At 72.8% G+C, this 53,570-nt stretch carries 50 protein-coding genes and 8 tRNA genes; 40 read left to right on the forward strand and 18 right to left on the reverse strand.

Features of this window, described 5'->3' with window-relative positions:
• On the reverse strand, positions 1–1,196 hold a 1,196-nt coding region (locus ACFU9E_RS31315), incomplete at its 3' end, for a serine/threonine-protein kinase (protein ID WP_380715536.1).
• A gap of 433 nt (positions 1,197–1,629) precedes the next feature.
• On the opposite strand from ACFU9E_RS31315, the gene ACFU9E_RS31320 reads away from it, so the two are divergent.
• On the forward strand, positions 1,630–1,830 hold the full coding sequence (locus tag ACFU9E_RS31320; protein ID WP_380690098.1) for a hypothetical protein: 201 nt from the start codon (positions 1,630–1,632) through the stop codon (positions 1,828–1,830).
• 352 nt (positions 1,831–2,182) lie between these two features.
• Here ACFU9E_RS31320 and ACFU9E_RS31325 read toward each other — a convergent pair.
• The 6 genes from ACFU9E_RS31325 to ACFU9E_RS31350 form a co-directional block, all read right to left on the reverse strand.
• Positions 2,183–2,254, reverse strand: a tRNA-Val gene (locus ACFU9E_RS31325).
• A 41-nt stretch (positions 2,255–2,295) separates the two neighbouring features.
• Positions 2,296–2,367: transfer RNA gene (locus ACFU9E_RS31330), tRNA-Val, on the reverse strand.
• Positions 2,368–2,425: 58 nt separating this feature from the next.
• A tRNA-Val gene (locus tag ACFU9E_RS31335) sits at positions 2,426–2,497 on the reverse strand.
• 27 nt (positions 2,498–2,524) lie between these two features.
• Positions 2,525–2,599, reverse strand: a tRNA-Val gene (locus ACFU9E_RS31340).
• 34 nt (positions 2,600–2,633) lie between these two features.
• Positions 2,634–2,707, reverse strand: a tRNA-Cys gene (locus ACFU9E_RS31345).
• 40 nt (positions 2,708–2,747) lie between these two features.
• Positions 2,748–2,820, reverse strand: a tRNA-Gly gene (locus tag ACFU9E_RS31350).
• Between the two features lie 291 nt (positions 2,821–3,111).
• Between ACFU9E_RS31350 and ACFU9E_RS31355 the strand changes: the two genes are divergently transcribed.
• The 3 genes from ACFU9E_RS31355 (at position 3,112) to ACFU9E_RS31365 (ending at position 6,025) form a co-directional block, all read left to right on the forward strand.
• Positions 3,112–4,173 (forward strand): chorismate-binding protein, encoded by a 1,062-nt coding sequence (locus ACFU9E_RS31355; protein ID WP_380689771.1) that lies wholly within the window; start codon positions 3,112–3,114, stop codon positions 4,171–4,173.
• Between the two features lie 84 nt (positions 4,174–4,257).
• Positions 4,258–5,088 carry an aminotransferase class IV gene (locus ACFU9E_RS31360; protein ID WP_380689769.1) on the forward strand — a complete coding sequence of 277 codons (831 nt, stop codon included), beginning with the start codon at positions 4,258–4,260 and terminating at the stop codon, positions 5,086–5,088.
• Between the two features lie 94 nt (positions 5,089–5,182).
• Positions 5,183–6,025, forward strand: a complete 843-nt coding sequence (locus tag ACFU9E_RS31365; RefSeq protein WP_380685613.1) for a GNAT family N-acetyltransferase — start codon at positions 5,183–5,185, stop codon at positions 6,023–6,025.
• Between the two features lie 4 nt (positions 6,026–6,029).
• On the opposite strand, the gene ACFU9E_RS31370 is transcribed toward ACFU9E_RS31365, so the two are convergent.
• Positions 6,030–6,530 carry a DsbA family protein gene (locus ACFU9E_RS31370; RefSeq protein WP_355370771.1) on the reverse strand — a complete coding sequence of 167 codons (501 nt, stop codon included), beginning with the start codon at positions 6,528–6,530 and terminating at the stop codon, positions 6,030–6,032.
• 167 nt (positions 6,531–6,697) lie between these two features.
• Between ACFU9E_RS31370 and ACFU9E_RS31375 the strand changes: the two genes are divergently transcribed.
• Entirely contained in the window at positions 6,698–7,186 is a 489-nt protein-coding gene (locus ACFU9E_RS31375) for a hypothetical protein (protein ID WP_380685611.1), read from the forward strand.
• Positions 7,187–7,202: 16 nt separating this feature from the next.
• On the opposite strand, the gene ACFU9E_RS31380 is transcribed toward ACFU9E_RS31375, so the two are convergent.
• Positions 7,203–7,772, reverse strand: coding sequence for a CGNR zinc finger domain-containing protein (locus tag ACFU9E_RS31380; RefSeq protein WP_380685609.1), 570 nt, complete (start codon positions 7,770–7,772; stop codon positions 7,203–7,205).
• 378 nt (positions 7,773–8,150) lie between these two features.
• The gene (locus ACFU9E_RS31385) at positions 8,151–8,564 is read right to left on the reverse strand and encodes an SsgA family sporulation/cell division regulator (RefSeq protein ID WP_030056266.1); all 414 of its coding nucleotides are present in this window, start codon (positions 8,562–8,564) and stop codon (positions 8,151–8,153) included.
• Positions 8,565–8,758: 194 nt separating this feature from the next.
• On the opposite strand from ACFU9E_RS31385, the gene ACFU9E_RS31390 reads away from it, so the two are divergent.
• From ACFU9E_RS31390 to ACFU9E_RS31400, 3 genes are all read left to right on the forward strand, one after another.
• Entirely contained in the window at positions 8,759–9,259 is a 501-nt protein-coding gene (locus tag ACFU9E_RS31390) for a TIGR02611 family protein (RefSeq protein ID WP_380685607.1), read from the forward strand.
• Positions 9,260–9,360: 101 nt separating this feature from the next.
• Positions 9,361–9,432 (forward strand) — tRNA-Val (locus ACFU9E_RS31395).
• Between the two features lie 205 nt (positions 9,433–9,637).
• Positions 9,638–9,709: transfer RNA gene (locus tag ACFU9E_RS31400), tRNA-Val, on the forward strand.
• 65 nt (positions 9,710–9,774) lie between these two features.
• Here the strand turns inward: ACFU9E_RS31400 and ACFU9E_RS31405 are convergent.
• A complete protein-coding gene (locus tag ACFU9E_RS31405; protein WP_380685604.1) occupies positions 9,775–10,542 on the reverse strand; it encodes an exonuclease domain-containing protein in 768 nt (255 codons plus the stop codon).
• 154 nt (positions 10,543–10,696) lie between these two features.
• Here ACFU9E_RS31405 and ACFU9E_RS31410 point away from each other — a divergent pair, with 154 nt between their 5' ends.
• The 4 genes from ACFU9E_RS31410 to ACFU9E_RS31425 all read left to right on the forward strand — a co-directional run bounded on the left by ACFU9E_RS31410 (position 10,697) and on the right by ACFU9E_RS31425 (position 15,200).
• Positions 10,697–11,251, forward strand: coding sequence for a DUF4365 domain-containing protein (locus tag ACFU9E_RS31410; protein WP_380685602.1), 555 nt, complete (start codon positions 10,697–10,699; stop codon positions 11,249–11,251).
• A gap of 31 nt (positions 11,252–11,282) precedes the next feature.
• Positions 11,283–12,479 (forward strand): hypothetical protein, encoded by a 1,197-nt coding sequence (locus ACFU9E_RS31415; protein WP_380685600.1) that lies wholly within the window; start codon positions 11,283–11,285, stop codon positions 12,477–12,479.
• A 99-nt stretch (positions 12,480–12,578) separates the two neighbouring features.
• Positions 12,579–14,558, forward strand: a complete 1,980-nt coding sequence (gene thrS / locus ACFU9E_RS31420) for a threonine--tRNA ligase (protein WP_380685598.1) — start codon at positions 12,579–12,581, stop codon at positions 14,556–14,558.
• 81 nt (positions 14,559–14,639) lie between these two features.
• Entirely contained in the window at positions 14,640–15,200 is a 561-nt protein-coding gene (locus tag ACFU9E_RS31425) for an HIT family protein (RefSeq protein WP_380685596.1), read from the forward strand.
• 75 nt (positions 15,201–15,275) lie between these two features.
• On the opposite strand, the gene ACFU9E_RS31430 is transcribed toward ACFU9E_RS31425, so the two are convergent.
• Positions 15,276–16,922, reverse strand: a complete 1,647-nt coding sequence (locus ACFU9E_RS31430; protein ID WP_380685646.1) for a hypothetical protein — start codon at positions 16,920–16,922, stop codon at positions 15,276–15,278.
• A 195-nt stretch (positions 16,923–17,117) separates the two neighbouring features.
• Between ACFU9E_RS31430 and ACFU9E_RS31435 the strand changes: the two genes are divergently transcribed.
• Entirely contained in the window at positions 17,118–17,543 is a 426-nt protein-coding gene (locus ACFU9E_RS31435; protein WP_380685648.1) for a thiol-disulfide oxidoreductase DCC family protein, read from the forward strand.
• Positions 17,544–17,561: 18 nt separating this feature from the next.
• On the opposite strand, the gene ACFU9E_RS31440 is transcribed toward ACFU9E_RS31435, so the two are convergent.
• A complete protein-coding gene (locus ACFU9E_RS31440) occupies positions 17,562–19,619 on the reverse strand; it encodes an elongation factor G-like protein EF-G2 (protein ID WP_380685650.1) in 2,058 nt (685 codons plus the stop codon).
• 213 nt (positions 19,620–19,832) lie between these two features.
• Between ACFU9E_RS31440 and pgsA the strand changes: the two genes are divergently transcribed.
• The 16 genes from pgsA (at position 19,833) to ACFU9E_RS31520 (ending at position 35,911) form a co-directional block, all read left to right on the forward strand.
• On the forward strand, positions 19,833–20,480 hold the full coding sequence (pgsA, locus tag ACFU9E_RS31445; protein WP_380685652.1) for a phosphatidylinositol phosphate synthase: 648 nt from the start codon (positions 19,833–19,835) through the stop codon (positions 20,478–20,480).
• A gap of 31 nt (positions 20,481–20,511) precedes the next feature.
• Entirely contained in the window at positions 20,512–21,534 is a 1,023-nt protein-coding gene (locus ACFU9E_RS31450) for a phosphatidylinositol mannoside acyltransferase (protein WP_380685654.1), read from the forward strand.
• A gap of 67 nt (positions 21,535–21,601) precedes the next feature.
• Positions 21,602–22,783, forward strand: coding sequence for a glycosyltransferase family 4 protein (locus ACFU9E_RS31455; RefSeq protein ID WP_380685656.1), 1,182 nt, complete (start codon positions 21,602–21,604; stop codon positions 22,781–22,783).
• 69 nt (positions 22,784–22,852) lie between these two features.
• A complete protein-coding gene (locus tag ACFU9E_RS31460; RefSeq protein WP_380685658.1) occupies positions 22,853–23,221 on the forward strand; it encodes a 5-carboxymethyl-2-hydroxymuconate Delta-isomerase in 369 nt (122 codons plus the stop codon).
• 29 nt (positions 23,222–23,250) lie between these two features.
• Positions 23,251–23,796 carry a hypothetical protein gene (locus ACFU9E_RS31465; protein ID WP_380685660.1) on the forward strand — a complete coding sequence of 182 codons (546 nt, stop codon included), beginning with the start codon at positions 23,251–23,253 and terminating at the stop codon, positions 23,794–23,796.
• 178 nt (positions 23,797–23,974) lie between these two features.
• Positions 23,975–24,886: a pyridoxal 5'-phosphate synthase lyase subunit PdxS gene (gene pdxS, locus ACFU9E_RS31470; protein ID WP_350545123.1), complete on the forward strand. Its 912-nt coding sequence runs from the start codon at positions 23,975–23,977 to the stop codon at positions 24,884–24,886.
• Positions 24,887–24,975: 89 nt separating this feature from the next.
• Positions 24,976–25,593 carry a pyridoxal 5'-phosphate synthase glutaminase subunit PdxT gene (pdxT, locus tag ACFU9E_RS31475; protein WP_380690270.1) on the forward strand — a complete coding sequence of 206 codons (618 nt, stop codon included), beginning with the start codon at positions 24,976–24,978 and terminating at the stop codon, positions 25,591–25,593.
• 92 nt (positions 25,594–25,685) lie between these two features.
• On the forward strand, positions 25,686–26,444 hold the full coding sequence (locus ACFU9E_RS31480; RefSeq protein WP_355374443.1) for a YebC/PmpR family DNA-binding transcriptional regulator: 759 nt from the start codon (positions 25,686–25,688) through the stop codon (positions 26,442–26,444).
• Between the two features lie 118 nt (positions 26,445–26,562).
• A complete protein-coding gene (gene ruvC / locus ACFU9E_RS31485) occupies positions 26,563–27,114 on the forward strand; it encodes a crossover junction endodeoxyribonuclease RuvC (RefSeq protein ID WP_380687487.1) in 552 nt (183 codons plus the stop codon).
• Complete coding sequence (gene ruvA, locus ACFU9E_RS31490; protein ID WP_355374438.1) at positions 27,111–27,722, forward strand: Holliday junction branch migration protein RuvA; 612 nt, start codon at positions 27,111–27,113, stop codon at positions 27,720–27,722. The genes ruvC and ruvA overlap by 4 nt, the downstream gene beginning before the upstream one ends.
• Positions 27,723–27,810: 88 nt before the next feature.
• Complete coding sequence (ruvB, locus tag ACFU9E_RS31495) at positions 27,811–28,905, forward strand: Holliday junction branch migration DNA helicase RuvB (RefSeq protein ID WP_380687485.1); 1,095 nt, start codon at positions 27,811–27,813, stop codon at positions 28,903–28,905.
• A gap of 273 nt (positions 28,906–29,178) precedes the next feature.
• Positions 29,179–29,604: a preprotein translocase subunit YajC gene (gene yajC, locus ACFU9E_RS31500; protein WP_380687483.1), complete on the forward strand. Its 426-nt coding sequence runs from the start codon at positions 29,179–29,181 to the stop codon at positions 29,602–29,604.
• Between the two features lie 145 nt (positions 29,605–29,749).
• Positions 29,750–31,564, forward strand: coding sequence for a protein translocase subunit SecD (gene secD / locus ACFU9E_RS31505; protein WP_380687481.1), 1,815 nt, complete (start codon positions 29,750–29,752; stop codon positions 31,562–31,564).
• A gap of 4 nt (positions 31,565–31,568) precedes the next feature.
• Positions 31,569–32,678, forward strand: coding sequence for a protein translocase subunit SecF (gene secF, locus ACFU9E_RS31510; RefSeq protein WP_380687479.1), 1,110 nt, complete (start codon positions 31,569–31,571; stop codon positions 32,676–32,678).
• Between the two features lie 25 nt (positions 32,679–32,703).
• Complete coding sequence (locus ACFU9E_RS31515) at positions 32,704–33,255, forward strand: adenine phosphoribosyltransferase (protein WP_380687477.1); 552 nt, start codon at positions 32,704–32,706, stop codon at positions 33,253–33,255.
• Positions 33,256–33,493: 238 nt separating this feature from the next.
• Positions 33,494–35,911, forward strand: coding sequence for a RelA/SpoT family protein (locus ACFU9E_RS31520; protein WP_380689936.1), 2,418 nt, complete (start codon positions 33,494–33,496; stop codon positions 35,909–35,911).
• A gap of 100 nt (positions 35,912–36,011) precedes the next feature.
• Here the strand turns inward: ACFU9E_RS31520 and ACFU9E_RS31525 are convergent, their stop codons facing one another.
• Positions 36,012–37,241, reverse strand: coding sequence for a DUF349 domain-containing protein (locus ACFU9E_RS31525; RefSeq protein WP_380683394.1), 1,230 nt, complete (start codon positions 37,239–37,241; stop codon positions 36,012–36,014).
• Between the two features lie 265 nt (positions 37,242–37,506).
• Positions 37,507–38,340: a peptidylprolyl isomerase gene (locus tag ACFU9E_RS31530; protein ID WP_380683393.1), complete on the reverse strand. Its 834-nt coding sequence runs from the start codon at positions 38,338–38,340 to the stop codon at positions 37,507–37,509.
• A 281-nt stretch (positions 38,341–38,621) separates the two neighbouring features.
• Here ACFU9E_RS31530 and ACFU9E_RS31535 point away from each other — a divergent pair, with 281 nt between their 5' ends.
• The 4 genes from ACFU9E_RS31535 to ACFU9E_RS31550 all read left to right on the forward strand — a co-directional run bounded on the left by ACFU9E_RS31535 (position 38,622) and on the right by ACFU9E_RS31550 (position 42,998).
• Entirely contained in the window at positions 38,622–39,329 is a 708-nt protein-coding gene (locus ACFU9E_RS31535) for an MBL fold metallo-hydrolase (protein ID WP_380683392.1), read from the forward strand.
• Positions 39,330–39,340: 11 nt separating this feature from the next.
• Entirely contained in the window at positions 39,341–40,603 is a 1,263-nt protein-coding gene (hisS, locus tag ACFU9E_RS31540; RefSeq protein ID WP_380683391.1) for a histidine--tRNA ligase, read from the forward strand.
• The gene (gene aspS, locus ACFU9E_RS31545) at positions 40,600–42,390 is read left to right on the forward strand and encodes an aspartate--tRNA ligase (RefSeq protein WP_380683390.1); all 1,791 of its coding nucleotides are present in this window, start codon (positions 40,600–40,602) and stop codon (positions 42,388–42,390) included. Before hisS ends, aspS begins: the two co-directional genes overlap by 4 nt.
• Positions 42,391–42,551: 161 nt before the next feature.
• On the forward strand, positions 42,552–42,998 hold the full coding sequence (locus tag ACFU9E_RS31550; RefSeq protein WP_380683389.1) for a GNAT family N-acetyltransferase: 447 nt from the start codon (positions 42,552–42,554) through the stop codon (positions 42,996–42,998).
• Here ACFU9E_RS31550 and ACFU9E_RS31555 read toward each other — a convergent pair.
• Complete coding sequence (locus ACFU9E_RS31555) at positions 42,995–43,966, reverse strand: LysR family transcriptional regulator (RefSeq protein ID WP_380683388.1); 972 nt, start codon at positions 43,964–43,966, stop codon at positions 42,995–42,997. The genes ACFU9E_RS31550 and ACFU9E_RS31555 overlap by 4 nt on opposite strands.
• A gap of 271 nt (positions 43,967–44,237) precedes the next feature.
• On the opposite strand from ACFU9E_RS31555, the gene ppk2 reads away from it, so the two are divergent.
• The 3 genes from ppk2 (at position 44,238) to rpsD (ending at position 47,476) form a co-directional block, all read left to right on the forward strand.
• Entirely contained in the window at positions 44,238–45,023 is a 786-nt protein-coding gene (ppk2, locus tag ACFU9E_RS31560) for a polyphosphate kinase 2 (RefSeq protein ID WP_380683397.1), read from the forward strand.
• Between the two features lie 65 nt (positions 45,024–45,088).
• On the forward strand, positions 45,089–46,546 hold the full coding sequence (locus tag ACFU9E_RS31565; protein WP_380683386.1) for a replication-associated recombination protein A: 1,458 nt from the start codon (positions 45,089–45,091) through the stop codon (positions 46,544–46,546).
• Positions 46,547–46,861: 315 nt separating this feature from the next.
• Positions 46,862–47,476, forward strand: a complete 615-nt coding sequence (rpsD, locus tag ACFU9E_RS31570) for a 30S ribosomal protein S4 (RefSeq protein WP_350570297.1) — start codon at positions 46,862–46,864, stop codon at positions 47,474–47,476.
• 127 nt (positions 47,477–47,603) lie between these two features.
• Here the strand turns inward: rpsD and ACFU9E_RS31575 are convergent, their stop codons facing one another.
• On the reverse strand, positions 47,604–47,897 hold the full coding sequence (locus tag ACFU9E_RS31575; protein WP_380683396.1) for a tetratricopeptide repeat protein: 294 nt from the start codon (positions 47,895–47,897) through the stop codon (positions 47,604–47,606).
• 78 nt (positions 47,898–47,975) lie between these two features.
• Positions 47,976–49,037, reverse strand: a complete 1,062-nt coding sequence (locus ACFU9E_RS31580) for a hypothetical protein (RefSeq protein WP_380683385.1) — start codon at positions 49,035–49,037, stop codon at positions 47,976–47,978.
• A gap of 301 nt (positions 49,038–49,338) precedes the next feature.
• Here ACFU9E_RS31580 and ACFU9E_RS31585 point away from each other — a divergent pair, with 301 nt between their 5' ends.
• The 4 genes from ACFU9E_RS31585 to ruvX are packed head-to-tail and all read left to right on the forward strand — an operon-like array spanning position 49,339 to position 53,428.
• The gene (locus ACFU9E_RS31585; RefSeq protein ID WP_355374397.1) at positions 49,339–49,815 is read left to right on the forward strand and encodes a DUF948 domain-containing protein; all 477 of its coding nucleotides are present in this window, start codon (positions 49,339–49,341) and stop codon (positions 49,813–49,815) included.
• Between the two features lie 4 nt (positions 49,816–49,819).
• On the forward strand, positions 49,820–50,263 hold the full coding sequence (locus ACFU9E_RS31590; RefSeq protein ID WP_380683384.1) for a DUF6167 family protein: 444 nt from the start codon (positions 49,820–49,822) through the stop codon (positions 50,261–50,263).
• Positions 50,263–52,932, forward strand: coding sequence for an alanine--tRNA ligase (gene alaS / locus ACFU9E_RS31595; protein ID WP_380683383.1), 2,670 nt, complete (start codon positions 50,263–50,265; stop codon positions 52,930–52,932). Before ACFU9E_RS31590 ends, alaS begins: the two co-directional genes overlap by 1 nt.
• A gap of 16 nt (positions 52,933–52,948) precedes the next feature.
• Positions 52,949–53,428: a Holliday junction resolvase RuvX gene (gene ruvX / locus ACFU9E_RS31600; RefSeq protein WP_344325577.1), complete on the forward strand. Its 480-nt coding sequence runs from the start codon at positions 52,949–52,951 to the stop codon at positions 53,426–53,428.
• Positions 53,429–53,570: the final 142 nt, after the last annotated feature.

The following is a 53,570-nucleotide window of genomic DNA, read 5'->3' on the forward strand; positions in this document are numbered from 1 at the left end:
CCCGCCGCCCGTGCCCGGGCCGCGGCGGCGGCCTGCTCGGGCGCCCGCCCGGGCGCCGGGACTCCGCGCGGTGCGGCGGCGGCCGGTGCGGCCGGCACCGGCCCGGCCGGACGCACGGGGTGCCCCGGGTGCGCCGGACGTCCCGGGTGTCCCGGTGCCCCGACTCGCTCCGCCCCTGGCCCGGCACCCCGGACGGCGCCCGCCCGGCCCACGCCCGGCACGCCACCGGCCGGGCCGACCCCACCGACCCCACTGGCCCCGACCCCGCCGTTCCCGGCGGCGGCCTGGCCGCGCCCGGCCCCGCGGCCCCGGCCGAAGGGCCCGCCGGAGCCGTGGCCGGCCGCGCCGCCCGGCATCGCGCCCGGGCCGGTCGTGGCACCGCGCGCCGCCAGTTCGCTCAGCCGCTCGTGCAGCGCCGCCGCGCCGGGCCGTTCGGCGGGCTCCTTGGCCAGGCAGGCCCGGATCAGCGGCGCGAGCTGCGCCGGCACCGCCGACAGGTCGGGCTCCTCGTGGACGACGCGGTAGAGCATGACCTCCGAGGAGGCCCCGGAGCCGAACGGGCTGTCCCCGGTGAGCGCGTACGCGAGGGTGGCGCCGAAGGCGAAGACGTCGGTCGCGGGTGTGACGGCGGCCCCCCGCACCTGCTCGGGGGCAAGGAAGCCGGGCGAGCCGACGGCGGTGCCGACGTGGGTGAGCGTGCTGGCCCCGCGCGACCAGGCGATGCCGAAGTCGATGATGCGCGGCCCGCGCGGCGACAGCAGGATGTTGGACGGCTTGAGGTCGCGGTGGACGACGCCGGCCTCGTGCACCTTGACCAGCCCGTCGGCGAGCGAGGCCCCGATCCGGGCGACCTCGGACCAGCCCAGCGGCCCCTCGTCCCCGACCCGCTTGTACAGCGACGGCCCGGGGACGTACGCGGTGGCCAGCCAGGGCCGGTCGGCCTCGATGTCGGAGCCCATGACGCGGGCGGTGCAGCCGCCGCGGATCCGGGAGGCGGCGGCGATCTCGCGGGCGAAGCGGGTGCGGAACTCGACGTCCTCGGCCAGCTCGGCGCGAATCAGCTTGAGCGCGACGCGCTGCCCCCTGCGGTCCGATCCGAGGTAGACCACGCCCATGCCACCGGCTCCCAGCCGCCGGTGCAGGCGGTACGGCCCGACGATGCGGGGGTCCTCACGCCTCAGCCGCATCATCGCCATTCTCGTTTCCCCGTCAGACTGTGGGTGAGGCCCCGTCGGATGGGGCGTCGTCAGTTCCTGTCTGGCACAGCTTACGGACTGCCCGCTGCGGTGTGCTGATACGCAACACCTGAAGCCACCGTCCGATTGTCGGATCTTGCACTGACATCCGGTCGGTGTGCCGGCGAATCGTTTCTCGGGGTCGCCTCTCAGGGTTCCCCCTGGGACCGGGTCTCGGACGTCTCCCCCTGCGGTAGTACTACCCAGGTCTGATCGTCATCCTCCGGGAGGCCCGGAGAACAGTACGACGGCATGACGCCCGCCAACCCCCTCCCGCCATACCGTTGTTCTCAGCGGTGGACGGGGAGCTCGTCCCCCGAGGTAAGCCGTCCACCGCGTCCACGTGCACCACCGTCCATCCACCGGCCGAGCTCACGAAAGAGGAGTCAGGGGCATGGCACCGCAGCCCACGGGATCCACCTCCCGCCGACGTCGGCCGGCCTTCACCCAGCCCGGCGCCGCGGAGCGGACCCGGCACCCGGCGGTGGCGGTGGCGATGGCACTGCCCTGCGCGGTGCTGTTGGCCGTCCTGTTCGGCGGCTGGGAGCAGATGGCGAACCAGGCCCAGGCGGTGGCCGAACTGATCGGCCGCTGACCGGGCCGGGCACCTCGGGTGCCCACCGAAACGGGCACCTCGGGTGCCCACCGAAACGGGCACTGATCCCCTGGGGACGGGGAGCCAGTGCCGCCGGGGAGGCCGCGCCCGCGATGACACGCGGACGGGCGAGGAGCGGCGCGCAGAGCGCCCCGGCAGGCGGAGAGGCCGCGTACGGACGTCGGTGAGGGCGACCGTACGCGGCTCTTCTGCGTCTTCCGTTCCTTCCGGGCAGCGCTCCCGGGCGACGCCCTCGGGCAAGGCTTCCGGGAACACCCCGTGAGAACGGCTCCGGGAACGCCGAAACGGCCGGGGCCGCGACCCGTACGAGTCGCGGCCCCGGCCGTCACTGTGCGCGATACTGGGATTGAACCAGTGACCCCTACCGTGTCAAGGTAGTGCTCTCCCGCTGAGCTAATCGCGCCTGGTAAGGCGGTCCTGCAGCAGGTCCCGGAGGACCCGACGTGCGCGATACTGGGATTGAACCAGTGACCCCTACCGTGTCAAGGTAGTGCTCTCCCGCTGAGCTAATCGCGCTGGTGCGGTGGTGTTCCGCGGCGAACCCCGGGATCCGAAGATCCTGGAAGATCCGACGTGCGCGATACTGGGATTGAACCAGTGACCCCCACCGTGTCAAGGTGGTGCTCTCCCGCTGAGCTAATCGCGCGGGGCAGGTGTCCGGCAGGGCCGGGCATGGTGCGCGATACTGGGATTGAACCAGTGACCCCTACCGTGTCAAGGTAGTGCTCTCCCGCTGAGCTAATCGCGCGGGGAGGCCACCCGGCGGAGCCGGGCGATCCTCTTGGAGGTGGAGACGGGATTTGAACCCGTGTAGACGGCTTTGCAGGCCGTTGCCTCGCCTCTCGGCCACTCCACCAGGCAACACTCGAAGGACGATCTTACACTGTCCTTCGTCGAGCGGACGACGAGATTCGAACTCGCGACCCTCACCTTGGCAAGGTGATGCTCTACCAACTGAGCCACGTCCGCCTGTCTGCCGGGATCTTCACCGGTTTTCCCGGCTGCGCTCCGTGGCGACGTGTTGAACTCTAGCGGATTCCCGGGCCAGCTAAAAATCCGTTCCCGCAGCATGTCCGGCGGGCGGCCGTCGGACGCCCCGGCGCGGACCGGCCCGGACGGGCGCGGCGGCGGTGGAACGACACCCTGAGTGACACCCGCAGGTCACCCCGCGTACGCCCGCGCGACGGCCGGTTCTGCTCGCGCCCCCCGACCTACACTTCAGGCACCGCAACCCCAAGCAAAGCCCCGCGCAGGAGAACCGTGTCCGGCCACCTCGACCCCCAGCACCCCCTCGCCCGCTTCGGCGGCCGCCTCGCGACCGGGCTGCGCGACGTCACCTCCGACCCGGCCGCCCTGGACTCCGCCGGCTGGTGGGCCGTCGCCCACGACTTCGAGGGCCGCCTCACCTGCGCCCGCTTCGACGACGTCCGCCCGGCCCCCGCCCCGCCCTCCGGCGCCGGCTGGCACGGCCCGGCCGCCGGCTCCTGGCACAGCTCGCTCGACCGCGCCGCCTACACCGCGGGCGTGCGCCGCATCCGCGAGCACATCGCGGCCGGCGAGGTCTACCAGGCCAACCTCTGCCGGGTGCTCTCCGCGCCGCTGCCCGACCCCGCCCGCTCGGACGTCGACGCCCTCACCGGCCTGCTCGCCCACGGGAACCCGGCCCCGTACGCCGGAACGATCCGGCTGCCCGGGCACGGCGTGGAGATCGCCACGGCCTCGCCCGAGCTCTACCTGCGCCGCACCGGCCGCACCGTCTCCTCGGGCCCGATCAAGGGCACCGGCCGCACCGAGCACGACCTGCTCGACAAGGACCACGCCGAGAACGTGATGATCGTCGACCTGGTCCGCAACGACCTCGGCCGGGTCTGCGCCACCGGCACCGTCACCGTGCCCGACCTGTGCGCGGTCGAGAAGCACCCCGGCCTGGTCCACCTCGTCTCCACCGTCGAGGGCACCCTGCGCCCGGACGCCGGCTGGCCCGAGCTGTTCGCCGCCACCTTCCCGCCCGGCTCCGTCACCGGCGCCCCCAAGTCCAGCGCCCTGCGGATCATCGAGGCCCTGGAGACCGCCCCGCGCGGCCCCTACTGCGGCGCCGTCGGCTGGGTCGACGCCGACCGCGGCGAGGGCGAACTCGCCGTCGGCATCCGCACCTTCTGGATCGACCGGACCGACCCGGCGGCGCCCGAGCTGCGCTTCGGCACCGGCGCCGGCATCACCTGGGGCTCCGACCCCGAACGCGAGTGGGCGGAAACCGAGCTGAAGGCCGCCCGGTTGGTCGCGATAGCGTCGGGCACCGAGCCCCGTCCCGACACCGACTGAACCCGCCCCGGACCCGACCCGCCCCGGACCGCGCCCGCCACCGCCGCCGGCCGGCCCGCACCCTCCCGCGAGGAGCACCCCGCGATGCAGCACCCGACCACCAGCTGGGTCAACGGCACCCTCGTCGACTCCGCCGACCCGGCCCTGTCCGTCCTCGACCACGGACTCACCACCGGCGACGGCGTCTTCGAGACCATGAAGGCCGTCGACGGCAAGGCCTTCGCCGTCACCCGCCACCTGGAGCGGCTCACCCGCTCCGCCCGCGGCCTCGGCCTGCCCGACCCCGACCACGACCGGGTCCGCGAGGCCTGCGCGGCCGTCCTCGCCGCCAACCCGATGCCGCTCGGCCGCCTGCGCATCACCTACACCGGCGGCACCGCGCCGCTCGGCTCCGAGCGCGGCGACACCGGACCCACCCTGGTCGCCTCCCTCGGCACCGCCACCCGCCGCCCCGACACCACCGCCGTCACCGTCGTCCCCTGGCGCCGCAACGAGCACAGCGCCGTCGCCGGCCTCAAGACCACCTCCTACGCCGAGAACGTCGTCGCCCTCGCCGCCGCCCACCGCGCGGGCGCCTCCGAGGCGCTGCTCGCCAACACCGCCGGCCGGCTCTGCGAGGGCACCGGCTCCAACGTCTTCGTCGTCCTCGACGGCCGCCTGCTCACCCCGCCGCTCTCCTCCGGCTGCCTGGCCGGCATCACCCGCCGGCTCGTCGTCGACTGGTGCGGCGCCGAGGAGGCCGACCTCCCGCTCGACGCGCTCCGGGAGGCCGAGGAGATCTTCCTGACCTCCTCGCTGCGCGACGTCCAGGCCGTCACCCGTGTCGACGACCGCGAACTGCCCGGCCCCGGCCCGGTCACCGCGAAGGCCATGGCCACCTTCGCCGAGCGCAGCGGCGACGACCTCGACCCCTGAGCACCGCCCCGCGTCGTCCCCGCCGGGAACCCCGCGGCGGGGACGACGCGTCCCGGCCGGTAGAAGAGCCGGACGGCGGGGAAGGGACCCCGACATGACCACCACGCTGCGCCCCGAGAGCCCGGAGACCCCCACCCCCACCGGCGGCCGCACCCGGCGCTGGCAGATCTGCGTCAACGGCCGCCCGGTCGGCGGCCTGCGCACCACCGCCGTCCCGCGTGGCAGTCAGACGTGGGGCGAGATAGCCGAGTTGGAGGTCCACAGCGGACGCGGCCGGGGGCGCGGAACGATCGGCGCGCTGGCCGCCGAGGAGGTGCTGCGCGGCTGGGGCTGCACCCGGGTGGACGCCGACATCCCCGAGTCCGCGCAGGTCGCCCGCTCGCTCGCGGTCACCCTCGGTTACACCGAGCGGATGCGGAACATGGTCAAGCGGCTGGACGAGCCGCCGGCCATGCCGTCCGGCGTCACCGCGCGCCCGATCGGGGCCGAGGAGTTCCCGGCCTGGCTGGCCGACTCCAAGGCCGGCTACTTGGAGGACCTGCGCGCCTCCGGCCTCGGCGCGGAGGAGGCCCGCGCCAAGTCCGACGCCGACCACGTGAGACTGCTGCCGCAGGGCGCGGACACCCCGGGAGTCGCGCTGCGCCGGCTGTACGCGGCGGGCGAGGAGCCGCTGGGCTCGCTCTGGCTGGCGCTGCGGCTGCGCGACCTGCCCGACGGTGCCCCGCTGGCCTGGGTCATGGTGGTCGAGGTGGCCGACGCCCACCGGGGCCGCGGTCACGGCCGGACGCTGATGCGCCTCGCCGAGCGCGAGTGCCTGGCGGCGGGCGTCCGCGACCTCGGGCTGAACGTCTTCAGCGGCAACGAGGTCGCGATCCGCCTCTACGAGTCGCTCGGCTACCGGGTCACCAACCGGGTGTTCGGCAAGCCGCTGCTGTGACGGGTCAGGACGCCCGCGCGGCCTCGACGGCGGCGATGACGCGCTCCAGCAGGCCGTCCTGGCTCTGCCCGCCGTCGAAGCGCTGCCCGGCGACCACGTAGGTCGGCGTGCCGGTCACCCCGATCGCCCGGCCCTCGGCCTGGTCTGCGTCCACGGTCAGCATGTGCCGCCCGTCCACCAGCGCGGTGTCCACCTCCTCGGCGTCCACCCCCACCTGCCCGGCCACCTCCAGGAGCACCTGGGTGCCGCGCGCCTCCAGGTCCTCGACCCGCTCCAGCAGCGCCTCGACGAACGGCCAGCCGAGGCCCTGCGCGAAGGCCTCCTCGGCCGCCTCGGCGGCGGGGTAGGCGTGCTTGTGCTTCTCCAGCGGGAAGTGGCGCAGCTCGATCGGCAGCGCGTCGCCGTAGCGGGCACGCAGCGCGCGGACGTCGCCGAGGGCGGTGCGGCAGTCCGGGCACTGCAGTTCGCACCAGAACTCAAGACGGGGGAGGGAACCTTCGATCATGCCCCCAGTGTTCCATCAGTGGGGCCCGTGCCGTTCCGGCGGCCGGGTCCGGCCGGTTCGCCAGACCGAGGTAGTGGGAGGTCCGACGAGATGATCAGTCCGACTGGCAGTCCGACATCCGGAGCGACGCCCGGAGCGCCCGGGACGACGGCCGCGGGGAGGCGGCCGTGCTGACGGCGGCGGTCGCCTTCGCGCTCACCGCGGGCGGCGTGGCGGTGGCGGGCCTGCGCGCCTACCGCCGGCGCTTCCTCTCCGCGACCCGCTGGTTCGCCGTCGCGCTGCTGCCCGCCGGCCTCTATCTGACCGGCCTGTTCCCGGTGGCCCGGACGATCGGCGACGAGATCGCCGACTGGGCGGTCAAGCTGGTCTTCGACCCCCGGGTGTGGACCGGCATCGTGCTGCTGGCGGTCTCCGCGGGGCTGCTCGTCACCACCCGCTGGGTGGGCCGGCGCGGCGCCGTGACCGGGGGACGCGAGAGCGCCGCCCCCGCCGCCGGGCCCGCTCCGGCGCGCCCGGCCGTGGCTCCCGCCGGCCAGGGCGCCCAGACGGAGCCCAAGCGCGCCGAGAAGGCCCAGCGCGCCGAGAAGGGCAAGGGCGACGACGGGCTCGGCGACTTCGCGGACATCGAGGAGATCCTGCGCCGCCGCGGCATCTGAGCCCCGTGCGGAGCGCTCAGGCGGAGGGGACCGTCTCCGCCGAGCGCTGGCGGGCCCGGTAGGCGGCCACGTGCAGCCGGTTCCCGCAGGTCCGGCTGTCGCAGTAGCGGCGCGAGCGGTTGCGCGAGAGGTCCACGAAGACCCGCGCGCAGTCCGGCGCCTCGCAGCGGCGCAGCCGCTCGCGCTCGCCGGCGGTGAGGATGAACGCCAGTGCCATGCCGATCTCGGCGGCCAGGTGGTCGCCGATGGCGGCGTGCGGCGCGAAGTAGTGGATGTGCCACCCGTGGTGGTCGTGGTTGGTCAGCCGGGGCGTCGTGCCGGCCGCCGCGACCAGGGCGTTGACCAGTTCGGCGGCCTCCTCGGTGGACTCCGTGCCGAAGACCTCGCGCAGCCGGGAGCGCAGCCGGTGCACCTGGTGCAGGTCGCCGTCGGTCAGCGAGTCGACCTCGCTGATCTCCTGCCGGACCACGAAGGCGTCGAGCGCGGCCACGTCTGGCAGCAGCTCGGTGCCGCACACCTCGGGTGCGGTGTTGAGCAGCTCGACGAGGATGCTCAGTGCGCACTCGGTGTCATGGGTGATCAGCACGGGCGGCTCCTCGCGCGGAGGGGGCCGTGGGCACCCCGCGACTACGGGTCATTCCCAGACCTTACCGGGGTGGTGCGACGTGCGGCGGTGGCTTCCGTCGAAGATGCGTACGGATCCCGTCACTCTGTGCGGAGATTTCCGCGGAAAACGGCCGCGCCCGGCAGCGAGGCCGGCCATCCAAGAGATGGCCGGCTCCGGTGCCGGGCGCCTTCGGTGCTTCCGGCCCGCTCCGATTGGGAGAGAACCGTTTCGTCACCGGCCCCGAGACCGCGTCGTGCGCGGCTGAGTCTGCTGCCGTGCCCCCGAGTAGGACGGCTGCGGTTGACGGCAGGGGTTACGACCCCGCGTGCAGCGGGGTGCGACCGCCTCCGGTCGGGGTCAGCTTTCGGCGAGGATGTGGGACAGCTCCCGGTCGAGGTCGAAGTGACGGTGTTCGGTGCCGGGGGGAACGGCGGCGTCCGTCCGCTTGAGGAACGACTCAAGCGCCCGGGCCGGGGCCTCCAGCAGGGCTTCTCCTTCCGGAGAGCTCAGGGCGATGCAGACCACCCCTTGTCCGTGGCTGCGCGAGGGCCACACCCGGACGTCGCCCGTACCGGTGGGTCGGTGCAGCCCCTCCGCAAGGAGATCTCGGGCGAACACCCACTCCACGGTCTCGTCGGCGCCGGTGTGGAAGGTGGCGTGCACGGCATAGGGGTCGGCGGTGTCGTAGCGCAGGCCCGCGGGGACGGGCAGTGAGGACTCGCTGGACACGATGAGGCGCAGGTGCAGCTCGCAGCTGACCGTGGTGTTCATAAGCGCCATGGCCTTTCGCTCAGTGTGCGCTCGGGGAATCGCACGTCGGCGAACGGACCATCCCACCTCCACGACCGATGTAAACCCCTCTGTCCCGATTCGGGCGCGAGTCGTACCCCTTACGGCGCATTGCGGAATCGCCACAGAGTGCCCGCCGGACGATTACCGGTCCGCTTCTCGGTTAGTTTCGTGGCATGACTGTGCGAAGCGACGAGGCACGCGGGGACGCGGGCGGGAACACCGGAACGGGGGATGCGATCGTGCCGGACGACACGGGGGTGCCGACGGAGGCCGGCGACGGGGCCGGTACGGAGGGTGACAAGCCGCTGGGCTCGCGCGCCCCGGGGTTCATCCGCCGTTCCCGTCCGCTGCACCTGAGCTGGCAGGTGGCCGTCTTCCTGGTCGGTCTCGCCGTGGTGGTGCTCGGTGTGATCATGCTTCCGCTGCCCGGCCCCGGCTGGGTGGTCATCTTCCTCGGCATGGGCATCTGGGCGACCGAGTTCGTCTGGGCCCAGCTGGTGCTGCGCTGGACCCGCCGCAAGGTGGCCGAGGCCGCGCAGAAGGCCCTGGACCCGCGGGTGCGGCGCCGCAACCTGACGCTCACCGCGATCGGCCTGGCCGTGATCGCCGCGCTCTGCGGCTGGTACCTGTGGAAGTACGGGCTGGTCATGCCCTGGAAGATCCACGAGGACTGAGCCGCCCGGCCCCGTCCGCCGCCGCCTCCGGGCGGGGCCGTCCGGGGGCGGCGGAGCGTTCGGAGCACCCTCCGGGATGCGGTAATGTTTTCCCTGCACCCGGGCGATTAGCTCAGCGGGAGAGCACTTCGTTCACACCGAAGGGGTCACTGGTTCGATCCCAGTATCGCCCACCGGAATGCATTGTGATATGTGAGGCCCAGCCGATTTTCGGCTGGGCCTCACATGTATTTCCACAATCCGCCGAACGGTGCCGGGAATGTGCTGAGGGGCAGTCACCTTCCGCTTCGCGCGGGAGTTCTGCGGACGCGTCGGCGGCACTCCCCGAACGAGTTGTACGACACCGCCCGAATGGTGCTACAGTTCTTCTCGTTGCCCGGGCGATTAGCTCAGCGGGAGAGCACTTCGTTCACACCGAAGGGGTCACTGGTTCGATCCCAGTATCGCCCACCGGACAGCACGCAGGCCCTGATCGGGAGACCGGTCAGGGCCTGCGGCGTTCCCGGGCCCGGCGGCTACGCCGCCACCTCGCACGCGTGCTCCGGCGACAGCCGGCGGCCGCAACCGCACCGGGCCGGCCGCAGTGGCCACGACAGGTCCACCCGCTCGTCCGCCCCCGACCGGTCGAACCACGCCTGCAGCCCGCGCGCCTGCGCCGCGTGCCAGACCGTCTGCCGTTGGTGCAGCTCCGCCGCCGTCAGCCCGCCCAGCGCCCTCGGGAACCGGGTGCCGATGGCCCGCACCAGCTCCAGCGACGCCGTCGCGTCCGCCCCCGCGTCGTGCGCCCCGGCCAGCTCCACCCCGTAGTGCGCGCACAGGTCGGTCAGCGTCCGCCGGCCGCGGCGGTAGCGGTCCACGTACTTGTCCAGGACCCGCGGATCCAGCACCAGCAGCTCGACCGGGCCGATCGCCCCGGCCAGCGAGACCCCGCGGTGCCGACGCAACTCCCGGTCCAGCAGCGTCAGGTCGTACGGCGCGTTCATCACCACCACCGGCCGCCCGGCCCGGGCCTGCTCGGCGAGCGCGGCGGCCAGCTCCGCCACCACCACCGCCGCCGGCCGCCCGTGCGCCCGCACCCTCTCGTCGCTGATCCCGTGCACCGCCCGGGCGCCGTCGGGTATCGGCACGCCGGGATCGGCGAGCCAGTCGGTGGCCTCCGGGGCGGCGCCCGGGGCGGATTGGACGACCAGGGCGGCGGAGACGATGCGATCGGTCTCGACGTCCACGCCGGTGGTCTCGGTGTCGAAGGAGGCGAGCGGGCCGGTGAACCAGTGCTGCTGCATGACTGCCCCTCGAAAACTGCGCGGTCCCGCCCCGGTGATACCCGCCCCTGACGCCCCCTCAACCGTTTGGCGCCGCACCGGCCGGGCACCCTGCCCACGGGCGCCCTGTTCGAATCCGGACGGGCCCCTGAGGGACGGGGGAGGCCGGACGGTCATGGCGCTGACGCAGCCGCAGCCCGAGGAGGCGGCGGCCGTCCTGCGGGGCGACCTGGCGGTGACCGCCTGCATGGAGACCCTGCAGGTCGGCTACCTGCACGCGGTCGCCGCCGCGGCCGGCTGCTCGCTGTCCCAGCCGTTCCCCGACAACGGCATCGACTGGCAGGTCAGCCACGGCTCGCGCAGCCACGAGGTCGACGACGAGGTCACCGTCAAGATCCAGCTGAAGGCCACCCAGCAGATCGCCCCCGACCCGCGCGGTCCCTTCTTCTCCTTCACCCTGGACAACGACCACCTGCGCAAGCTCGCCCGCCCCCGGGTCGCCGTGCCCCGGATCCTCGTCGTCATGCTGCTGCCCCGCCGCGTCGACCGCTGGCTGGCCGCCCGCCCCGACGCCCTCGAACTGCGGCACTGCTGCTACTGGGTCAACCTGGCCGGCCACCCGATCACCGGGCAGCGCCGGACCAACGTCCGCGTCCCCACCGCGAAGGTCTTCGACGACCGCGCCCTGTGCGACATCATGGCCAGGGTCGGCGCGGGCGGCAGCCCGTGACGGCCCGGCCCCGGCCGGGAGGAGCCGCCCCATGACACTGCCCCACGGGCCGATGCGTCCCACGCTCGGCGAACCGCCGCAGACCGGGCCGCTGCCCGATCCGGGCGCCGTCGACCCCGCGGTGCTCGCCACCCTGCTCGCCCGGCACGGCTGGGTCCGGCGCGGCGGACCCTCCGCCCGCTACGGCCGCTGGACGCCCCCCGAGGGCACCGACCCCGGTGTCAGCCTGCTCGTCCCCGCCGGCGACGGCTTCGACGACGCGGTCGAACTGCTCACCGACGCCGTCACCGCCCTCGCCCGCTCCGCCAGCCCCTCCGCCCGCGCCATCCTGCTCGCGCTGGCCGTCCCCGGCGACGAACTCCAGTGGCACCGCGACCTCGCCGCACCCACCGGTGCGACCGCCCCCGGTGCCGCGCCCTGGGACGACACCGAACGGCTCCGGCACGCCGCCCGCGCCATGCTCGCCGCCGGCGCCAAGGCCGGTCGCACCCGCGCCGCCTACTTCGGCGCCCGCCTCGACGCCTGGGCCGGCGACTTCCTCGACCGGGTCCTGGTCGTCGCCGGCGGCCCCGGCCTGACCGCCTACACACCCGCCCCCGAGGGCCGGGCGGCGGTCACCACCCTGGTCCGCGCCCTGGAGGCGCTGCGCGACGCCGTCGACTACCGGCGGGTCAGCGGCGGCGGCGAGGCCTTCGAGAACGCCGTCCAGTCCGGCGTCAGCCGCGAACTGGTCGAATCCGTCCAGGACCTGGTGCGCGGCGCCACCGCCGGCCGGTTCACCGTCGCCTGGTCGGCCGCCGCCGGCACCCCGGGCGGCTTCGGCGACCGCCGGATCGCCGTCGAGTTCTCGCCCGGCGACCTGCCCGCCCTCGGGGAGGCCGCCGACCTGCTCGAACGCATCGAGCCCGCGGTCGCCGTCACCCTGGTCGGCCTCGTCGTCCGCCTCAAGCGCGCCGACCCCGCCGGGCCGGGCAGCGTGCGGCTGCGGGTGCTCGGCGGCGCCGAGGTCGACGAGGTCAAGGTCCGGCTGCCCGACCCGGCCTACCGGATCGCCGCCGAGGCCCACCTGGCCGGCACCCCCGTGCGGATCAGCGGCCGCCTGGAGCGGCGCGGCGGCTTCCGCCGGCTCGTCCGGCCCACCGGCCCGGAACCCTGCGGGCTGGAGGAGGCCGAGCGGGAGCGCCTGCTCAAGACCCTGGGGGAGGGGCGGAGCGGGAAGGACGCGTAGGAAGGGTACGGAGGTGACGGTGGGGCCACCGCTCTCGGTACCATCGTCAGGCGCAGCGCTGTGCTGCGTCCTCTGAATCCAGCACGTCAGGAGAGACCGGTGACGGACGTCCGGGTAATCATCAACCGCGAACCCGATCGGGAAGAGCGCGTGGTGACCACGGGCACTACGGCCGCCGAGCTCTTCGCCGACGACCGCTCGATCATCGCCGCCCGCGTCGGCGGCGGGCTCAAGGACCTCGCGTACGCCCTCCAGGACGGCGACGAGGTCGAGCCGGTCGTGATCAGCAGCCAGGACGGCCTCGACATCCTGCGCCACTCCACCGCGCACGTCATGGCCCAGGCCGTGCAGCAGCTCTTCCCGGAGGCCAAGCTCGGCATCGGCCCGCCGGTCAAGGACGGCTTCTACTACGACTTCGACGTCGCGACGCCGTTCCACCCCGATGACCTCAAGGCCATCGAGAAGAAGATGCAGGAGATCATCAAGCGCGGGCAGAAGTTCTCCCGCCGGGTGGTCACCGACGAGGCCGCCCGCGAGGAGCTCGCCCACGAGCCGTACAAGCTGGAGCTGATCGGCCTCAAGGGCTCCGCCGCCACCGCCGGCGAGGGCGCCGACGTCGAGGTCGGCGCCGGCGAGCTCACCATCTACGACAACCTGGACGCCAAGAGCGGCGAGCAGTGCTGGGGCGACCTCTGCCGCGGCCCGCACCTGCCCAGCACCCGGATGATCCCGGCGTTCAAGATCATGCGCTCCGCCGCCGCCTACTGGCGCGGCAGCGAGAAGAACCCCATGCTGCAGCGCCTCTACGGGACCGCCTGGCCGAGCAAGGACGAGCTCAAGGCGCACCTGGAGTTCCTGGAGGAGGCCGCCAAGCGCGACCACCGCAAGCTCGGCAACGAGCTCGACCTCTTCTCCATCCCCGAGGAGATCGGCTCCGGCCTCGCCGTCTTCCACCCCAAGGGCGGCATCATCCGCCGCGCCATGGAGGACTACTCGCGCCGCCGGCACGAGGAGGAGGGCTACGAGTTCGTCTACACCCCGCACGCCACCAAGGGGAAGCTCTTCGAGAAGAGCGGCCACCTGGACTGGTACGCGGACGGTATGTACCCGCCCATGCAGCTCGACGAGGGCGTGGACTACTACCTCAAGCCGATGAACTGCCCGATGCACAACCTGATCTTCGACGCGCGCGGCCGCTCGTACCGTGAACTGCCGCTGCGCCTGTTCGAGTTCGGCACGGTGTACCGGTACGAGAAGTCCGGCGTGGTGCACGGTCTGACCCGCGCCCGCGGCTTCACCCAGGACGACGCGCACATCTACTGCACCCGCGAGCAGATGGCGGACGAGCTCGACTCGACCCTCACCTTCGTGCTCAACCTGCTGCGCGACTACGGTCTGACCGACTTCTACCTGGAGCTGTCCACCAAGGACCCGGAGAAGTTCGTCGGCGACGACGCGACGTGGGAGGAGGCCACCGCCGTCCTCGCCGCGGTGGCCGAGAAGCAGGGCCTGCCGCTGGTCCCGGACCCGGGCGGCGCGGCCTTCTACGGCCCGAAGATCTCGGTGCAGGCGCGGGACGCCATCGGGCGCACCTGGCAGATGTCGACCATCCAGCTGGACTTCAACCTGCCCGAGCGTTTCGACCTGGAGTACACGGCGGCGGACGGCTCGCGCCAGCGGCCGGTCATGATCCACCGGGCGCTGTTCGGCTCGATCGAGCGCTTCTTCGCGGTGCTGCTGGAGCACTACGCCGGTGCCATGCCGCCGTGGCTGGCCCCGGTCACCGTGACCGGCATCCCGATCACCGACGAGCACGTGCCGTACCTGCTGGAGGTCGCGGCCGAGCTCAAGAAGCGCGGGATCCGGGTCGAGGTGGACACCTCGGACGACCGGATGCAGAAGAAGATCCGCAACGCCCAGCGCAGCAAGGTCCCGTTCATGCTGATCGCCGGCAACGACGACGTCGAGGCGGGCGCGGTCTCCTTCCGCTACCGCAACGGCGAGCAGAAGAACGGCGTGCCGCTGGCCGACGCGATCACCGAGATCGTGGACGCGGTCGAGCGCCGGATCCAGGTCTGACGCCGGGCGTCGGGCGTGAGCGCGGGGCGGGCTCCTTCGGGAGTCCGCCCCGCGCGGCTTCGCAACCACGGTTGGGCGAATATGCTGATCAGCATGACGACTGAGCCGGAACTGCAGCAGGGCGTCGGGGAGCCGGACGGCTTCCGCCGCCTGTGGACCCCCCATCGGATGGCCTACATCCAGGGCGAGAACAAGCCCACCGGCCCGGCTCCGGACGACGGCTGCCCGTTCTGCTCGATCCCGTCGCTGAGCGACGAGGACGGGCTGGTCGTCGCGCGCGGCAACTCCGTGTACGCGGTGCTCAACCTGTACCCGTACAACGGCGGGCACCTCATGGTGGTCCCGTTCCGGCACGCGGCGGACTACACCGAGCTGGACGAGGCGGAGACGGCCGAGCTGGCGGTCTTCACCAAGAAGGCGATGACGGCGCTGCGCGCGGCCTCGGGCGCGCACGGCTTCAACATCGGCATGAACCAGGGCGCGGCGGCCGGCGCCGGCATCGCGGCCCACCTGCACCAGCACGTGGTGCCGCGCTGGGGCGGGGACACCAACTTCATGCCGGTGGTCGGGCACACCAAGGTGCTGCCGCAGCTGCTGGCGGACACCCGGAAGATGCTGGCCGAGGCCTGGCCGCAGGGCTGAGACCCGCGACGCGCAGGGCCCCCGCCGACCGTCGAGTCGGCGGGGGCCCTGCGCGTCGGTGGGCAGGTGGTCGGCTCAGCCGGCGTCGTACTGGTCGACCCTGAACGGGCGGCTGCCCTGGGCCTCGGCCTTGAGTCCGGCCGCGCGGCCCTTGAAGGCGCGCTCGGTGTCGAGGTCGTGCTCGGCGAGGAACTCCAGGGTGGCGGTGTGGACCGCGGCGAGCACCGGGTGGGAGGCGTTGAGCGCGTTGTCGGCCATGGTGCGGGTGCCCCAGGGCTGGCCGGCCCAGGTGTGCCGCAGACCGAAGGGCTCGGGCAGGCCGAGGCCGCCGCCGAGCCAGGAGAGCAGGCTGGGCGTCCGGTAGAAGGGGGCGCGGACGGCCTGCCGGACGACCTCGTCGTTGTCGATCAGCGGGAGCTTGACCGTGCGGTCCTCCCAGAACCGGAAGGTCTTGGAGACCGACTTCTCCTTGTCCTTGGGCTTGTCGAAGAAGAAGCCGTTGATCGGGCCGAGGGCGTAGCCGGCGACGGTGATGTTGAGGGTGTTGGCGAGCAGGACGACGGTGACGGTGAAGGTCAGGACGAGCTTGCCGTCGTGGGTGATGAACTGGGTGGCGAGGTAGTGCCGGGGTCCGCCGCCGAAGGTCTGCTTGTCGGCGATGGCCTGGACAGCGAAGTCGCGCATGTGGTCGCCGTCCATGTCGGCGCTGCCGGGGCGGCTGATCTCGTCGGCGCTCTCGCCGACCTCGAAGACGACCCACTGCTTGACCTGGACGTTGGGCATGCCGCTGTTGGCGACCTCGCTGATGCCCAGGGCCTTGAGGTGGCCGGAGATCTTGCGGACGAGGTCCCAGGGGTGGAACTGGCGGAAGTCGATCTGCCCCTCGGCGGGACGCAGGGTGTCGATGAGCTTCCACTCGCCCCAGCGGCGGCCGGCGCCGAGGATGCCCTTGGGGCCGGCGTAGTGCTGGACGTTGGTCTCCTGCTCGGCCTCCAGGCGGCCGAGTTTGGCGCGCAGGTCGGCGGCCTTCTTGTCGAGGTCGTCGCGGGGGACGGCCATCGGGACGGTCGCGGCGACGGCGTTGCCGTCGGCCAGGGAGAGCCAGCGGGCGCGCAGGTCGACGGCGGTGCGTTCGACGATCCGCCGGGCGAGGTACCAGCCGATCACCGGGGCGAGCATGACGACGCGCAGGTAGAGGCCGAGGATGCCGCCGGCCGGTGGCTTGATCGCGAGCAGCACGGCGAGCGCGGCGGCCAGGAGCAGGACGGCGGCCCCGTAGGCGCCGGCGTTCTTGGGGTTGTCGCGCTTGAGCCAGGCGCGCAGCTGGAAGGCGCCGAGCCAGACCAGGGCGCCGGGCAGGCAGAGCAGGCCCGTGACGACGGAGACGGTGGACAGCTGCCGGTCGCGGTTGCGGCGGATCTCCTCGGCGGCGAGGGCGTGCTCGACGATCTGGCGGGTTTCCACCCCGAAGGAGGGCACCAGGGGCTTGCGGTCGCCGCCGAGCGCGCGCGAGATGAGCGCCTTGCTGAAGGCCTCGCCGAAGTTGGGCGCGAACAGGGCGAAGCGGCCCTTCTTCGCGCTGACGCCGTCGAGTTTGCCGGCGCCCTCCTCCAGGTTGGTGTCGCGGTAGGCGGCCGAGGAGAGCGCCTGGGTGCCGGCGGTCTGCGGTCCGGCGTCGGTCCGGGGTATCTGCGCACCCGGGGTCATGTCGAGTGTGGTCACGGTGGCGTCCCCTCCTCCCCTTTGTCCTGCGGCAGGTTACCGTGCCGGGGTGCCGGCGCGGGCATGATCGTCTGAAGTGCCGTCACGAACGGGCCACGATGGACCTGTGGGGCATGATGCCCACGTTTCGACCGTCCGACGCACCGTCCGGTGCCCGGTCGCGGGCGGTCGGACGGGATGGTGCACGATGACGGCATGGAGAGCGATGGACTGACGGATCCGGTGCTGGTGTTCGACGGGGACTGCGGGTTCTGCACGACGTGCGTGACCTGGGCGGAGCGCTATCCGCGGCAGACGCTGGCGTCGGGGGGCTGGGAGGCGGTGCCGTTCCAGTTCGCGGACCTGGCGGGGCTGGACGCGGTGGCCGGGGGGCGCGCGGAGGTGTCCTGGGAGCGCGCGGAGCGCGAGGTGCTCTGGGTGACGCCGGCGGGCCGGGTGTACGGCGGGGCGCAGGCGGTGGCGCGGCTGCTGATGCGTTCGGGCGGGGTGTGGGCGTACCTGGGCGGGGTGCTGGCGCTGGCGCCGGTGCGGCCGGTGGCGGCGCTGGTGTACCGCTGGGTGGCGAAGAACCGGCACCGGATGCCGGGCGGGACGCCGGCCTGCGCGCTGCCGCGGCGCTGAGCCGCGGCGATTCGGAGACTAGTCGTCCCGGCCGTCGAAGCGGGCGGCGAGGGCGGCCGGCATGGGCTCGTGGCGCAGGTGGGCGCGGGTGAACTCGGCGGTGCCGTGGGTCAGCGAGCGCAGGTCGACGGGGTAGCGGGCGAGTTCGAGTTCGGGGACCTCGGCGCGCAGCAGGGTGAGGCCGGGGCCGCCGGTCTCGGTGCCGAGGACGCGGCCGCGGCGGGCGGAGAGGTCGCCGAGGACGGCGCCGAGGTAGTCGTCGGGCAGCAGGACGCCGACGGCGGCGACGGGTTCGAGGAGCCGGATGACGGCGTGTTCGGCGGCGTCGCGCAGGGCGAGGGCGGCGGCGTTCTGGAAGGCGGCGTCGGAGGAGTCGACGGAGTGCGCCTTGCCGTCGGTGAGGGTGACCCGGATGTCGACGAGCGGGTGGCCGGTGGCGACGCCCTTGGCGAGCTGGGCGCGGACGCCCTTCTCGACGGAGGGGATGAAGTGCTTGGGGACGGAGCCGCCGACGACGTGCTCCTGGAACTCGAAGCCGGAGCCGGCGGGAAGGGGTTCGACCTCCAGGTCGCAGATGGCGTACTGGCCGTGGCCGCCGGACTGTTTGACGAGGCGCCCGTGGCCGGCGGCGGCGGTGCCGAAGGTCTCGCGCAGGGCGACCCTGTGCTCGACGGTGTCGACGTGGACGCCGTGGCGGTTGCGCAGCCGGTCGAGGACGGCGTCGGCGTGGGCCTCCCCGGTGCACCAGAGGACGAGCTGGTGGGTGTCGGGGTTCTGTTCGAGGCGTAGCGCGGGGTCCTCGGCGGCGAGCCGGGAGAGGGCCTGGGAGAGCTTGTCGTCGTCGGCCTTGCTGTGGGCCTCGACGGCGATGGGCAGCAGGGGCTCGGGCAGGGTCCAGGTGTCGAGTTCGAGCTGGCCGCCGGGTTCCTGGAGGGTGTCGCCGGCGCGGGCGGTGGTGAGTTTGGCGGCGCAGACGAGGTCGCCGGCGACGGCGTGCGGGACGGGTCGCTGGAGCTTGCCGAAGGGGCTGGTGAGGCCGGTGACGCGTTCCTCGCCGTCCTGCTCGGCGGGGTGGTCGGGGCCGGTGAGGCGGATGCGGGTGTCGGGGCGCAGGGTGCCGGCGTAGAGGCGCAGCAGGCTGATGCGGCCGACGTAGGCGTCGCCGGTGACGCGGACGACCTGGGCGGCGAGGGGTGCGTCGGGGTCGCAGTCGGGGGCGGGGCGGGTGCGTTCGGCGGGGGTGGGGAAGGTGGTGGTGATGAGGTCGAGGAGTTCGGTGGCGCCGAGGCCGTGTTCGCTGGTGGGGACGGCGGGGTGGAGGGTGCAGGCGAGGACCTCGCGGCGCATGCCGGCTTCGAGGGAGTCGGTGTCGGGGGTTTCGCCGGTGAGGTACTGCTCCATGAGGGCGTCGTCCTGGCCGGAGATGGCTTCGACGAGGCTCTCGCGGGCGGGGGCGCTGTCGGGCAGGGGGTCGGCCTGGCCGTAGGTGTGGCCGGTGAGGAGGTCGACGCTGCCGTCGGGCCGGCCGTCGTGGTGGACGGGCAGGAACAGCGGCCGGAGGGTGTCGGGGCCGAGGCCGAAGGCGTCGTGGCAGGCGGTGAGGATGTCGTCGAGGCTGCCGCGGGCGATGTCGAGTTTGGCGACGGCGATGGCGCGCGGGATGTTCTCGGCCGCGCACTCGCGCCACAGGGCGCGGGTGGGGGCGGTGACGGGGTCGGTGGCGGAGACGACGAAGACGGCGGCGTCGGCGGCGTGCAGGGCGGCGCGCAGGTCGGCGGCGAAGTCGGGGTGGCCGGGCGGGTCGATCAGGTTGATCTTGGTGCCGCGCCACTCCAGGGGGAGCACGGAGAGCTGTACGGAGCGCTGCTGCTGGTGCTCGATGGATTCGTGGTCGGAGACGGTGGTGCCGTCGGTCACCCGTCCGGGGCGGCCGATGGCGCCGGCGGCGTGGGCGAGGGATTCGGCGAGGGTGGTCTTGCCCACGCCGGCGCAGCCGATGAGGACGACGTTGCGCAGGTCGCCCGGGCCGGTGACGGCGGGGGCCTGGCCGGCTCTGGCGTTGCTGCGGTCGGGCATCGGGGTCTCCTCCCGTCGCGCCGAGGCTGTCGGTGAAAGTCTAGGGGCGGGGGCGGCGAGGGGCGCGCGAGCGGCATCCGGGGGCGGTGTGTGCCGGGGGAGGTCGGTGGGCGTGGCTACGATGGGTGCGCCGGATGGGCTGATCCATCGGGTCGTCTGCCGCGCATCTGGCCGCAGGCGGGTACCAGGGAGATCGGAGCGGTCGGGAAGGCCATGCTCAACAAATACGCGCGTGCCTTCTTCACACGTGTCCTGACCCCGTTCGCCGCGTTCCTCATCCGTTTGGGTGTGAGCCCGGACACCGTGACGCTGGTCGGCACGGCCGGTTCGGTGGCGGGCGCGCTGGTGTTCTTCCCGCGCGGGGAGTTCTTCTGGGGCACCATCACGATCACGCTGTTCATCTTCTCGGACCTGGTGGACGGGAACATGGCGCGGCAGCTGGGGCGGTCCACGAAGTGGGGGGCGTTCCTGGACTCGACGCTGGACCGGGTCGCCGACGCGGCGGTCTTCGGTGGTCTGGCGATGTGGTACGCGGGCAAGGGTGACAACAACCTGCTGTGCGCGGTCGCGGTGTTCTGCCTGGCGAGCGGGCTGGTGGTGTCGTACACCAAGGCGCGGGCGGAGAGCCAGGGGCTGCCGTGCGACGTGTCGGGGCTGGTGGAGCGGGCCGAGCGGCTGGTGATCAGTCTGGTGGCGGCCGGTGTGGCGGGTCTGCACACGTTCGGGGTGCCGTACGTGGAGTGGCTGCTGCCGGTGGCGCTGTGGCTGGTGGCGGTCGGCAGCCTGGTGACGGTGTTCCAGCGGATGCTGCAGGTGCGCCGTGAGGCGTTCGAGGCGGACCGCGTGGCGGCCGGAAGCTGAGAGGGGGCCCGCGGTGGAGGACCGAGTCGCGGTGAAGGACCGAGTGGTGGAGCGGCTGGTGTACACGGCGTACGCGGCGGGTTGGGGGGCGCTCAAGCACCTGCCCGAGCCGGTGGTGCGGGCGCTGTTCGACCGGCTGGCGGACTACGCGTGGCGACGGCGCGGCAAGCGGGTGCTGCAGCTGGAGGCGAATCTGCTGCGGGTGTGTCCGGAGGCGGACGAGGCCCGGCTGCGGGAGCTGTCGCGCGCCGGGATGCGCTCGTACATGCGGTACTGGCAGGAGTCGTTCCGGCTGCCGGTCTGGGGCCGCGGGCGGGTGCTGCGGGACGTGCGGGTGGACGGCTTCGAGCACGTGCAGCAGGCGCTGGACGCCGGGCGGGGCGTGGTGGCGGCGCTGCCGCACATGGGCAACTGGGACCTGGCGGGCGCCTGGGTGGCGAGCCGGGGGTACCCGTTCACGACGGTGGCGGAGCGGTTGAAGCCGGAGCGGCTGTTCGACCGGTTCGTGGCGTTCCGGGAGAGCCTGGGCATGGAGGTGCTGGCGCTGACCGGCGGCTCGGTGAGCGTGGTGGGCACGCTGGCGCGGCGGCTGCGGGCGGGGAAGCTGGTCTGCCTGGTGGGGGACCGGGACCTCTCGGAGGCGGGCATCGAGGTGTCGTTCTTCGGTGAGGCGACGCGGATGCCGGCCGGTCCGGCGGCGCTGTGCCAGCGGACCGGGGCGGCGCTGCTGCCGGTGTCGATCTGGTACGAGGGGCGGACCATGCGGGCGCAGGTGCACCCGGAGGTCGTGGTGCCGGCGCAGGGCGACCGGGCGGAGAAGACCCGGGTGATGACGCAGGCGATGGCCGGGGTGTGGGAGGCGGCGATCCGGGAGCACCCGGAGGACTGGCACATGCTGCAGCGCTTCTGGCTGGCCGACCTCCCGGTCCGTGAGACGGTGGAGGCGGGGGCGTCCCGGGCCGCGGGCGGCGCCCGTCCGGCCGTCCGGGAGCCCGCCGTCCGTCCGGCGGCGGAGGCGGCCGGGGAGCCGGCGGCCGAGGCGTCGGGGGCCTGAGCGCGCCCGTCCGCCCGACCGCAGTCCGTACCCGCACCCGCACCGCCCGCAGGATTCGAGGAGACCCGTGAAGATCGGCATCGTCTGCCCGTACGACTGGGACGTCCCCGGTGGTGTGCAGTTCCACATCCGGGACCTCGCCGAGCACCTGATCGGCCTGGGGCACGAGGTGTCGGTGCTGGCGCCGGCCGAGGACGACGAGGCGCTGCCGCCGTACGTGGTGTCGGCGGGGCGCGCGGTGGCGGTGCCGTACAACGGCTCGGTGGCGCGGCTGAGCTTCGGGATCCTGTCGGCGGCCCGGGTGCGGCGGTGGCTGCACGAGGGGCGGTTCGACATCCTGCACGTGCACGAGCCGGCCTCGCCGAGCCTGTCGATGCTGGCGGCGTGGTCGGCGTCGGGGCCGATGGTGGGCACCTTCCACACCTCGAACCCGCGCTCGCGGGCGATGATCGCGGCCTCGCCGATCCTGCAGCCGGGACTGGAGAAGATGCGGGCGCGGATCGCGGTGAGCGAGTACGCGCGGCGCACCCTGGTGGAGCACCTGGGCGGGGACGCGGTGGTGATCCCCAACGGCGTGGACGTGGGCTTCTTCGCCGGGGCGGAGCCGGACGAGCGGTGGAGCGGCGGTGCGGCCGAGGGGCGGCCGGGGACGATCGGCTTCATCGGCCGGATCAACGAGCCGCGCAAGGGGCTGCCGACGCTGCTGGCGGCGCTGCCGCGGATCCTCGCGGAGCGGCCGGGGGTGCGGCTGCTGGTGGCGGGAAAGGGCGATGAGGAGGAGGCGGTCGCCGGGCTGGCGCCGGAGGTCCGGGCGCAGGTGGAGTTCCTCGGCATGGTGAGCGACCGGGACAAGGCCCGGCTGCTGCGCAGCGTGGACCTGTACGTGGCGCCGAACACCGGTGGCGAGAGCTTCGGGATCATCCTGGTCGAGGCGATGTCGGCGGGGGCGCCGGTGCTGGCGAGCGACCTGGACGCGTTCAAGCAGGTGCTGGACGGCGGGGACGCGGGCGAGCTCTTCCCGGTCGAGGACGCGGACGCGCTGGCGCGCACCGCGCTGCGGCTGCTGGGGGATCCGGCCCGGCTGGAGGAGCTGCGCAAGGCGGCGTCGCGGCACGTGCGGCGGTTCGACTGGTCGACGGTGGGCGCGGACATCCTGGCCGTGTACGAGACGGTGACGGCGGGGGAGGCCGCGGTGGTGGAGGACGAGCGCAGCGGGCGGCGCGGCCGGTTCGGGCTGGCCCGGGACTGAACGGGCGGCGGGCGCGGTTAAGGTCGGACGGTTCCACCGTCCGCAGTCCCCGTGTCCCTGGAGGGCCCGATGCCGCAGATCTCCGTCGACTACTCCCCGAGCCTGGCCGGTTCCTTCGACCGCCGTGAGCTGGGCCTGGCGATCAACCGGCTGGCGGTGGAGACCATCGCCGCCCAGCCGGAGGGCTGCAAGACGATCTTCCGGCCGACCGACCCGGAGGTCGTGGTCGGCTGGAGCGAGCGTCCCGAGGCGCAGGTGTTCGTGCAGTTCCAGATCTTCCCGGGGCGCAGCCCGGAGGCGAAGTCGGCGCTCACCGAGGGGGTGCTGGCGCTGCTGGCGGAGCGGGTGAAGCCGGCGCCGGGGGAGCGGCTGCACCTGGCGGTGGACGTGCGTGACATCGACCGCGACGCGTACCGGAACACCGCGATCGAGGGGTGAACCGGGGGCACCCGGTAGCGTAGCGCCCCGTGACTACCTGGATCTGGGCCGGCGTGGCCGTGGTGCTGTTCGGCATGTACCTGAGTTGGACGGCCGGAAGGCTGGACCGGCTGCACGCCCGGATCGACGCCGCCCGTGCGGCGCTGGACGCGCAGCTGGTCCGCCGGGCGTCGGTGGCGATGGAGCTGGCGACGTCCTCGCTGCTGGATCCGGCGGCGTCGCTGCTGCTGCTGGACGCGGCGCACGCGGCCCGTCAGGCGGAGGACGAGCAGCGCGAGGTGGCGGAGAGCCAGCTGAGCCTGGCGCTGCGGGCGGTGTTCGCGGAGTCGGAGCAGGTGGCGGCGCTGGTGGCGGAGCCGGGCGGCGAGGACGCGGTGCGGGATCTGACGGCGGCGGTGCGGCGGGTGCCGATGGCGCGGCGGTTCCACAACGACGCGGTGCGGGCGGCGCGGGCGGTGCGTGAGCACCGGCTGGTGCGGTACTTCCGGCTGGCGGGCAAGGCGCCGTTCCCGATGGCCTTCGAGATGGACGACGCGCCGCCGGTGGCACTCACTCCTGAGGGTGCTCCCGCCTAGGACGTGTCGTGCGGGACCTGTCCGTGGCACCCGCTCCACCTGCGGTGACGGCTTGCCCCGGATACGGCCTCTTTGTCGTATCCCACCGGAGCGGCTGGACTTGGTGGCGCATGGAGGGCCGGTTTCTTCCGCCTACCATAGGGCGATAGCACTGGTTCATCTTCGAGTGAGGTCTCACGTGTCCACCACCCCCACCACCGCAGACCAGCCGCAGATCGGTACCGCCCGGGTCAAGCGCGGCATGGCCGAGCAGCTCAAGGGCGGTGTGATCATGGACGTGGTCAACGCCGAGCAGGCCAAGATCGCCGAGGACGCCGGCGCTGTGGCCGTCATGGCCCTGGAGCGGGTGCCGGCCGACATCCGCAAGGACGGCGGCGTGGCGCGCATGTCGGACCCGAACATGATCGAGGAGATCATCGGCGCGGTCTCGATCCCGGTCATGGCGAAGTCCCGGATCGGCCACTTCGTCGAGGCCCAGGTCCTGCAGTCGCTGGGTGTCGACTACATCGACGAGTCCGAGGTGCTGACCCCGGCCGACGAGGTCAACCACTCCGACAAGTGGGCCTTCACCACCCCCTTCGTCTGCGGTGCCACCAACCTGGGCGAGGCGCTGCGCCGCATCGCCGAGGGTGCGGCCATGATCCGCTCCAAGGGCGAGGCCGGTACCGGCAACGTCGTCGAGGCGGTCCGCCACCTGCGCCAGATCAAGAACGAGATCGGCCACCTGCGCGCCCTGGACCACAACGAGCTGTTCGCCGCCGCCAAGGAGCTGCGCGCCCCGTACGAGCTGGTCAAGGAGGTCGCCGAGCTCGGCAAGCTGCCGGTCGTCCTGTTCTCCGCCGGTGGCGTGGCCACCCCGGCCGACGCCGCGCTGATGCGCCAGCTGGGTGCCGAGGGCGTCTTCGTCGGCTCGGGCATCTTCAAGTCGGGCGACCCGGCCAAGCGCGCCGCCGCGATCGTCAAGGCCACCACCTTCTTCGACGACCCGAAGATCATCGCCGACGCCTCCCGCAACCTGGGCGAGGCCATGGTCGGCATCAACTGCGACACCCTGCCCGAGAGCGAGCGGTACGCCAACCGCGGCTGGTAATGCGCTGTGGACGGCCCGCCGCGCGGTGAGATCATCGGCGCGGCGGGCCGCCGTGCGTCGTCGAGTTCGAGAGTCAAGAGGTACGAGAAGTGTCCACTCCAGTCATCGGCGTCCTCGCCCTCCAGGGTGATGTCCGCGAGCACCTGATCGCCCTGGCCGAGGCCGACGCGCTGGCGCGTCCGGTCCGTCGCGCGGAGGAGCTGGCCGAGGTCGACGCGCTGGTGATCCCCGGCGGGGAGTCCACCACGATGTCCAAGCTGGCCCTGCTGTTCGGCGTGATGGACCCGCTGCGCGAGCGGGTCGCCGCCGGCATGCCGGTGTACGGGACCTGCGCCGGCATGATCATGCTGGCCGACAAGATCCTGGACGGGCGCGAGGACCAGGAGACGGTCGGCGGCATCGACATGACGGTGCGCCGCAACGCCTTCGGCCGCCAGAACGAGTCCTTCGAGTCCGGCATCGCCTTCCGCGGCCTGGACGACGCCCCGGTGCACGGCGTGTTCATCCGCGCCCCCTGGGTGGAGTCGGTCGGCGCGGCCGTCGAGGTGCTGGCCGAGCTGCCGGCCGCCGACGGCCCGGAGAGCCGGATCGTGGCCGTGCGCCAGGGCAACCTGCTGGCCACCTCGTTCCACCCGGAGCTCACCGGCGACCACCGGGTGCACGCCTACTTCGTGCGCATGGTCGAGGAGCACCTCGCCGCCGCGTGACCGCGCGTAGGTGACCGTGTGCGGTCGGGCGGCGGCCGCACCGGTAAGATCTCATCTGTTCATTTCCCTTTGGCGACGTAAAGGAGCTGGCGATGTCCGGCCACTCTAAGTGGGCTACCACCAAGCACAAGAAGGCCGTGATCGACGCCAAGCGCGGCAAGCTCTTCGCCAAGATGATCAAGAACATCGAGGTGGCGGCGCGCACCGGCGGCCCCGACCCGGCCGGCAACCCGACGCTCTACGACGCCATCCAGAAGGCGAAGAAGAGCTCGGTCCCGATCGACAACATCAACCGCGCCGTCAAGCGCGGTGGCGGTCTGGAGGCCGGCGGAGCCGACTACCAGACCATCATGTACGAGGGCTACGGCCCGAACGGCGTCGCGGTGCTCATCGAGTGCCTCACCGACAACCGCAACCGCGCCGCCTCCGACGTGCGCGTGGCGATGACCCGCAACGGCGGCTCGATGGCCGACCCGGGCTCGGTCTCCTACCTGTTCACCCGCAAGGGCGTCGTGATCGTCCCCAAGGCGGACGGCGTGGACGAGGACAAGCTCTTCGAGGTCGTCCTGGACCAGGAGCCCGAGGAGATCAACGACCTCGGCGACTCCTTCGAGATCGTCTCCGAGGCCTCCCGGATGGTCGCCGTCCGCACCGCCCTGGTGGACGCCGGCGTCGACTACGACTCGGCCGAGGCCAACTTCCTGCCGAGCATGCAGGTCGAGCTGGACGTCGACGGCGCCCGCAAGATCCTGAAGCTGATCGACGCCCTGGAGGACAGCGACGACGTGCAGAACGTCTTCGCCAACTTCGACATCAGCGACGAGGTCGGTGCGCAGCTCGACGCCGAGTGATCGTGCCCCCTTCCGGCCCGGCGGTCCCCAGGACCGCCGGGCCGGTGTCGTTCGGGGCGCTGTCGGTGGTGACGGGTAGCCTTCGCAGGTCGGAGGAGAGCATGAGGGAGGGGGAGCCTTGGTACGGGTGCTGGGTGTCGACCCTGGGCTGACCAGGTGCGGCGTCGGCGTGGTCGAGGGCGCGCCGGGCCGGCCGCTGCGGATGGCCGGCGTCGGTGTGGTGCGCACCCCCGCCGAGGCGGAGATCGGGCACCGGCTGCTGCTGGTGGAGCAGGGCATCGAGGCCTGGCTGGACGAGCACCGGCCCGACCTGGTGGCGGTCGAGCGGGTCTTCGCCCAGCACAACGTCCGCACCGTGATGGGCACGGCGCAGGCCAGCGCGGTGGCGATGCTCTGCGCGACCCGGCGCGGCATACCGGTCACCCTGCACACCCCCAGCGAGGTCAAGGCCGCCGTCACCGGCTCGGGCCGGGCCGACAAGGCGCAGGTCACGGCCATGGTGCAGCGGCTGCTGCGGCTGGACGCGCCCCCCAAACCGGCCGACGCCGCCGACGCGCTGGCGCTGGCCATCTGCCACATCTGGCGCGGCGGCGCCGCCAACCGCCTGGAGGCCGCGATCCTGGCGGCCCGTACCAGCTCCCCGCACGGCCCGAGAGGAACCACCCGATGATCGCCTTCGTGCAAGGACCCGTGGCGGCGCTGTCCGGCGGCGTCGCGGTGGTCGAGGTCGGCGGGGTCGGCATGGCCGTGCAGTGCACCCCGAACACCATGGCCGGTCTGCGGCTGGGGGAGCCGGCCCGGCTGGCGACCTCGCTGGTGGTCCGGGAGGACTCGCTGACCCTGTTCGGCTTCGCGGACGACGACGAGCGGGCGATCTTCGAGATCCTGCAGGCGGCGCCGGGCGTCGGCCCCAAGCTCGCCCAGGCGATCCTCGGAGTGCACAGCCCCGACGCGCTGCGCCTCGCGGTCGCGAACGGCGACGAGAAGGCACTGGTGGCGGTGCCCGGCATCGGCAAGGCCAAGGCCGCCAAGCTGCTGCTGGAGTACAAGGACAAGCTGGGCGCCCCGCACGGCGCGGTCCCCGCGCAGAAGCCGGTCGCCACCGGGCCGGCGCCGTGGAGCGAGCAGCTGCACTCCGCGCTGGTCGGCCTCGGCTACGCGCCGCGCGAGGCGGACGAGGCGGTCGCCGCCGTCACCCCGCAGGCCGAGGCGCAGCCGGTGCCGGACGTCGGCGCGCTGCTGCGGCTGGCGCTGCGCGGACTCAACCGTTCTCGCTGAAGCCATCTGACGACCTGTCCTTTTGTCGACACCGCCGACAGCGACGGCGCCGACAGTGCCGCCGACACCGATGTGGGAGCCACCTCCGATGAGCCCGTACGACTCCGAGCCCGCCGACCGGCTGGTGACCGCCGCCGCCGACGGTGAGGACCAGGCCGTCGAGGCGGCGCTGCGCCCCCGGCTGCTGGACGAGTTCATCGGCCAGGAGCGGGTGCGCGAGCAGCTGTCGCTGGTGCTCCAGGCGGCCCGCCAGCGCGGCGCGGCCCCCGACCACGTGCTGCTCAGCGGCCCGCCCGGGCTCGGCAAGACCACCCTGTCGATGATCATCGCGGCCGAGCTGGGTGCCCCGATCCGGATCACCTCGGGGCCGGCGATCCAGCACGCGGGCGACCTCGCGGCGATCCTCTCCTCGCTCGCCGAGGGGGAGGTGCTGTTCCTCGACGAGATCCACCGGATGTCCCGGCCGGCCGAGGAGATGCTCTACATGGCGATGGAGGACTTCCGGGTCGACGTGATCGTCGGCAAGGGGCCCGGCGCGACCGCCATTCCGCTGGAGCTGCCGCCGTTCACCCTGGTCGGCGCGACCACCCGGGCCGGTCTGCTGCCGCCGCCGCTGCGCGACCGCTTCGGCTTCACCGGGCACATGGAGTTCTACGCGCCCGCCGAGCTGCAGCGGGTGGTGCACCGCTCGGCCGCGCTGCTGGACGTGGAGATCGACCCGGCCGGCGCCGCCGAGATCGCCGGCCGCTCCCGGGGTACGCCGCGCATCGCCAACCGGCTGCTGCGTCGGGTGCGCGACTACGCGCAGGTGCGGCACGACGGCGTGATCACCCCCGCGATCGCGGGCCGGGCGCTGGACGTCTACGAGGTGGACGCCCGTGGTCTGGACCGGCTGGACCGGGCGGTGCTGGACGCGCTGCTGCGGCTGTTCGGCGGCGGCCCGGTCGGGCTGTCGACACTGGCGGTCGCGGTGGGGGAGGAGGCCGAGACGGTCGAGGAGGTCGCCGAGCCGTTCCTGGTCCGCGAGGGTCTGCTGGCCCGCACTCCGCGCGGGCGGATCGCCACCGCCGCGGCCTGGCGGCACCTGGGGCTCACCCCGCCGGCGCAGCCCGGACGCGCCGCGGCGGCCCCCCAGCCGGAGCTGTTCGCCCCGGACGGGGACGGCGGATCGGGCCAGGGCTGACGACGCGCCGCCCGGTCAGGGCCGAACGGGTGATGGCGGAGCGTGTGCGGACCATGTGCGCCCGCCGCCCGGGGCGCCTGCAGAAGCCGGGGGAGAAGTCCGGGGAAACTGTGCAGGCGGAGGGTCGCCACTTTCGGCGGCAGGATGCGATGCTTGGCGTTGTCCGATCAGTTCGGGGTCGCCTAGACTCCGCCGGACCGCCCCTCTCACCCGACGGGACGACCAATACCACACAGGCCGCCGGCCGGCGGCCCGTAAAGGACCCTGGCTGCAGTGAACCTCATCATCCTCCTCCTCCCGATCCTCGCCATCGTGCTCATGTTCCGGGCGCAGAAGAAGCGCCAGGCGCAGATGACCCAGATGCAGACGGCACTCGAGCCGGGGGCGGGCGTGCGGACCATCGGCGGCCTGTACGCGCAGGTGAAGGCGATCAACGAGGAGACCGTCGAGCTGGAGATCGCGCCGGGCGTGGTCACCCACTTCACCAAGAGCGCGATCGCGGCGGTCCTGGAGCCCGCCGAGTACGACGCGATCATCAACGGTCGCCCGGCCGAGGACGAGGGGGTCGACGCCTCGGACGAGGACGTCGAGGTCGAGGCCGGGTCGGCCGACGCGAAGCCGCTGTCGTTCAGCAAGGACGACGCCGACAGGGGCGACGCGAAGGCCGAGGCCGAGGGCGGGGCTCCCGCGAGCAAGTAGTACGGTCGGGCACCCGCCCGGCTGCGCGGCGTTGTGCCGCGAGCCCACAGGACTCAGGGCCGCAGTTCCGCCATTACCCCGCCCAGCCGCGTGCTGGGCGGGGGTCGGTGGGGGGAAGTGGCATGGACAGGGAGAAACGAGCAAGGTGGCAACACCCAAGTCGCGCCCGCGCGACGGTTACCCAGGGCGGGCGCTGGCCCTCATCCTGGTCGTCACCGTCGGACTGGTCGCCCTCATGTTCGGGACGGGCAACACCAAGCCCCGGCTCGGTATCGACCTCGCCGGCGGTACCAGCATCACGCTGAGCGCGAAGTCGACCGACCCCAAGGCGATCAACAAGTCCAACATGGACATCGCCACCGGGATCATCGAGCAGCGCGTCAACGGTATGGGCGTCTCCGAGGCGGAGGTCCAGACCCAGGGCGACCGCAACATCATCGTGAACATCCCCAAGGGCGGTGACAAGCAGAGCGCCGCCGACCAGGTCGGCACCACCGCGAAGCTCTACTTCCGCCCGGTCCTGGCCCTGGCCCCCAGCGGCATCCAGGCCCCGGCGCCGACCGCGACCCCGTCCGCGGGCGCGACCGGCACCCCGAGCGCCGCCGCCACCCCGAGCGGGACCGCGGCCGCCACCGGTGCCCCGAGCGCCGCCGCGACCGGTACGCCGAGCGCGAGCGCCACCAAGCAGGGCCGCCCGGCCGGTGAGGCCCTCGCGGCCGACAACCCGACCACCCCCGCGGCCACCACCGCCGGTACCCCCGCCGCCACCGGCGCCCCGAGCGCCGCCGCGACCGACCCGGCGGCCACGCAGGACCTCTCCGCGGCGATGACCTCGGGCACCGTCCCGCCGGAGCTGGCCGCCCAGTTCGGCTCGCTGGACTGCACCAAGCCCGAGCAGCGCAACAAGAACTACCAGAGCGCCGAGGGCGCGCCGACCGTCGCCTGCACGCAGAAGGACGAGAACGGCGCCTACTACAAGCTGGCGCTGGGCCCGGTCGCGGTCATGGGGGCGGACGTCTCCAAGGCGCAGGCCACCATCGACACCCAGCAGGGCGGCGGCTGGCAGGTCCAGCTGCAGTTCAACGGCAAGGGCACCGACGCGTTCACCGCCGTCACCGGCCAGCTCGCCACCCAGCCCGACCCGACCAACCAGTTCGCCATCGTGCTGGACGGCCAGGTCGTCTCCCACCCGTACGTGCGCAGCGCCATCCCCGGCGGCTCGGCCGTGATCTCCGGCAACTTCAGCCAGACCGAGGCGCAGAGCCTCGCCAACGTGCTGAGCTTCGGCGCCCTGCCGCTGGAGTTCACCACCAGCGACGTCACCACCGTCTCCCCGCAGCTCGGCGGGGACCAGCTGAAGGCCGGTCTGGTCGCCGGTCTGATCGGCATGATCCTGGTGGTCGCCTACTCGCTGCTCTACTACCGGGGCCTGGGCCTGATCTCGATCGCCGGTCTGCTCGTCTCGGCGGCGCTGACCTACTCGATCATGAGCCTGCTCGGTGCGGGGATCGGCTTCGCGCTGAACCTGCCGGCGGTCTGCGGCGCGATCGTCGCGATCGGTATCACCGCCGACTCCTTCATCGTGTACTTCGAGCGCATCCGCGACGAGGTCCGCGAGGGCGCCCCGCTGCGCCCGGCGGTCCAGCGGGCCTGGCCGCGCGCCCGGCGCACCATCCTGGTGTCGGACTTCGTCTCCTTCCTCTGTGCCGCCGTGCTCTACCTGGTCTCGGTCGGCAAGGTGCAGGGCTTCGCGTTCACGCTGGGCCTGACCACGGCGCTCGACGTCGTCGTCATCTTCCTGTTCACCAAGCCGCTGATCACGCTGCTGGCCCGCCGGAAGTTCTTCTACGAGGGTCACCCGTGGTCCGGCCTGGACCCGAAGCGGCTGGGCGCCCGCCCGCCGCTGCGCAGCACCCGCCGTCGTTCCCCCTCGTCCTCCGCCGCCGTGAAGGGGGCCTGACACCGTGTCGCGCTTCTCCAATCTGGGCCACAAGCTCTACCAGGGCGAGGTCAGCTTCGACTTCGTCGGCCGGCGCAAGCTCTGGTACAGCATCTCCGCGGTGATCGTCCTGGTCGCCGGGATCGGCCTGGCGATGGGCCTGCACCTGGGCATCGAGTTCAAGGGCGGCTCGGTCTACACCGTGACCAAGCCCGGCCTGACGGTGTCGCAGACCCAGGAGGCGGTCGACAAGATCGTCTCCTCGCACCCGCTGGTGCAGTCGACCGACAACGGCAAGATCCGCATCCAGGTCTCCTCGGAGGACAAGACCACCTCCGCCGAGGTCACCGGCAAGCTCTCGCAGGAGCTCGGCGTCCCGGTCGGCGAGATCGAGGCCCAGGTGATCGGCCCCAGCTGGGGTGAGCAGATCTCCAACAAGGCGCTCACCGGTCTGGTCATCTTCATGATCCTGGTGACGATCTACCTGGCGATCGCCTTCGAGTGGCGGATGGCGGTGGCCGCCCTGGTCGCCCTCATCCACGACCTCCTGATCACCATCGGCGTCTACGCCCTGGTGGGCTTCGAGGTCACCCCGGGTACCGTGATCGGCTTCCTGACCATCCTCGGTTACTCCCTCTACGACACGGTCGTCGTCTTCGACACCGTGAAGGAGAACACCAAGGGGATCACCAAGCAGAACAAGCTCACCTACAGCGACGCGGCCAACGCGGGCCTCAACCAGACCCTGGTCCGCTCGCTCAACACCACCGTGGTCGCGCTGCTTCCGGTGGCGGCGCTGCTGTTCATCGGCGGCGGCCTGCTGGGCGCCGGCACCCTGAACGACATCTCGCTGGCGCTGTTCATCGGTCTGGCCGCCGGTGCCTACTCGTCGATCTGCGTCGCCACCCCGCTGCTCGCGCAGCTCAAGGAGGAGGCGCCGGAGATGAAGGCCCTGGCCAAGCGGGTCGCCCAGCGCCGCGCCGCCGACGCCAAGGCCGCCGCGGCCAAGGAGGCCGGCGAGGCGGGCGAGGCCGAGGAGATCGCCGACGAGGACCTGCCGGCGGGTATGGTCGGTCAGCGCGGGCGCCCGGCCGGCACCACGCGTGCCAAGGGCCGTCCGTCGACCAAGCGCTGACCGCCGCCGACCCTAAGGACCCTTCGTGACCACCGCCGACACCCCCCTGGCCGAGCTGCTCACCAGCCGGATCCGGGACGTCCAGGACTACCCGAAGCCGGGCGTGCTGTTCAAGGACATCGCGCCGCTGCTCGCCGACGCCGAGGCCTTCGGCGCGCTCACCCGGGCGCTCGCCGGCCGGGCCGCGGAGCTCGGGGCCACCAAGGTGGTCGGCCTGGAGGCGCGCGGTTTCGTCCTGGCCGCCCCGGCGGCCTTCGCGGCCGGGCTCGGCTTCGTGCCGATCCGCAAGCAGGGCAAGCTGCCCGGCGAGGTGTTCCGCCGCTCCTACGAGCTGGAGTACGGCTCGGCGACGCTGGAGGTCCAGTGCGACGCCTTCGCGCCCGGTGAGCGGGTGCTGGTGGTGGACGACGTGCTCGCCACCGGCGGGACCATCGGTGCCTCGCTGGACCTGGTCAAGGAGGCCGGGGCCGAGCTGGCCGGTGTGGTCGTGCTGATGGAGCTGGGCTTCCTCGACGGCCGCGCGCGGCTGGCGCCGCACCTGGGCGGCGCTCCGCTGGAGACGCTGGTCACGGTCTGAAGTCCCGTTGGGGCCCATCGAACGGCGGGCGGCGGTCGGAATGCTCCGGCCGCCGCCCGCCGTTGTGTCGGGCGTGTGTCCGCCACGTGTGCGGGCCCGGCCGACCGAACGTCCTGACGCCGGGCTCGGTACCATGAAGATTCATCCCCTCCCGGTTGCGCGGGCCGCGGCGCGAGCCGCGCGGCGCCCGCGGGGGGCAGGTCGAGTGCCCTGAGGAGTGTCCTTGCCCGACGAGGTTGTGCCCACGGCGGCCGAGGCCGCCCCCGAGAACCGGCCCACGCCCTCGGGGGCCACCCCGGCACGCCCGGCGCCGACCCCGTCCCGCTCGTCCGCCCCGGCCGGCCGGGCCGCCTCCGCCGGTGGCATGCGGGCCCGCCTCGCCCGCCTCGGCGGCCAGCGCTCCAGCGTGCTCAACCCCGTGCTGGAGCCGCTCTTCCGCTCCATCCGGGCCAATGACCCCAAGGCCGACCCGGCGCTGCTGCGCGACATCGAGAAGGCGTACGCGGTCGCCGAGAAGTGGCACCGCGGGCAGAAGCGCAAGAGCGGCGACCCGTACATCACCCACCCGCTGGCGGTCGCGACCATCCTGGCCGAGCTCGGCATGGACGCCCCGACCCTGATGGCGGGGCTGCTGCACGACACCGTCGAGGACACCGACTACGGCCTGGAGACCCTGCGCAAGGACTTCGGCGACTCGGTGGCCCTGCTGGTGGACGGCGTCACCAAGCTGGACCGGGTCAAGTTCGGCGAGGCCGCCCAGGCCGAGACGGTCCGCAAGATGGTCGTCGCGATGGCCAAGGACCCCCGGGTCCTGGTGATCAAGCTGGCCGACCGCCTGCACAACATGCGCACGATGCGCTACCTCAAGCGGGAGAAGCAGGAGAAGAAGGCCCGCGAGACCCTGGAGATCTACGCCCCGCTGGCGCACCGGCTGGGCATGAACACCATCAAGTGGGAGCTGGAGGACCTCGCCTTCGCGATCCTCTACCCCAAGATGTACGACGAGATCGTCCGGCTGGTCGCCGAGCGCGCCCCCAAGCGGGACGAGTACCTGGCGACCGTCATCGACCAGGTCCAGGGCGACCTGCGCGGCGCCCGGATCACCGCCTCCGTCACCGGCCGGCCGAAGCACTACTACTCGGTCTACCAGAAGATGATCGTCCGGGGCCGGGACTTCGCCGAGATCTACGACCTGGTGGGCATCCGGGTCCTGGTCGACACCGTCCGCGACTGCTACGCGGCGCTGGGCACCATCCACGCGCGGTGGAACCCGGTGCCGGGGCGGTTCAAGGACTACATCGCGATGCCCAAGTTCAACATGTACCAGTCGCTGCACACCACGGTGATCGGTCCCGGGGGCAAGCCCGTCGAGCTGCAGATCCGCACCTTCGACATGCACCGCCGCGCCGAGTACGGCATCGCCGCGCACTGGAAGTACAAGCAGCGCGCGGTGGCCGGCGCGTCCAAAGTGCGCACCGACACCCCCACCCAGACCCGCAAGGACGACAAGGCCGGCGCCGTCAACGAGATGGCCTGGCTGCGGCAGCTGCTGGACTGGCAGAAGGAGACCGCCGACCCCAGCGAGTTCCTGGAGTCGCTCCGCTTCGACCTGGCCAGCAACGAGGTCTTCGTCTTCACCCCCAAGGGCGACGTCATAGCCCTGCCGGCCGGGGCCACCCCGGTGGACTTCGCGTTCGCGGTGCACACCGAGGTCGGCTACCGCACCATCGGGGCCCGGGTGAACGGGCGGCTGGTGCCGCTGGAGTCGACCCTGGAGAACGGCGACACCGTCGAGGTGTTCACCTCCAAGGCGGAGAACGCCGGGCCGTCCCGGGACTGGCTGGGCTTCGTGAAGTCCCCGCGCGCCCGCAACAAGATCCGTGCCTGGTTCTCCAAGGAGCGCCGCGAGGAGGCGATCGAGCAGGGCAAGGAGGCCATCGCCCGCGCGATGCGCAAGCAGGGCCTGCCGATCCAGCGGATCCTCACCGGCGACTCGCTGGTCACCCTCGCCCACGAGATGCGCTACCCGGACATCTCCTCGCTGTACGCGGCGATCGGCGAGGGCCACGTCACCGCGCAGAGCATCGTCCAGAAGCTGGTGCAGGCGCTCGGCGGCGAGGAGGGTGCCACCGAGGACCTCGCGGAGACGGCCACCCCGACCCACGACAACCGGCGCGCGGTGCGCCGCCGGGCCAAGGGCGACCCGGGCGTGATCGTCAAGGGCGTCGAGGACGTCTGGGTCAAGCTGTCGCGCTGCTGCACCCCGGTGCCGGGCGACGCCATCGTCGGCTTCGTCACCCGCGGCAACGGCGTCTCGGTGCACCGCGCCGACTGCGTCAACGTCGAGGCGCTCAGCCAGCAGCCCGAGCGGATGATCGAGGTCGACTGGGCGGCCACCCAGTCCTCGGTCTTCCTGGTGGCCATCCAGGTCGAGGCGCTGGACCGCTCCCGGCTGCTCTCGGACGTCACCCGGGTGCTGTCCGACCAGCACGTCAACATCCTGTCGGCGGCGGTGCAGACCTCCCGCGACCGGGTGGCGATGAGCCGCTTCACCTTCGAGATGGGCGACCCCAAGCACCTGGGCCACGTCCTCAAGGCGGTCCGCGGCGTCGAGGGCGTCTACGACGTCTACCGCGTCACCTCGGCCCGCAAGTAGCCGCGCCGCACGGTCCGCACGAGCCCGACGCGGCCGTGCGACGCGAAGGGCCCCCGGGGATCGCTCCCCGGGGGCCCTTCGCGTGGTGTCCGCGGCCGGATCAGCCGCTGAACTCCTCCTGGCTGCGGTGCGCCTGCTCCAGCAGCTCCTGGACGCCGGCCAGCTCGGACTCCAGCTTGGCCGCCTTGGCGGCGTTGCCGGCCGCGCGGGCCTTGTCCAGGTCGGAGCGGAGCTTGTCCGCCTTGGCCTCGAACAGGCCGACCATGCCGGCCGCACGGGCCTTGGCCTCCGGGTTGGAGCGCTTCCACTCGGCGTCCTCGGCCTCGCGGATGGCCCGCTCGACCGCGTTCAGCCGGCCGTCCAGCTTCGGGCGGACGTCGCGCGGCACGTGGCCGATCGCCTCCCAGCGCTCGTTGACCTCGCGCAGCGCCGCCTTGGCCGCCTTGAGGTCGGTGATCGGCAGGATCGTCTCGGCCTCGGCCGCCAGTGCCTCCTTGAGCTTCTGGTTGGCGACCTGCTCGGCGTCACGCTCGCTGAACACCGCGCTGCGCGCCTGGAAGAAGACGTCCTGGGCGCCGCGGAACCGCGCCCACAGCTCGTCCTCGACGTCGCGCTGGGCGCGGCCGGCGGCCTTCCAGCGGGCCATCAGGTCGCGGTAGCCGGCCGCGGTGTCGCCCCACTCGGTCGACGAGGAGAGCGCCTCGGCCTCGGCGACCAGCTGCTCCTTGGTGAGCCGGGCCTGCTCGCGCTCGGCGTCCAGCGCCGCGAAGTGCGACTTGCGGTGCTTGGAGAAGACCGAGCGGGCGTGCGAGAAGCGGTGCCACAGCTCGTCGTCGCTCTTGCGGTCCAGCCGGGGCAGGCCCTTCCAGGTGTCCACCAGGGCGCGCAGCCGGTCGCCGGCCTCCCGCCACTGGGTGGACTCGGCGAGCTGCTCGGCCTCCGCGACCAGCGCCTCCTTGGCGGTGCGGGTCTCGTCCTGGGCCTTGGCCCGGGCCGCCTTGCGCTCCTCGCGACGGCTCTCGATCTGGCCGGCGAGCGTGTCCAGCCGCTGGGCCAGTGCCGCCAGGTCGCCCACCGCGTGCGCCTCGGTGACCTGCTCGCGCAGGTGCTCCAGGGCGGCCTGGGCGTCCTTGGCGGCCAGGTCGGTGGTGCGCACCCGCTTCTCCAGCAGGCCGATCTCCACCTCGATGCCCTGGTACTTGCGCTCGAAGTAGGCGAGCGCCTCCTCGGGCGAGCCGGCCTGCCAGGAGCCGACGACGCGTTCGCCGTCCGCGGTCCTGACGTAGACCGTGCCCTGCTCGTCGACACGGCCCCACGGGTCGCTGCTCATAGCGCGTCCTCCACATGACGTCGCGCCCGCGCCGGGGCGGTACGCGTCCGTCGTCCACAGTTGATGTGCGGCGGACCGATGAGTCCGCCGTCCCCGTCCGCCGTGTTCTTCTGCTGCCGAGGGTGACGGCCGGCGGGTCTGGGCACCCTATACAACGCCAACATAGGCGACCAGGCCCGGTGCTGTCCGCATCCGGGCCGGGCGATTTCGGTCCGGGGCGGTCCGGGGGCGCCGCGACGGCGCTCCAGGACCGCCCCGGAGCGGGTCAACCCTTCGCGGCGGTCACCGAGTTGAGGGTGACGTCGGCCATCGGGTGGCCGTCCCCGCCGCCCTCCAGGGTGCCCGCGGCGGCGATCTTCTGGAGCACGTCCAGACCGCCGGTGATCGTGCCGAACGGGGTGTAGTTCGGCGACAGCTCGGTGTCCTTGTAGACCAGGAAGAACTGGCTGCCGTTGGTGCCCGGGCCGGCGTTGGCCATCGCCACGGTGCCGGCCGGGTACTTGGCGCCGGTGAGGTTCTCGTCGGCGAACTTGTAGCCCGGGCCGCCGGTGCCGCCCGGAGCGGTGGCGCTGGCGGTCGGGTCGCCGCACTGCAGCACGAAGATGCCGCCGGTGGTGAGCCGGTGGCACTTGGTGTGGTCGAAGTACTGCTCGCCGGCCAGGAAGGCGAAGGAGTTCACCGTGTGCGGCGCCTTGGCGGCGTCCAGCGCCAGCGTCACCTTGCCGCAGTTGGTGTCCAGGGTCACGTTGTACGTGGCCTTGGTGTCGACGGTCAGGGCCGGCTCGGCCTGCCACTTCTTGCCGTTCGGGGTGCCCGGCGCCGGCTCTCCGCAGCCCTCGACCGGCTTGCGGGTCGGCACGCTGGGCTCGGTCGGGGTCGGCGCGGCCTGCGCGGTGGCGCCGTCCTTCTTCTTGTCGTCCGAGTCGAAGGCGCCGGTCGCGAAGAGGGTGCCGCCACCCGCCAGCACGACCACGGCGAGTGACGCGCCGAGGATCGTGTTGCGCCGCTTGCGCGCGGCCGCCGCGGCGACCCGGCGCTCCTGCTGGCGCTCGTACTTATCCCGGGCGAGCTGCCGCCGTCGCTGTTCGCTGCTGACCACCGGCTCTGTCTCCTACGGATGTGCTGATCGCGGATGTGGGGGCTTCGTCTGTGTGCGACGCCGATGCGGATCATCGCACTCATCGGCGGCCAAGTGTAGGGACCGCGACCGTAAGAACGGGGTGAACCGTTCAGCTCGAAGTGAACCTGTCACGCCCATCTGGTTCGCAACCGGGCCCGCACCGCCGGTAGGCTGCCCCTACATCACAGTTCGTAGCCGCAGCCGAAGCCGCCACGGCGAGGAACGCCGAAGACCCCGAAGACCGACACCGAAGGACGCGCGTGTTCATCGCCGGATTCCCCGCTGGAGCCTGGGGCACCAACTGCTACCTGGTCGCGCCGGGGCCGGGCGAGGAGTGCGTCATCGTCGATCCGGGGCACCAGGCCGCCGCCGGCGTCGAGGAACTGGTCCGCGAGCACCGGCTCAAGCCGGTCGCGGTGCTGCTCACCCACGGCCACATCGACCACGTCGCCTCCGTGGTCCCGGTCTGCGGCGCCAAGGGCGTGCCGGCCTGGATCCACCCCGAGGACCGCTACATGATGAGCGACCCGGAGAAGGCGCTCGGCCGCTCCCTGGGCACCCAGCTGATGGGCGAGCTGACCGTCGGCGAGCCCGACGACGTGCGCGAGCTCACCGACGGCAGCGTGCTGGAACTGGCCGGCCTGTCCCTCACCGTCGACCACGCCCCCGGCCATACCAAGGGGTCGGTGACGTTCCGGACGCCCGGCGCCGAGGACCTTCCCCCGGTGCTCTTCTCGGGCGACCTGCTCTTCGCCGGCTCCATAGGGCGAACCGACCTCCCGGGCGGGGACGGCGAGGCGATCCTGCGCTCGCTGGCCCGGGTGTGCCTGCCCCTCGACGACGCCACCGTGGTCCTCTCCGGCCACGGCGGACAGACCACCATCGGCCGCGAGCGCGCCACCAACCCCTACCTCCGGCAGGCAGCGGGGGCGGCCGGCGCCCCGGCTTTCCCGCGACGAGGAATGTGACGGAAGAGAAGTTGAGCACCTTCACCGCCCCCAAGGGCACCTACGACCTGCTGCCGCCCAGCTCGGCGACCTTCCTGGCGGTCCGCGAGGCGATCGCCGCCCCGGCCCGCCGGGCCGGCTACGGGTACATCGAGACCCCGGTCTTCGAGGACGTCAAGCTGTTCTCGCGCGGCGTCGGCGAGTCGACGGACATCGTCAGCAAGGAGATGTACACCCTCACCACCAAGGGCGGCGACGAGCTCGCGCTGCGCCCCGAGGGCACCGCCTCCGTGCTGCGCGCCGCGCTCCAGGCCAACCTGCACAAGCAGGGCAACCTGCCGGTCAAGCTCTGGTACTCCGGCTCCTACTACCGCTACGAGCGGGCGCAGAAGGGCCGCTACCGCCAGTTCTCGCAGGTCGGCGCGGAGGCGATCGGCGCCGAGGACCCGGCGCTGGACGCCGAGCTGATCATCCTGGCCGACGACGCCTTCCGCGCGCTCGGCCTGAGCGACTACCGCCTGCTGCTCAACAGCCTCGGCGACAAGCAGTGCCGCCCGGTCTACCGCGCCGCCCTGGTCGAGTTCCTGGCCGGCCTGGACCTCGACGAGGACACCCGCCGCCGCGCCGAGATCAACCCGCTGCGGGTGCTGGACGACAAGCGCGCGGACGTGCAGGCCCAGCTCGGCGGCGCCCCGATGCTGCGCGACTACCTCTGCGAGGACTGCAAGGCCTACGACGAGAAGGTCCGCGAGCTGCTGACCGCGAACGGCGTCGCCTTCGTCGACGACCCCAAGCTGGTCCGCGGCCTGGACTACTACACCCGGACCACCTTCGAGTTCGTGCACAACGGCCTCGGCGCCCAGTCCGCGATCGGCGGCGGCGGCCGCTACGACGGCCTGTCCGAGATGATCGGCGGCCCGGCGCTGCCCTCGGTCGGCTGGGCGCTCGGCGTGGACCGCACCTTCCTGGCCCTGGAGGCCGAGGGCGTCACCCTCGACCTGCCGGCCGCCACCTCCGTCTACGCCGTCGCGCTCGGCGAGGAGGCCAAGAACGTCCTGTTCGCCAAGGTGATCGAGCTGCGCCGGGCCGGCGTCGCCACCGATCTCGCCTTCGGCGTCAAGAGCATCAAGAACGCCATGAAGTCCGCCGACCGTTCCGGCGCCCGCTTCGCCCTCGTCGCGGGGGAGCGCGACCTCGCCGAGGGCGTCGTCCAGCTCAAGGACCTCACCACCGGCGAGCAGAACCCCGTCGCCCTCGACGCACTCGTCACCACCCTGAAGGAGAAGCAGCTGTGATCCGCACGCACGACGCGGGCACGCTCCGCCCGGAGCACGCAGGCACCACCGTCACCCTGGCCGGCTGGGTCGCCCGCCGCCGCGACCACGGCGGCGTGGCCTTCATCGACCTGCGCGACGCCTCCGGCACCGTGCAGATCGTGGTCCGCGACCTCGACTCGGTGCACGGCCTGCGGGCCGAGTACTGCGTCAAGGTGGTCGGCGACGTCCGGGTGCGGCCCGAGGGCAACGAGAACCCGGACATCCCGACCGGCGCCGTCGAGGTCGTCGTCAGCGAGATCGAGGTCCTCTCCGAGGCCGCGCCGCTGCCGTTCCCGGTCGCCGAGTACGAGCCCGGCACGGTCAACGAGGAGGTGCGCCTCCGTTACCGCTACCTCGACCTGCGCCGCGAGGGCCCGGCCAAGGGCCTGCGCCTGCGCTCCAAGGTCAACAACATCATCCGCCGGGTGATGGAGGAGAACGACTACCTCGACATCGAGACGCCGTACCTCACCCGCTCCACCCCCGAGGGCGCCCGCGACTTCCTCGTCCCGGTCCGCCTGCAGCCCGGCCACTGGTACGCCCTGCCGCAGTCGCCCCAGCTGTTCAAGCAGCTGCTGATGGTGGCCGGCATGGAGCGCTACTACCAGATCGCCCGCTGCTTCCGCGACGAGGACTTCCGCGCCGACCGCCAGCCGGAGTTCACCCAGCTGGACATCGAGGCCTCCTTCGTCGACCAGGAGGACATCCTGGCCCTCGGCGAGAAGATCATCGGCGCCGTCTGGCGCGAGGTCCACGGCTACGAGATCCCGAACCCGCTGCCGCGGATGACCTACGCCGACGCCATGGGCCGCTACGGCTCGGACAAGCCGGACGTCCGCTTCGGCCAGGAGCTCACCGACCTCACCGGGTACTTCAAGGGCACCGACTTCCGGGTCTTCCAGGCCCCGTACGTCGGCGCCGTGGTCATGCCCGGCGGTGCCTCGCAGCCGCGCAAGCAGCTCGACGCCTGGCAGGACTGGGCCAAGGCGCGCGGCGCCCGCGGCCTCGCCTACGTGCTGATCGACGCCGAGACCGGCGAGCTGCGCGGCCCGGTCGCCAAGAACCTCTCCGAGGAGCACCTGGCCGGCCTGGCCGCCGCCGCCGGCGCCAAGAACGGCGACGCGATCTTCTTCGCGGCCGGCAAGGAGCGCCCCTCCCAGGAGCTGCTCGGCGCCGCCCGTCTGGAGATCGGCCGCCGCTGCGAGCTGATCGACGAGTCCCAGTGGGCCTTCCTGTGGGTCGTCGACTTCCCGATGTTCGAGCCGATCGAGGACGACAAGGGCGCCTTCCAGGGCTGGCACGCCGTGCACCACCCCTTCACCGCCCCCACGGCGGAGTCGCTGGCCACCTTCGACACCGACCCGGGCAGCGCCCTGTCCAACGCCTACGACCTGGTGCTCAACGGCTCGGAGCTGGGCGGCGGTTCGATCCGTATCCACCAGCGGGACGTGCAGAAGCGGGCGTTCGACGCGATCGGCCTCTCCGAGGAGGAGGCGGCCTCGCAGTTCGGCTTCCTGCTGGACGCCTTCAACTACGGCCCGCCGCCGCACGGTGGTGTCGCCTTCGGCCTGGACCGGATCGTCACCCTGCTCGGTGGGTACGACACCATCCGGGACGTCATCGCCTTCCCGAAGACGTCCACCGGCGGCGACCCGCTGACCGGCGCCCCCACCCCGATCACCCCGGCGCAGCGGCGAGAGGCCGGCGTGGACGCCCAGCCGAAGGCCCGCGAGGACGGCAAGTCGGAGGGCCAGCCGAAGGCCTGACACCCCGTCGGCCGACATCGGCTAACCTTTCACGGCCCCGGACGGTTTTCCGCTGTCCGGGGCCGGTCCACAACGGTGTGCGACAAAGAGAGGGTTCCCCTGTGAAGGTCAGTACCAGGATCGAGTGTCCCGAGGACGCGCCCGCCACCAGACGTGTTCACATGGCCGCCTTCCCCGGCCCCGACGAGGCAGACCTGGTCGACGCACTGCGCCGCGACCCGGCCTGGCTGCCCGACCTGTCGGTGGTCGCGGTCGACGACTCCGGGCTGGTGGTCGGCCACGCGCTGCTCACCCGGCTGCGGGTCGGCGAGGGCCGGGGGCTGGCGCTCGCGCCGGTCGCCGTGGCTCCCGAGTGGCAGCGCAAAGGCGTCGGCGAGCTGGTGGTCAGGGCCGCGCTGACGGCCGCCGAGGAGGCCGGCGAGAAGCTCGTCGTCGTGCTCGGCGATCCCGACTACTACGGCCGTTTCGGCTTCATCCCGGCCCAACGGCACGAGGTGAGCGGTCCGTTCGAGGTGCCCGGGGAGTACTTCCAGGCGCTCGCGCTGCCCGCGTACGACGGCTCCCCGCGGGGCCTGTGCCACTACCCCGAGCCCTTCGAGGCCGTCTAGCCCCCAGCCCCAGCCCGACGGCCGGCCCCTGGCCAGCCCGACGGGGCCGTCCGGGCCGAGCGAGCCGGCTCTCCTCCGAGACCTATCGTGGCGCGGCAACTGCGCACGAACGCGGTCATGGCGGGCGTCGGCTTCCGGTCCTTCGGCCAGTACAGCCCGACCTGGCTCGGGCTCAACCCTCGCACCGGCCGGTACGCGACATCCTCGCGCGGTGCCAGCCGACTCATCGTCTCCGGGGCGAAACCGACACCCTGGCCGCACACCACCGCGGCCAGCCACTCGTCGGTGTTGTGCGCCACTGCGCCGATCCGCACAGGTCGCCCGCCCCGCTCCCGGACCGCCAGCCAGTAGTCGCGCCAGTGCCCGGCCTCGTGCGGGATCGCCACGAAGGGCTCGTCGAGCAGCTCCTCGAAGTCGATCACCGCACGGGCGGCCAGCCGGTGCCCGGCCGGCAGCGCCGCGCAGCGCGCCTCCTCGCCCAGCACGGCCACCCCGTACCGCTCGGAGAGCGACGGCGGAGCGTGCCAGAGCGTCAGGTCGATCTCGCCGGAGGCCAGGCCCGAGGTCGGGTCGAACCAGTTGTTCTGCCGCAGTTCCACCTGCCAGCCCGGCATCCTGCGGCCGAAGTCCGTCACCGTGCGCCGGGACATCAGGTTGATGATGCCGCCCTCGAATCCCACCCGCAGCGTCGAGCCCTGGTCCGCCGCGGCCGCCCGGGTGGCGCGCAGCGCCTCCTCCCAGCCCGCCAGCAGCGCCCCGGCGTGCGCGGCCAGCGCCCAGCCGGCCCGGGTGGGGGCCATGCCGCGCCGCGACCGTTCGAACAGCTCCACCCCGAGTTGGCTCTCCAGCTGGCGGATCTGTTTGGTCAGCGTCGGCTGGGAGACGAACAGCCGGGCCGCCGCCGCGGTCAGCTGACCCTCCTCGCAGACCGCGGCGAAACTGCGCAGCAGGCGGGTGTCGACATCCATGCCCCCAGGTTATGGAACCGGAAATTGGACCCGTCCGGCAGGTCTGGGTCATGGTTGGTCGCTCGGTCCTCGGACCGGCCCACGGGGGAGCCGGGCAGCGGCGGTTCAGGGGGCGGCCGCTGCCCGGCCGGTCCCCCCGACCTGCGGGAACCGGTTCCAGGACGTACGGTGAAGGGTCATCAGTACCCCACCGAACGGAGGCCCCCGGGTGGCAGCGAAGGCCCAGCACGAGCAGAGCGCCGCGGACGGGCGGACCGGCCCGGGCGAGCGCCTGGCGAGGAAGCCCTACGAGCAGGAACTGCTGCGGCTCCAGCACGAGCTGGTGAAGCTCCAGGAGTGGGTGCGCGCCGAGGGCGCCCGGCTGGTGGTGGTGTTCGAGGGGCGCGACGCGGCCGGCAAGGGCGGCGCGATCAAGCGGGTGACGGAGTTCCTGAACCCGCGCATCGCCCGGGTCGCCGCGCTGCCCGCGCCCACCGAGCGCCAGCGCACCCAGTGGTACTTCCAGCGCTACGTCGAGCACCTGCCGGCCGCCGGGGAGATCGTGCTGTTCGACCGCAGCTGGTACAACCGGGCCGGGGTGGAGAAGGTGATGGGCTTCTGCACCGAGGAGGAGTACTGGCAGTTCCTGCAGCAGTGCCCGACCTTCGAGCGGATGCTCACCGAGTCCGGCCTGCTACTGCGCAAGTACTGGTTCTCGGTCAGCGACACCGAGCAGCAGCGGCGCTTCCGGGACCGTCTTGAGGACCCGATGAAGCGGTGGAAGCTCTCGCCGATGGACGTCGAGTCGATCAGCCGCTGGGAGGACTACTCGCGGGCCAAGGACGAGATGTTCCTGCACACCGACACCCCGGACTCGCCGTGGAACGTGGTGGAGAGCGACGACAAGCGGCGGGCCCGGATCAACATGATCGCCCACCTGCTCTCCACCCTGCCCTACCGCGAGGTGAAGCCGCCGCGGATCGAGCTGCCGCGGCGCCCGGCCTCGCGCGGCTACCAGCGGCCCCCGCGCGACCTCCAGCGCTACGTCCCGGACCACGCGGCGGGCCTCGGGGAGTAGTGGCGCGGGGGCGGCGCGGGCGCCGGCCGGGCCGTGCTGTCGGCGGGCTCGCATAGGCTTCCGGTGTGGACGAACCGGACCTCTTCACCGCCGCCGCCGAGGAACGCCAGAGCAAGGAGCCCGGCCGCGCGCCGCTCGCCGTGCGGATGCGCCCGCGCACCCTCGACGAGGTGGCCGGCCAGCGGCAGTTGCTCAAGGACGGCTCCCCGCTGCGCCGGCTGGTCGCGGGCTCGCGCGGTCCGGCGGCGACCAGCTCGGTGATCCTGTGGGGCCCGCCCGGCACCGGCAAGACCACGCTGGCGCACGTGATCAGCCAGGCGGTGGAGGGGCGCTTCGTCGAGCTGTCCGCGATCACCGCCGGGGTCAAGGAGGTCCGCGCGGTCATCGACGGCGCCCGGCGCGCGGTCGGCATGACCGGCCGGGAGACGGTGCTGTTCCTCGACGAGATCCACCGCTTCTCCAAGGCCCAGCAGGACTCCCTGCTGCCCGCCGTGGAGAACCGCTGGGTCACCCTGATCGCCGCGACCACCGAGAACCCGTACTTCTCGGTGATCTCCCCGCTGCTCTCCCGCTCGCTGCTGCTGACCCTGGAGTCGCTGACCGACGACGACGTGCGGGCGCTGCTGCGCCGCGCGGTCGCCGACGAGCGCGGCCTGGAGGGCGCGGTGGAGCTGAGCCAGGAGGCCGAGGACCACCTGGTGCGGCTGGCCGGCGGGGACGCCCGCAAGGCACTCACCACGCTGGAGGCGGCGGCCGGCGCGGCGCTGGAGAAGGGCGAGGCGAGCATCACGCTGGCCACCACCGAGACCGCCGTCAACCAGGCGGCGGTCCGCTACGACCGGGACGGCGACCAGCACTACGACGTGGCCAGCGCGCTGATCAAGTCGATCCGGGGCAGTGACGTGGACGCCACGCTGCACTACCTGGCCCGGATGATCGAGGCGGGGGAGGACCCGCGGTTCATCGCCCGGCGGCTGATGATCTCGGCCAGCGAGGACGTCGGCCTGGCCGATCCGACGGCGCTGCAGACCGCGGTGTCGGCGGCCCAGGCGGTGGCGCTGATCGGTTTCCCGGAGGCGCGGATCATCCTTTCCCAGGCGGCCATCGCGCTCGCCCTGGCGCCCAAGTCGAACGCCGCCTACCTGGCGATCGACGCGGCGCTCGCGGACGTCCGGCAGGGGCTGGCCGGGCCGGTGCCGCCGCACCTGCGGGACGCGCACTACGGCGGCGCGGGCAAGCTGGGGCACGGCAAGGGGTACCGCTACCCGCACGACCTGCCGGAGGGCATCGCGGCCCAGCAGTACGCGCCGGACGCGGTGCACGGCAAGGCGTACTACCAGCCGACCCGGCACGGCGGGGAGGCGCGCTACGCGGACGTGGTGGAGTGGACCAGGGCGCGGCTGCGCGGGGAGCCGAGGGCGGCGTCGAAGGGGGCTTCCAAGGCGGAGCCGAAGAAGGAGCCGAAGGCGGCGCCCACGGGGGAGCCGAAGGGCCAGGAGGAGCCCGGGTCAAAGGACGGGTGATCTGCCGGTATACTCGGGCGGAGTGCCATGTCCCGGGACGGCGGCGGGGGAGACCCAGCCGACCGGCCGCACCAGCGGGACATCGGCCGTCGGCCTCCTCCGGGAGGTCCGTACCAGGAGCGTCGCGCACCGTTTCGGTGTCGCGGGCGAACCGGTTCCCGGTTCGATTTCCGTGTGACAAGCACATCTCGTGCCCGGCTCCGGAGAGCGGCTGATCGCACTGCCCTCGGGCAGTGGGGTTTTCTCCGGGCCGCGACGTGCGACCTCCGTCAACACCTGGTGAAGCCGTATTCGTAAGCAAGGAAGGTTTGGTTCATGGCGAACCAGAAGCGCCCCAAGGTCAAGATCGCGCGTGCGCTCGGCGTGCCGCTGACCCCGAAGTCCGTCAAGTACTTCGAGGCCCGCCCGTACCCGCCCGGCCAGCACGGCCGTGGCCGCAAGCAGAACTCGGACTACAAGGTCCGTCTGGTCGAGAAGCAGCGGCTGCGCGCTCAGTACGACCTGAGCGAGAAGCAGATGGCGCGCGCGTTCGACCGCGCGAAGAAGGCCGAGGGCAAGACCGGTGAGGCGCTCGTCGCCGAGCTGGAGACCCGCCTCGACGCCCTGGTGCTGCGTTCGGGCATCGCCCGCACCATCTACCAGGCCCGTCAGATGGTCGTCCACGGCCACATCGAGGTCAACGGCGGCAAGGTCAACAAGCCGTCGTACCAGATGAAGCCGGGCTTCGTGGTGACCGTCCGCGAGCGCAGCAAGGAGAAGGTCCCGTTCCAGGTCGCCCGTGAGGGTGGCAACGCGGGTGAGGGCCAGACCCCGAAGTACCTCGAGGTCAACCTGAAGGCCCTGGCCTTCCGTCTGGACCGTGCGCCGCAGCGCAAGGAGGTCCCGGTGATCTGCGACGAGCAGCTCGTCGTCGAGTACTACTCGCGCTGACCCGCGAGCGGTATCACCTGCAGTACCCCAGCGAGCCCCCGTCGCCCTTGTGGCGGCGGGGGCTCGCCCCTTGTCCGGGTGGTGTCCGGACGGTCCCGGGTGGTGCCCCGGGCGGTGTCGCGGTGGGTCAGTACGACTCGCCGGTCATCGCGGAGGCCAGCCGCAGGTGCGGGCGGGCCTCCTCGGCGCGGCCCTGGCGCTCCAGGGTGCGGCCCAGCATCAGCCGGGCGTAGTCCTCGGCCGGGTCGGCCTCCAGGATCCGGAGCAGCTCGGCCTCCGCCTTGCGCAGCTGGGCGGAGTGGAAGTAGCTGCGGGCCAGCAGCAGCCGGACCGACAGGTTGGCCGGCTCCTCGGCGAGCACTCCTTCGAGCATCCGGGCGGCGTCGGTGTACGCCTTGGAGTCGAAGTAGAAGTTCGCCATGCGGTAGTCGTCGGCGATGTTGGCCACGGGGTGCTCCTTCCGTACGGTGGTTCCGCCCCCTCCAGCACCGGACAAGTTTCAACTATTCCCGGGCGGGAGCGGCCCGCCCTCCAGCCGCGCCAGCAGGTCGAGCGCCGGCCCGATGCCCGCCCGGTCGTTGAAGCGGCGGTGCAGCCGGACGCTCTCCCGGGCGAGCGTCCGGGCCGGGCGGATCTCACCGTTCAGCCAGCGCGCGTACGCCAGCGCGTGGAGTCCGTACGCGTACGCCCACTGCTCGCCGTACCGCTCGCACAGCTCACGGGCCCGGCCGAGCCGGAGCTCGCCGCGCTCCCGGTCGCCCCGGCGCAGCTGGGCGGTGCCCAGCCCGACCATCGCCAACAGCACGTTGCTGTCCAGCTCGCCGACGGCGCGGTAGCGCCGCAGCGCCTCCTCGAACAGCTCGGCGGCGCGGGCCGGCCGGTCGCCGGTCAGCGCGGCGCAGCCCTGCCGGTGCACGGCGCGGGCCAGCGCGCGGTCGTCGCCGGTGGCCAGCGCCTGGCGGCGGCACTCCTCCAGGGCGGCCCGGGCGGCGGCCGGATCGCCCTGCAGTGCGGCCGTCCAGCCGGTCGCCCAGAGCGCCGTGGCACGGGCCTCGGTGGGCTCCGGGTCGAGTGCCAGCGCCCGTTCCAGCCAGCGCCGCCCCTCGGCGGGGTGGCCGCAGCCGGCCCAGTAGAACCAGAGGGTGCCGGCCAGCAGCAGGGCGGTGCGCTGCTCGCCGGGCTCGGACAGGCAGAACTCCAGGGCGGCCCGCAGGTCGGCGTGCACCAGGGCGGTGCGCTCGGCGGTCTCCGCCTGCCGGGGGCCGAACCACTCGACCTCGCCCCAGGTGGCCACGCCCAGGTACCAGTCCCGGTGGCGCCGCCGCAGCCGGCGCTCCTCGCCGGCGGCGCGCAGCCGTCGCCGCCCGTCCGCACGGCCGGCGTCCGGCAGCCGGAACCGCACGCCGTGCGGGCTCCGCTCGCGCAGCAGGGCGGACCGGGCGACGAGTCCGGTGAGCAGTCCGGGCAACTCGTCCGGGTCGATGCCCGCGCCGGCGCAGACGTACTCGGCCGCGTCGGCGTCGAAGCCGCCCGCGAAGACCGACAGCCGGGCCCGGAGCAAACGTTCCTGCCCCGGCGGTGGCCCCTCCGGTCGCGGTGTCGGTTCCCCCTCCACACCCTGCTCCCCGCGTCGAGGCCCGGGCCGGGGGTGGCCAGGGCGTCCGCCCGTCCGGGCCGCGTGGCCGCGGCCTGCCCGGCAGAACGAGGTGACCGGCGGGTGGGTTACGCGCGCGGATCGCACATCCGGTCGGATCGCCGCGTGCCCCGCGCGGGAAACCCGGTCCGGAAACCGCGCGCGGTCGCGATAGGGTTCCCTAGGGCATGGGTGCCCTGAGGTACGCACAGCGAGGGAGCGCGCAAAGGTGTCCGTGGGAGAGCTGGCCGGCCTGCTCGTCGCCGTGTTCTGGGCGGTCCTGGTCACCCTGCTCGCGGTCGTGCTGGTCCGGCTGTCGCGGGTGCTCAAGGAGGCCGCCGTCCTGGTCTCCGCCGTCACCGAGCAGGCGGTGCCGCTGCTGACCGACGCCGGCACCGCGGTGCGCAGCGCCAACGAGCAGCTGGAGCGGGTGGACGAGATCACCGCCAACGTGCAGGACGCGGCGGCCAACGCCAACGCGCTCTCCTCCACCGTCGCGGCCACCCTGGGCGGTCCGCTGGTCAAGGTCGCGGCGTTCAGCTACGGCGTGCGCAAGGCGGTCGCCAAGCAGCAGGGCACGGCCACGCTGCCGACCCAGCCGGCCGAGCGCGAGGAGCTGGCCCGGCTGATCCGGGCCGAGGTCCGGGCCGCGACCGCCCCCAGGAGCGGTCTGCTCTCCCGGGTCCGGCGCGCGGTGAGGGGCTGACGGCATGGTGCGACGCATCTTCTGGATGGCGGTCGGCGCCGGCGCCACCGTCTGGGCCATGAACAAGGCCAACGAGGCCGTGCACCGGCTCACCCCGGACAGCCTCTCCGGCACCGCCGCCCGCGGCGCGCTGCAGCTGGGCGACCGGGCCAAGCAGTTCGCGCAGGACGTGCGGACCGGCATGACCGAGCGCGAGGAGCAGCTGCGAGAGGACCTCGGACTGGAGGGCACCGCCGTCGTCGAGCCGCGTCGCCGCGGTGTCGTGCGCGGCGAGCCCCGGTACCGAGCTATCTCGGCGGCGCCCGGGAGCCCGGCCGCCGCCCTGCCTCCGTCCAGCAGTACCCGCGCATCGTCCTCGGACGGTCCCCGCACCACCCCCCAAGCCATCGAGAAGACGCCCCGACGCGCGATTCCGCCGCGGGGCGGTACCAACCGGAAGGACCACTAATGGAGTCGGCAGAGATCCGCCGCCGCTGGCTGCGCTTCTTCGAGGAGCGCGGCCACACCGTCGTTCCGTCGGCGTCCCTGGTCGCCGACGACCCCACCCTGCTGCTGGTCAACGCCGGCATGGTCCCGTTCAAGCCCTACTTCCTGGGCGAGGTCAAGCCGCAGTTCTCGCGCGCGACCAGCGTGCAGAAGTGCGTGCGCACCCTGGACATCGAGGAGGTCGGGAAGACCACCCGGCACGGCTCCTTCTTCCAGATGTGCGGCAACTTCTCCTTCGGTGACTACTTCAAGGAAGGAGCCATCAAGTTCGCCTGGGAGCTGCTCACCACTCCCGTCGCGGAGGGTGGCTACGGCCTGGAGAAGGAGAAGCTCTGGATCACCGTCTACCAGGACGACGACGAGGCCGAGCTGATCTGGCGTGAGGTCATCGGCGTGCCCGCCGAGCGCATCCAGCGCCTGGGCATGAAGGACAACTTCTGGTCGATGGGGGTCCCCGGCCCGTGCGGCCCGTGCTCGGAGATCAACTACGACCGCGGCCCCGCGTACGGCGAGGAGGGCGGCCCGGCCGTCAACGGCGAGCGCTACCTGGAGATCTGGAACCTGGTCTTCATGCAGTACGAGCGCGGCCACGGCGACGGCAAGGACGGCTTCGAGATCCTCGGCGACCTGCCGAGCAAGAACATCGACACCGGCCTCGGCCTGGAGCGCCTGGCCGCCATCCTGCAGGGCGTCGACAACCTCTTCGAGATCGACACCAGCCGGATGATCCTGGACCGGGCCGCCGAGCTGACCGGCCACGCCTACGGCGCGGACCACAAGGCGGACGTCTCGCTGCGCGTGGTCACGGACCACATCCGCACCGCGCTGATGCTGGTCGGCGACGGCGTCACCCCCGGCAACGAGGGCCGCGGCTACGTGCTGCGCCGCATCCTGCGCCGCGCCATCCGCAACATGCGCCTGCTGGGCGCCACCGAGCCGGTGGCCAAGGAGCTGACGGACATCGCGATCAAGGCGATGGCCCCGCAGTACCCGGAGCTGGAGGCCGACCGCAAGCGCATCGAGACGGTCGTCACCGCCGAGGAGACGGCCTTCCTGCAGACCCTGAAGGCCGGCACCAACCTGCTGGACGCCGCGGTCACCGAGACCAAGCAGGCCGGCGGCGCGGTGCTCTCCGGCGACCAGGCGTTCAAGCTGCACGACACCTACGGCTTCCCGATCGACCTGACCCTGGAGATGGCCGAGGAGCAGGGCCTGCAGGTCGACGAGGCCGGCTTCCGCCGCCTGATGCAGGAGCAGCGGGACCGCGCCAAGGCGGACGCCAAGGCCAAGAAGATGGGCCACGCCGACGTCGCCGCGTACCGCGAGGTCGCCGACAAGTCCGGCGCCAGCGTCTTCACCGGCTACACCCTCACCGAGGGCGAGGCCACCGTGGTCGGCCTGCTGGTGAACGGCGTTCCGGCGCCGGCCGCCACCGAGGGCGACGAGGTCGAGCTCATCCTCGACCGCACCCCGTTCTACGCCGAGGGCGGCGGCCAGCTCGCCGACCACGGCCGGATCCGGCTGGACTCCGGCGCGGTCGTCGAGATCCGCGACGTGCAGCAGCCCGTCCCGGGCGTGATCGTGCACTCCGGCGGCGTGCTGTTCGGCGAGGTCGTGCTCGGCTCCGCGGCGTACGCCACCATCGACGTGGACCGCCGCCGGGCCATCGCCCGCGCCCACTCGGCCACCCACCTGACCCACCAGGCGCTGCGCGACGCGCTCGGCCCGACGGCCGCCCAGGCCGGTTCGGAGAACGCCCCGGGCCGCTTCCGCTTCGACTTCGGCTCGCCCGCCGCCGTGCCCGGCAGCGTGCTGACCGACGTCGAGCAGAAGATCAACGACGTGCTGACCCGCGAGCTGGAGGTCACCGCCGAGGTCATGACGATGGACCAGGCCCGCAAGGCCGGCGCCATCGCGATGTTCGGCGAGAAGTACGGCGACGAGGTCCGCGTCGTCACGATCGGCGACTTCTCCAAGGAGCTGTGCGGCGGCACGCACGTCGGCAACACCGCCCAGCTGGGTCTGGTGAAGCTGCTCGGCGAGTCCTCGATCGGCTCCGGCGTGCGCCGGGTGGAGGCGCTGGTCGGCGCCGACGCCTACCGTTTCCTGGCCCGTGAGCACACCGTGGTCGCCCAGCTGACCGAGCTGGTCAAGGGCCGTCCGGAGGAGCTGCCGGAGAAGATCTCCGGCATGCTCGCCAAGCTCAAGGACGCCGAGAAGGAGATCGAGCGCTTCCGCGCCGAGAAGGTGCTCGCGGCCGCCGCGGGCCTGGCCGACTCGGCCGAGGACGTGCACGGCATCGCCGTGGTCGCCGCCCGGGTCGCCGACGGCACGGGCGCGGACGAGCTGCGCAAGCTGGTCCTGGACGTGCGCGGCCGGCTCGGCTCGCGCCCGGCCGTGGTCGCCGCCTTCACCGTCGCCAACGACCGCCCGCTGACCGTGATCGCCACCAACGAGGACGCCCGCGGCCGCGGCATCAAGGCCGGCGAGCTGGTCCGCACCGCCGCCAAGACCCTCGGCGGCGGCGGTGGCGGCAAGGACGACGTCGCCCAGGGCGGTGGCACCAACCCGGCCGCGATCGACGAGGCCGTCGCCGCGGTGCGCGGCCTGGTCGCGGAGCGTGCCTCCTGATGGGGTCCGCGTTCTGATGGAGTTCGAGGAGAAGCCCTTCCGGCGCGGGCGGCGGATCGCCGTCGACGTCGGGGACGCCCGGATCGGGGTCGCGTCCTGCGACCCCGACGGGGTGCTCGCCACCCCGGTGGAGACCGTCCCGGCCGGGGTGAAGTCGCAGGCCAGGATCGCCGCGATCGTCGAGGAGTACGGCGCGATCGAGGTGATCGTCGGGCTGCCGCGCTCGCTCAGCGGCAAGGAGGGCCCGGCCGCCGAGAAGGTGCGCGGCTACGCGGCCCGGCTCGCCAACCGGCTCTGGCCGGTGCCGGTCCGGCTGGTCGACGAGCGGATGTCGACGGTCACCGCGACCCACGGGCTGCGCGCCTCGGGGGTCAAGGCCAAGAAGGGCCGCTCGGTGGTCGACCAGGCCGCCGCGGTGGTGATCCTGCAGACCGCCCTTGAGTCCGAACGGGTGAGCGGACGCCCGCCCGGTGAGAGCGTCGAGGCGGCGGGCTGACCGGCCTGTTCTAACGTCCCGAAGAGGGGTGCGGGGGGGCGCGCCGGCGCCCGCGGCCCCCCGCCCGGGGCGGGGGGGGGCGCGGGCGTGGGAGGGGCGGGGAGTCGGTGCCGGCGAGCGCCGGGCGGCCGGCGGGGGCGCC

It is taken from the genome of Kitasatospora sp. NPDC057595, assembly GCF_042800875.1.
In the GTDB taxonomy this organism is placed as follows: Bacteria; Actinomycetota; Actinomycetes; order Streptomycetales; family Streptomycetaceae; genus Kitasatospora.

Coding starts and splice junctions, on each gene's coding strand:
- ACFU9E_RS31320 (WP_380690098.1), top strand. CDS start 1,630: ATGGCACCGCAGCCCACGGGATCCACCTCCCGCCGACGTCGGCCGGCC.
- ACFU9E_RS31360 (WP_380689769.1), top strand. CDS start 4,258: ATGCAGCACCCGACCACCAGCTGGGTCAACGGCACCCTCGTCGACTCC.
- ACFU9E_RS31365 (WP_380685613.1), top strand. CDS start 5,183: ATGACCACCACGCTGCGCCCCGAGAGCCCGGAGACCCCCACCCCCACC.
- ACFU9E_RS31370 (WP_355370771.1), bottom strand. CDS start 6,530: ATGATCGAAGGTTCCCTCCCCCGTCTTGAGTTCTGGTGCGAACTGCAG.
- ACFU9E_RS31385 (WP_030056266.1), bottom strand. CDS start 8,564: ATGAACACCACGGTCAGCTGCGAGCTGCACCTGCGCCTCATCGTGTCC.
- ACFU9E_RS31390 (WP_380685607.1), top strand. CDS start 8,759: ATGACTGTGCGAAGCGACGAGGCACGCGGGGACGCGGGCGGGAACACC.
- ACFU9E_RS31405 (WP_380685604.1), bottom strand. CDS start 10,542: ATGCAGCAGCACTGGTTCACCGGCCCGCTCGCCTCCTTCGACACCGAG.
- ACFU9E_RS31410 (WP_380685602.1), top strand. CDS start 10,697: ATGGCGCTGACGCAGCCGCAGCCCGAGGAGGCGGCGGCCGTCCTGCGG.
- ACFU9E_RS31415 (WP_380685600.1), top strand. CDS start 11,283: ATGACACTGCCCCACGGGCCGATGCGTCCCACGCTCGGCGAACCGCCG.
- ACFU9E_RS31425 (WP_380685596.1), top strand. CDS start 14,640: ATGCTGATCAGCATGACGACTGAGCCGGAACTGCAGCAGGGCGTCGGG.
- ACFU9E_RS31435 (WP_380685648.1), top strand. CDS start 17,118: ATGGAGAGCGATGGACTGACGGATCCGGTGCTGGTGTTCGACGGGGAC.
- ACFU9E_RS31440 (WP_380685650.1), bottom strand. CDS start 19,619: ATGCCCGACCGCAGCAACGCCAGAGCCGGCCAGGCCCCCGCCGTCACC.
- pgsA (WP_380685652.1), top strand. CDS start 19,833: ATGCTCAACAAATACGCGCGTGCCTTCTTCACACGTGTCCTGACCCCG.
- ACFU9E_RS31460 (WP_380685658.1), top strand. CDS start 22,853: ATGCCGCAGATCTCCGTCGACTACTCCCCGAGCCTGGCCGGTTCCTTC.
- ACFU9E_RS31480 (WP_355374443.1), top strand. CDS start 25,686: ATGTCCGGCCACTCTAAGTGGGCTACCACCAAGCACAAGAAGGCCGTG.
- ruvA (WP_355374438.1), top strand. CDS start 27,111: ATGATCGCCTTCGTGCAAGGACCCGTGGCGGCGCTGTCCGGCGGCGTC.
- ruvB (WP_380687485.1), top strand. CDS start 27,811: ATGAGCCCGTACGACTCCGAGCCCGCCGACCGGCTGGTGACCGCCGCC.
- ACFU9E_RS31525 (WP_380683394.1), bottom strand. CDS start 37,241: ATGAGCAGCGACCCGTGGGGCCGTGTCGACGAGCAGGGCACGGTCTAC.
- ACFU9E_RS31550 (WP_380683389.1), top strand. CDS start 42,552: ATGGCCGCCTTCCCCGGCCCCGACGAGGCAGACCTGGTCGACGCACTG.
- ACFU9E_RS31555 (WP_380683388.1), bottom strand. CDS start 43,966: ATGGATGTCGACACCCGCCTGCTGCGCAGTTTCGCCGCGGTCTGCGAG.
- rpsD (WP_350570297.1), top strand. CDS start 46,862: ATGGCGAACCAGAAGCGCCCCAAGGTCAAGATCGCGCGTGCGCTCGGC.
- ACFU9E_RS31575 (WP_380683396.1), bottom strand. CDS start 47,897: ATGGCGAACTTCTACTTCGACTCCAAGGCGTACACCGACGCCGCCCGG.
- ACFU9E_RS31590 (WP_380683384.1), top strand. CDS start 49,820: ATGGTGCGACGCATCTTCTGGATGGCGGTCGGCGCCGGCGCCACCGTC.
- alaS (WP_380683383.1), top strand. CDS start 50,263: ATGGAGTCGGCAGAGATCCGCCGCCGCTGGCTGCGCTTCTTCGAGGAG.
- ruvX (WP_344325577.1), top strand. CDS start 52,949: ATGGAGTTCGAGGAGAAGCCCTTCCGGCGCGGGCGGCGGATCGCCGTC.